Origin of the sequence: Arthrobacter sp. D5-1 (assembly GCF_017357425.1) — a bacterium.
Taxonomy (GTDB): Bacteria; Actinomycetota; Actinomycetes; order Actinomycetales; family Micrococcaceae; genus Arthrobacter.
Map to the genome: position 1 here is coordinate 281,597 of NZ_CP014571.1, position 56,000 is coordinate 337,596.

Consider the following 56,000-nt stretch of genomic DNA (forward strand, 5'->3'; position numbering starts at 1 on the left):
GCCGGTGCGCTGGCAAACAAGACGCTGGAGGGCCTCTGGGAGAAGCAGACCGGCAAACCTGCCCCGAAGGACAGCACAGACCTCAATGATTCACTTCCGGGCGTGCTGGTCTTTGCGGTTGTCTCGGCCGCCGTCGCCGCCGTGGTTCACGTCCTCACCCAGCGGGGCACCAAGAGCGCCCTGGTCCGCATGAAGAAATCGGCTGACGAGGTCTAACACCATGGCTATTGCTAAGTTCCCAAGTGTCGTCATCGATTGTCCCGACGCGGCTGTCTTGGCTGCCTTCTATGGCGAGCTTTTCGGCTGGGACGTCGAGGACAAGGGCGACTGGTTCGATATCCGCCCAAGCGACGGCAGTAACTGCATCTCCTTCCAGCAGGTGGAGGTGTACCAAGCGCCGGTGTGGCCCGGGCAGACCATTCCGCAGCAAATGCATTTGGACATGGTGGTGGAAGACCTGGACAAGGGCGAAGAAGTTGCGCTCTCGCTGGGAGCCACCAAGGCCGACCATCAGCCCGGTGAGACGTTCCGGGTGTTCCTTGATCCGGCCGGGCACCCGTTTTGTCTCTGCCTTAGCTAGGGCTTGGCCGCCGCAGGGCCCGAACCCTGTGGCGGCTCCCGGTCCTTAGCCCTGCTGTGCCGCCCATTCCTCGACGCGGCGGTTGCTCTCTTCCTCGGAGAGGTCCTCGACACGCGTCATGATGGACCAGCGGACGCCGAACGGATCGCGGATGCTCGCGTAGCGGTCACCTGAGACGAAGGTGGTCAACGGCTCCCGGATGGCGGCGCCGGCTTGCTCCGCTTTGTGGACCAGGCTGTCCGCGTCGGAGCAGTAGAGGCCCAGCGAATAGCAGTCGTCTTCGCCGGACGGTGCTTGGACCAAGTGATATTCGGGGTTGGGCTCACCCAGCTGGAGGTGGCCGTTTCCGAAGTCGAGTTCGGCATGGACCACTATCCCGCCCATCTCAGTTTCGCCTACCACGCGGGCCCCGAACACGTCCCGGTAAAAGGCGATGGCCGCCTTGGCGTTCGGCACCGAGAGGAACGGCGTGAGGCTGGTGAGACCGTTGGGAATGCCGTGGGTGGTGTGCTCCCCGTGGGCGGCCGTGGTCGATTCTGTGCTTGTAGTATCTGTCATGGATACGACGCTACGTGCCTCCGGGTGCCGGGCGCTTGGAGATTCGCGACAGGTTCACGCCGACCCGGGAGGGGCTTATGGAGGGTTCCTTTAAAGGCATCCTGTACCCCGCGCGACTACCCACCTTCAACCGCGTTCCCGCGCCGGCATCGGTAGCCGGGCTGGTGCAGTGGTTCTGGATCCCCGAGTGGGACATCGAACCCGGGCGGACCTCCCGGCAACACCTCATCGCCTACCCTGCGTCCAACTTGGTGGTGCAGCCTGCGGATGTCATCTTTTCGGGACCAACCACCCGTGCCGCACACCGCGACCTGACCGGCTCTGGCTGGGCCGTGGGTGCGCTGCTCCGCCCGGCGGCCGTGCCGTTGTTTACCGACGACCCCGGCGCCTTGCGGGACAGGGAACTGGCTCTGGAAATGATGGAGCTGCACACTGCGGTTTCGGCCGCGATGGTCCCGCCTCGCAGCGCCATGCAGCCCCGCAGTGCCACAACGCGCGACGACGGCACTCACCGCGAGCGGGCAGTCGAGGCCTTTGTTGCGTGGCTGGTTTCACTCGACGCAGTGCTCTCGGAGGAAGCCCTGCTCGCGAACCGGATGATGGATGTGATCGCTTCCGACCCAGAGGTGCTTTTGCTCGAGGACGCTGCCGCCCGGCTGGCGGTTTCACCGCGAACGCTGCAGAGGTTGGCCAGGAAGTACATAGGACTCAGCCCCGCAGCACTCATACGTCGCCGGAGGCTTCAGGATGCCGCCGAGCGTACCCGGTCCGATCCAACAGCGGACCTTGCGGCGATCGCCGTCGAACTCGGCTATGCCGATCATGCGCATCTGACGAACGACTTCCAGAAGTACTTGGGCTTTACCCCGAGTACGTACCGGAGGTCAGCTGGGGAGTTTTGAGTGCCGGCGCCGAAAGCTCGGTTGCCGCGTCGGTGTCCTCTTGCATCGTGTCCTCCCCGCGGAAAGCTGCCAGCATTGCCTCGCGGTCGAATTGACCTTCCCATTTGGACACCACGAACGTGGCGACGCAGTTGCCCAGCAAGTTGACCACAACCCGCATGGAGTCCATCAAACGGTCCGCTCCAAGCAGGAGTGCAACTCCTGCCACCGGGAAGATTCCCAGCGCCCCGGCCGTCGCGGAGAGGGCGAGGAAGGCGGAACCGGGAACGCCGGCCATGCCCTTGGAGGTGAGCATCAGGATGCCGAGCGCTGCCAGTTGCTGACCCAGGTCCAGGTTGTGGCCAAAGGCCTGGGCAAGGAAAAGAAGGGAGATGGAAAGGTAAAGGGCGGCTCCGTCCAGATTGAACGAGTATCCCGTGGGCACCACCAGGCCTGTGGTTGCCCGGGAACAACCGGCGTTGGTCAGCTTGGTCATGATGCGGGGGAGGACGGATTCAGTGGAGGCCGTGCCCAGGGCAAGCATAAATTCTTCGCGGGAGTACTTGATGAACTGCCACAGGGGAACGCGCGGGTAGACCCAAGCCACCACAAACAGGAGGCCAATGAAGACCAGCGCTGAGCCGTAGCATGCAGCAACCAAGAGGGCGTAGGTGCTCAACGAGCTCAGTCCATACTGGCCGATGATGAAGGCCATGGCGCCGAAGGCTCCAATGGGGGCGACCCGCATGACCCACGCCATGATTTTGAAGAAGAGCTCCAGTGTCGTTTCCATGAGGTCCATCACGGGCTTGCACTTCTCGCGGCCCACCACCACGATGGCTGCGCCAAAGAAGATGGCGAAGCACAGGACCTGGAGCAGCGAGTTGGACGCGAAGGCTCCTATGACGCTGGTGGGGATGATGCCCAGCAGGAACTGACCCGCATCTTTGGGTGGAGCGGTGGTGGTCTTGGCGTTCACTGCATCCTCGGACAAGGACGCCGGGTCAATGTTCAGGCCTGCGCCCGGCTGCACAAGATTGGCAACCACCAGCCCAAATGCCAAGGCGAAGAGTGTGGCGCCGGTGAAATAGACCAGTGCCTTAACACCTACGCGGCCTACGGACTTGACGTCCCCCACGGCAGAGATCCCCGTGACGATGACCAGGAAAATCAGTGGAGCGATGATCATTTTGATGAGCTGAATGAAGCCGTCGCCCAGTGGGCGAAGGGCAGCCCCTATGTTTGGCCATAGGTACCCTATGGCGATGCCCAGCACCACGGCCACCAAAATCTGGAAGAACAAGGATTTGTACAGTGGCTTCTTCGCTGCTGGAGTCACGGAAGCCGTGGGTGTGGGAATTTTCAAGGGGGGTGCCTGTCTGTGCGGGGGCCGCGCTGCGGTCGCGGCTGGGATCACACAAGACGCTATGAGGGCCTTGTTTCCGAATTGCTAATTCCTGAAGCCTGTTGTGTTTAATATCGGAACAAGATTTTCACGATGTGGAAAGTCTAGGTCTGACTTAGCCCGTCTTCATCCAAGCTCACCGCGGCGGAAATGACGCGGCCGCATTGCTCGCCGTACGGATAATCGCCCTTGGGCGTGAAGGTCAATGTCCGCGTGGGCAGCGCTGTGCCGGAGGGAGAGGTGCCGCTGACGGTCGCTTCAAGGGGGCTTTCGCTGAGGGTCGGAAGCTCGATGGAACCCAGAAGAGTCCCGTCAGGAGATGACGTCGCCGAGCACACGCCGTCCGGCGTGCAGCCTTGGTCCACGGCTACGGCACCAGGGTGCAGGTCCAGGTCCTTTTCGGTGCAGGTACCGTCCTGGCAGGCCTTGAGCCGCAGCGTCCCCACCTGGTCTGCGTAACTCGCTGCAACACTCAGGGACACCCCTGCAATGTGCCCAATGGCCGGGCAGGCTGCGGCTTCGGGATAGCAGCCCGGAAGCAAAGCCGCCGTTCCAGCAAGGGTCAACGCCACTCCGATTTTGCCCATGCTTCAGGGTAGGACCGCGTGGGGCCGGCGTCTCCCGTTGATTGCCCGGTTTCGAAGTGTAAGTGGGTTCGCGAAAGGCTTACTAGTTGCCGCCCGAAATGATCGGGAAGCCCTTCTCATCTACCGGGAAATCCTCAATGACTTTTCCTGAAGCTGTATCGATGATCACCACCGACTGTTTTGGCCACATCGTGTCCGGAACAACGTTGAACTGCACATCTGAAACTGACATTTCCTGTCCGGCAGCACTCTTGGCGCGGTTGAAGACGTCAACAATTTCACCGCTCGTGGTGTTTACGGCTATCGTCTCCTGGGGCAGATTGGCGGAGTTTCCGGCGACCGGAGTAGAGGTCCACCACCCTTCATAACCACCGAGCACCCGGTCCTCCATGGGTGCTTTGACCATCAGGGAACCATCCTGCCCATCTGCGGCGTTGGCCTGAACACCGACGACCACGGCAGCAGCCAAGACTGCCGCAGCACCCACAACACCTAGTGCCAATTTCATGTCTTCCCCCTTAGTGAGGCGCGACAGCACCATGCTGCCGCGCCGTGACAAATCATTGAACCGGGACATTACCGACGCACAAACGGTACCGACTAACACTGCTGACGAAGAAATGCCCATCCTTGGACCGTCCCTGAGATCCGCCCTCCACTGCTCCTCGCGGATAGTGCAAAGCCTTGCCGAAGTACCGCAATCAGAATGAAACAGAACCTAGCTGAGCGATGTCGCATTCTTCCCCCGGCGCGAAGACGTAGTCTTCCTGGCACTCCACATCAGCAGTGCGAAGGCTGGAACGACCGCGATAGTCATCTGAACATATCGCGGGTGAAAGGCCCTCTGCACAGAGCCGTCCTTCATTGTGTAAGTGCATTCCAAACCCATGGGCACAAAGACATAGCCTCCGTCAGGTGGAATGGGGGCACCCTCCGGGGTATGGATCGTACCTGAGGGAAGGTTTTCGCCGCTGAGACATGGGTCTGAAATGGATGGCGAATTATGGGCCAAGAGACCACGGTCGATGGCCGAGACCAAAAAGTACCAGCCAAGGCAAAGTGACAGGAGAAGTACAACCAAAGGTAATTTTCTAGCCATAGCCTCCCCCAGCAGTACGAGTGGGATCACTATCACACAATCAATGCAGTGAGGACAGAGCCTTTTCGGATCGCGGACCCTGCCGCTAACTTTGGCAGGAATTTGGCGAAGCCCCGATCAAATAGCGGTTGACCGAAGCTTCGCTCGCATTATGCCCACCCGAAGCTTAATGCTGCCTGTGAGGACGCAGTCTGTGGGCTCCGGCGTTCGTCAGGCTAACGGGATAAGCCGCCTCTGCTTCGCTCGGCGCCGACAGCCGCACCTGGATGAGACTTCTTGGCTTTGGTTGCTTTCCCGGTTGTCACCGCTGCGCGGGGGTGGGTGGCCTCGCTGCGCTCCGCAGCTACCCGGCCCCGGACCTGGGATTCGTTTTGCAGCACTGTTGGCCAGGGAGGCGGCAAACGCCTTTTGCTGTTCAGCCGAACCGTAGTCGCTCGGTGAAGCCCATGGAATCAACAAAGTCATTAGTGATGCCGCCCCATTGCTGGTCCATCAGTGCACCTTCCTCGGCGCGCAGACTCAAAAGCAGTGCCACAAACTGGCGTCCTTGTAGCCGACGTGAACGCGTTCCTTTTACGTTAGGCCGGAAGCCGCAACCCGCCGTCGTGCATCTCTGCCAAGCCGTCCACCAACAGGCCATCCAGTGCGCGCTCAAGTTGCTCCGGCGCCGAGTTGAGCCGGTGCAACGCAGCGAGGGGGATCCCGATGCCCGACGGCGCGAATCCGAGATCCGCCGGCGCCTGCTCGAACATCTGGCGCGGGACGGGGGTGGCGGCCTCGCGGAGGACGGCCATCACGGCACCGCGGACCTGGCGGTCGGTGCCGTGCCAGGACTGGCCCTTGGGCGTGTACGACGGCGGCGGCTCACCCGCGGCGAGCCAGGCGCAGCTTGAGCGGACAGGACAGTCCGCGCACTTGGGGCTGCGGGCCGTGCACACCATGGCTCCCAGTTCCATGACGGACGCGTTCCAGCGCACGGACAGTTCCTGTTCGACGGGAAGGAGGGCCTCGGCCAACCGCATTTCGCCTGCGGTCAGCGCCGGCGCAGGAAGTGCGTTCCCGGAAATAAGGCGTGCGTGGACCCGCCTGATGTTGGTGTCCACCACGGTTTCGCGTCGACCAAAAGCGAAGGCGGCGACGGCGGCAGCCGTGTAACTCCCCACGCCAGGCAAACCCAAAAGTTCTGAGTACGTGTCAGGAACGTTGCCGCCGTGCTGCTCACGGATGGCGACGGCGGCCGCGTGCAGTCGCAGGGCGCGGCGTGGGTATCCGAGTCGGCCCCAATGGCGGACGGCTTCGCCCGACGGCTCGCCGGCAAGGTGGCCCGGGGTAGGCCAGCGGTCCATCCAGTCCCGCCACACGGGCAGAACCCGAACCACGGGAGTCTGCTGGAGCATGACTTCGCTGACCAGGATTCCCCAGGCGCTGCAGTCCGGCTCGCGCCACGGAAGATCCCGGGCGGCATCGGCAAACCACTGATCCAAGGCGCTGTGGAGCGCGGTCAGTTGGTGGGCGTCGGGAAGAGTCATACTGCCCTCCACTGTAATGGAACCCCGGGCCATGGCCGACGTCACACAGTCCCGGATTAGGGCCCTGCGGCGTGTAGGTTAGGGCCCCGAGGACCACGAGCCTAGCCTAGAACCATGGCCACCAACGGTAAGCAGCAGTCGACCGCGCGCTCTTCAGCGCCGGCGAAGGGTGCTGCCCGTGGCTCATCCCGGAGCGGGACAACAGGCCGCGGTACCCCGACGAAGAGGCGGCGACCAAGCCCTGCCGTGTACCGCCGTCGTCGTCAGGTTGTTTTTGGCGCCCTGCTGCTGGTGATCGCCTTACTGGTGGGAGGCGCGGTGGCCCTTACGGGTGCGCTCGCCGGAAAGAATGAGCCCCAAGCCGCCAGCACCCCGGAAGCCTCGCAGGCGCCGACGCAGGGAAGTGCGCCGTCAGGGACACCGTCGCCGTCTGCTTCGCCGACGCCTGTGTGCGACTTCAACCTCATGACTGTCGCGGCCAAGACCGACAAGCCAGCCTACGGTGCGGAAGAAAAGCCGCTGCTCACCATGACCATCACCAACGGAGGCAACGCTCCGTGCGAGGTCAACGTGGGAACCTCCCAAATGGAGTATCTGGTGATGAGCGGCGCGGACCGCATCTTCTCCTCCAAGGACTGCCAGACCGGCGGCGAAGACCTCATCAAAACCATCCAGCCCGGCAAGAGCGAAACCGCGAACTTCCCGTGGCAGCGCAACAGGACACTGGAAGGCTGTGGCGCGATCAACGCGAAGCCGGGTGGCGGCGGCGCGTACTACACCTTCGAGGCGCGGCTGGGAAACAAAGCCAGCCCCAAGGCTGTCTTCCAGCTGAACTAAGTTCCGGCTGAGCCGGCGTTCGACGGCGGCAGGCGGCTTAGAGGAACCGGTCCAGCAGGCTGGCCTCGGCCATGCGGCTCAGGCCCTCGCGCACTGTGCGGGCGCGCTGATCGCCGATGCCGTCCACGGTCATCAGGTCATCAATGGTGGCTGCCATCAGGTTCTGGAGCCCGCCGAAGTAGTCCACCAAGCGGTCGGCCACGGCTTTAGGCACTGACTTGAGGCCCGAAAGGAGCCGGTAGCCGCGCGGCTGGACCACTGCGTCCAACTGCTCAACACCGCCGGCGAAACCGATGATGTGCGCGATGCGGCTGAGATCGATCAGTTCGGTGGGGCCCAGGTTCAGGAGTGCCTGGACGGCTTCCTCGATCTCCTCAGGCGTGGCGTCGGGATCCGAGTAGTCGCGGATGATGACGTCGCTGCCCGGCCCGCGGCCCATGGTCAGTTCCTCCACCTGGAGGGATAGCAGACGGCCGTCTTCGCCCAGTTCCAGGACGTACTGGGCGATTTCCTCCGAGATGCGACGGACCATTTCCTGCCGCTGCAAGGTGACGGCAACGTCCCTGACAGTGACCAGGGCCTCGATTTCCAGGGCGGAGAGGGAACTGGTGACCTGGTCCAGCCTGGCGCTGTACCGTTCCAACGTTGCCAGGGCCTGGTTGGCGCGGGCGAGGACCTTTTCGGAGCCCTCCAGCACGTGGCGCAAACCGTTCACGTACAGCGCGATGATCTGCATCGACTGGCTGACGGAGATCACGGGAACGCCGGTCTGGATGGCCACCCGCTCAGCGGTGCGGTGCCTGGTGCCCGATTCCTGGGTTTCAATGCTCGAATCCGGGACCAGTTGGACTGCGGCGCGGACAATGTTGCTGGCGTCCTTGTCGCAGATAATGGCGCCGTCCATTTTGGCCAGCTCACGCAGGCGCGTGGGGGAGAAATCGATGCCGATATCGAACCCGCCGGAACAGATGGAGTCGATGGTGCGGTCGTAGCCCAAGACAATCAGGGCTCCGGTCCGTCCGCGGAGGATGCGTTCCAGGCCATCTCGCAACGGGGTTCCGGGTGCGACTCTGGCCAGGGTCGCCTTAAGCGACTCTTCCGGGCTCCGGGCCATAGGTTTTCCCTTCGAAGGTGCAAGCCTCGGCTCACAGACAAGCTGAATCCGGCGTCAGTGGGCACTCACAAAAAATGCCCCAATGACGACAAGCACAATGATAGGGCTTCCGGGGACCGTTAACCGCACCAGCAAGCCCCAAAGTGGGTCATTTCGTGATGTTCGGCGGTGCCCGCAAAGTGGTTTGGCGGCTGATTGGCGGAAACCCTATTTCCCCCAACCAGCCGCCTGCCAGCTAGTGCTGGCCCCGCCCAAGCCCGGTCAGCAAAGCGCCACCGGCCTCGCGCCACAAGCCGTTGCTTCCTGCTGCAGCAGCGTTTTCCTCCAGGTATTTAATCCAATCGTGGTACTCGGTAATGTCCCGTCCCTCTGCCGCGGCCACAGCGTCGCAGGCAAAACCCACCGCTCTGCTGCCATCGTCCAGCGTGATGGACCCCAGCAACATGGGTTCGGGCAGCTCGGCCAGGAAGGACCCGAGCGCAGCCTCAGACAGCAGCCATCTCTCAGCAACCAGCCCGGCTCCGCGCGCCGAACGAACCACTCCGGGCTTGGGCGGAGTGGTCTCCAAAGCCACCATCCGGTACTGCGCCGCGGTGGTCACCGGGCCGTCCCAGAAGGCTCCACGCCCTTCGAGCTCCGCCGCCAGCGGCTGCCCCTTCCGATGCGCCCCCACCACTGCGAGGGGAACGACGACGGCTCCCGCAGCAACGGGCCACGGGACCTTGGGAGCCGAGGACTGGGCGGCTGCGGGCCCTGCCGCGGCACCCGCGGCGAACAGTTCCGGCAGCTCCGGGATGAGCTCGATCCGACGCGCGATATCCGCAGCCACCCCGTCCTCGAAGGTCCGGGCAACCACCGTCAGGCCGAACTGGGAGGTACTGCCTGTTTCAACGCCGTCTGTTTCGGTGACGGTGCCCGCCGGTACGGCAACAGCGCTGAGATCGAAGAGGTTGCAGAAATTGGTATAGGTGCCCATTCGGGAGTTGACCCCCACCGGATCGGCCGACACCTCTGCCAACGTCGGATGGAACGGTGCCGTGGGGACAACCAAGGCGTCGAATCCGTCCAGGCGCTCCATGGCTTGGCGCTTGAGTTGCTCCAACGCCGCGGTGTCCGCGACGTACCGGTGTGCGGGAACCTGGCCTGCGGCGCTGATGATGCCGGCGACTGTGGGGTCCAGTGCTGCGGGCACGCCGCCGGACTGGCCTGCCCCGTCCGAAGCACCTACCCCGCCCAACGTCGCCGAATCAATGAAGCTGCCGACGGCGGCGTAGCGTTCGGCAACCAATCCGCCGTCGTACAGCAGCCGGGCTGCCTGGAGGAAGACGTCCAGGTCGATGGGTTCCGCTACCACTCCTGTGGACCGCAGCCGCTCAACCTGCGCCTGGAATTCCGACGCCCACGGTGCCGGGAGCGCCGGTAGAGCAGCGGGATAGGCCACCCGAGGGGTGGACGGTGCCGCAACTTTCACGTCGGTGGGCCAGGTGCGGCAATGCCCGGCCATGATGCCCATGGCGAGCTCGGCAGTGGCGAGATCGCGGGCGAAGATCGTGGCGGTATCCCAGGAACGGCATGCCGGGACCACACCTTCGGTGGACACAACGCCCAAGGTCGGTTTGATCCCCACGATTCCCTGCAGCGCAGCGGGAATCCTACCCGAACCCGCGGTGTCCGTGCCGATGGCAAGGTCCACAAGGCCCAACGCCACCGCCACGGCAGATCCCGAACTGGAGCCTCCCGAGATCCTCTCGGGACGCCTCGAATCACGGACAGCACCATACGGGCTGCGGGTACCCACCAGGCCCGTGGCGAACTGGTCCAGATTGGTGGCCCCGAGCACCAGAGCGCCCGCAGCGCGCAGCCGGGCGACCGGCACCGCATCCCGGGCGGGTACGTCACCAAAGCCGGGGCAGGCCGCCGTCGTGGTTATACCGGCAACATCCACGTTGTTCTTCACGGCGAGCAGGAGACCGGCTAGCGGCAGGTCCCCACCGGCCGCCACGGCGGCATCAATCCGGGCCGCCTCCGCGAGCAGTTCGTCCCGCCCGCGCAGGTGGATCCAGATTTCGGGACGGTCGACGGCGTCAATCGCCTCGAGCGCCGAAAGTACCCGAGCAACTGTGGTTCCGGTGGGACTGGTCATGATGCGCTTCCCTCCAAGACGAGTGCGGGTTCCCGGACGTCCACTGGTTCCAGGACCACCAGCGCCTCACCAGCCACCACTTGAGCACCGGCAGCGGGCAGGACCTGTTGGACCAGACCATCCACCGGAGCCTGGATGACCGTCTCCATCTTCATCGCCTCAAGGGAAACCAGCGATTGGCCGGCCACCACCAGGTCTCCGGGTTCCACGTCCACTTTCCAGACGCTTGCCGCGAACGGCGACGTCACCAGGGTGCCGCCGTCGGGAACAACAACGTCGTCGGCCGGCGGGGCCAGCGAAACGGCCTGCTCGGCACGATCGAACTCGCCGGCGTCTTCCCAGGCCTGGCGCTCCACGGCGAAAGCCGCCGACTGGGTCTCGCGGAATTCCGCGATGGAGACGCTGTTGCGTTCCAGGAATTCCTCATGTTCTGCAAGTGAGAACGTGCCGTCCTGGATCTCCACACCACGGCCACGGCCAGCAGCCATGTCGGCGCGGAGGTCCAACAGTTCCTCGGGACTGACGGGGTACCAGGAAATACGGTCGAAGAACCGGAGCAGCCAAGGCGAACCCGGCTCAAACGGCGCCGAATCCGCGTAGCGCGACCAAACCTGGGTGGTACGTCCCACGAACTGGTATCCACCGGGACCTTCCATGCCGTAAATGCACATGTAGGCTCCGCCGATGCCCACGGCGTTCTCCGGCGTCCAAGTGCGGGCAGGGTTGTACTTGGTGGTCACCAGCCTGTGCCGCGGATCCAACGGTGTTGCCACCGGTGCTCCTAGGTACACATCACCCAGTCCCAGGACGAGGTACTCCGCGTTGAACACGGTATCGAAGACATCGTTGACGGAGTCCAAACCGTTGATGCGCCGGATGAACTCGATGTTCCACGGGCACCACGGGGCGTCGTCGCGGACACCGGCCATGTAGCGCTCGATTGCCTCACGGGTAGCGGGATCGTCCCAGGACAAGGGCAGGCGAACGCTGCGGCTGGGCACCACCAGCTCCGAGCTTGCAGGGAGTGCGGCCTCTATTTCCTGCACCAGGCCCAACAGCTTTGACGTGGGAAGGACGGAGGGATCGGCTTTGATCTGCAGGGAACGGATACCTGGCGTCAGATCCACGATGCCCCGGACTGCGAGACGCTCGAGTTCCTGGTGCAGGGCGTGGACACGGGCGCGGAGGCCAAGATCCAGCACCATGTCTCCGTACTCCACCAAAAGGTTGTCGTCACCGGAGCGGCGGTAGGTGACAGCAGGCCGTCCGTCGCCTTCGGGCACCCGGCCCAGCACGCCGTCGTCGCCGTCTCCGCGGAGCAACTCGGCCGTGCCTGATGCCATGCCTGATGCGGCGCCGGAAGCCGAGCCGGTGCCCATGGTGAAACCGGAGCTACCCGGCAGAATCAGCTGCCTCGCAGCGCCAAGTTCGTTAATGGAAGGCGCCTCAGCCGAGCGGATGGGCACAAAGCGGACCTTATCGCCCGGACGGAGTTGGCCCAGCTTCCAGCGCTCGCCGGTTACTACGGTGACGGGGCAGACGAAACCGCCCAGGCTGGGACCATCAGGGCCCAGGAGAATGGGGGTGTCGCCGGTGAAGTCCAAGGCACCTACCGAATAGGCGGTGTCGTGGATGTTGGAGGGGTGAAGTCCGGCCTCTCCGCCGTCATTGCGTGCCCAGCGCGGTTTGGGGCCGATCAGGCGGACGCCGGTTCGGGCGGAGTTGAAGTGGACCTCGTATTCGGCGGCGTACAGCTCCTCGATGTCTTCGCGTTGGAAGAATTCCGGTGCACCGTGTGGCCCCTCCACTACCTTCAGCTCCCATTCCGTGGTGAGGGCCGGGCGGCTCTCCACGGGAACCGGGCCGGGAACGGTCTCGGGGAGGTGCCCGGTGACGGTGCGGAGCACATCGCCGGCCCGCAGGACGCGGCCGCCATGGCCGCCGAACTGGCCCAAAGTGAAGGTTGATGCGCTGCCCAGATACCGGGGAACATCAAGCCCACCTTCGAACAGGATGTATCCCCTCAGCCCGGATCCGTCGGCTGATCCGACGTCCAGGAGGCCGTTCTCCGGGACAGTGATGGGCTCCCACGCAGCGGCTGGCTTGCCGTCGACTGTTACCGTGACGTCCGCGCCGGTGACGCACACGGTGGTGGCGTGAGTGAAACGGAGCGCAGGGCCGGCCATGGTGAATTCCAGGCCAGATGCCCCCTCCGGATTGCCCAGCGCGGTGTTGCCCAGCCGGAACGACAAATCATCCATGGGTCCACTCGGCGGCACTCCGATCTGCCAGAGCCCGGTCCTGCCCGGCCAATCCTGCACGCTGGTCTGGAGGCCCGGCCGTTCAACGGTGATCCGCGGTTCCGGATCGCCCACGGTGTTCAGGGTTCCGGTGGAATGCTGCGCGGCACGGACCACATCCATCCCGGCCACGGCACGCAGCATGCCCAGGTTGGTCTCGATGCCATCAATGCGGGTTTCCGCCAACGCGGCAGCCAGTGCGTCGAAGGCGGCGTCGCGGGTTGAACCGGACGTGATGACCTTGCCCAGCAGGGGATCGTAACTGGTGGAGACTTCGCTGCCGGTCTCCACCCAGGCGTCAATGCGCACGACGTCGGAGGCCGGGTACTGCGCGTTGGTGACCGTTCCGGCGCTGGGCTGGAAGTTGCGGGCCGGGTCTTCTGCGTAGATACGGGCTTCCACGGCATGACCTGCAACGGGCACACTGTCCGGCACGCCATCAAGCACCGGCTCATTCCGGGCAAGGTTCAGCATCCACTCCACCAAGTCAACGCCGGTGATGGCTTCCGTGACGGGGTGCTCCACCTGCAGCCGGGCGTTGACTTCCAGGAAAGATGCCTCCTGGCGGACGGGGTCGTAGACGAACTCCACTGTCCCCGCGGAGCGGTAGCCCACGGATGCGCAGAGCGCGCGGGAGCTGCGGTGCAGTTCCTCCCGCAAAGCCTCGGGGAGATCAGGTGCGGGTGCCTCCTCAAGTACTTTCTGGTGTCGGCGCTGCAGCGAGCAGTCACGGTCTCCAAGGCTCACCACGCGGCCCGCACCGTCGCCGAACACCTGGACTTCCACGTGGCGGGCGTGTTCGATGTAGCGTTCAGCGAAGACGCCCGCCGTTCCAAAGCTGGAGCTGGCCAGGCGCGCAACCCGGGAGTAGTTGTCGCGGAGTTCGGCTTCGTCGCGGCAGACGGCCATGCCGATGCCACCGCCACCCCCGGTTGCCTTGAGCATGAGTGGGTAGCCGATGATCTCCGCTGCTGCGACGGCTTCGTCCAGGTCCTCCAAGAGGCCGGATCCCGCGATCATGGGAACGCCGGCGCGTTGGGCGGCATCACGGGCGGTGTGCTTGGTGCCGAAGATCCGGAGCTGTTCCGGGGTGGGCCCCACAAAGACCAAACCGGCTGCCTCCACGGCTTCGGCGAAGGCCGCGTCCTCGGACAGGAATCCGTAGCCGGGATGAATGGCGCCGGCCCCGGTGGCAGCCGCCGCCTTGAGGATGGCGTCAACCTTGAGATACGACTCCTTGGCGGGTGCAGGTCCCAGCAGGACAGCCTCGTCAGCGAGCTTCACATGCTTGGCACCTCGGTCAGCTTCGGAGAAGACGGCCACCGTGCGCAGCCCGGCCTTGCGGGCGGATTCGATGATCCGGCAGGCGATCTCGCCACGGTTGGCAATGAGCAGGGTGTCGAAGTGGTTCATGAGCGGTCCTCCGGACGTGTGACGATCATGCGCACCGGCGTGGGGTTGAAGCCGTTGCAGGGGTTATTGATTTGGGGGCAGTTGGACACCAGCACCAGTGTGTCCACCTCGGCGCGGAGGGCCACACGCTTTCCGGGTGCGGACAGCCCGTCCACGATGCCCAGGGCGCCGTCGGGATCCACCGGCACGTTCATGAACCAGTTGATGTTGGACACGAGGTCCTTCTTGCCGAGGTCCCACTTGGCACCTTCAATGAGGAAGTTCTCCACGCACGCATGCTGTTCATGGGTGTGTTGGCCGTAGCGGAGTGTGTTGGATTCCTGGGAGCAGGCGCCGCCGATGGTGTCGTGGAGGCCAACCTCGTCCGCCACCACCGTCATGAGTTCCTGGCCGCTGTCGGCGCGGAGAACTGAGCCAGTGGTGAGGAAGATCGAGCCCTGGCTCGCGATGGTCACGGCGGCGGAGTAACGCGTACTCGTGTTCTGGGCCGCGTAGAGAATGCAGTCAACGGCTTGGTTGCCGTCGAGGTCCACAATGGTGAGCACGTCGCCGGCAGCAATCACGGCGGACCACGGACCACGGGCTTCCACCAGCTCGTCCACTACGACCCGGCCAGCGACCAGTGCGGGGCTCATTTCTGCGATGGCGTTCATGCGGAGGTCCTTGCGTTGTAGTCGAGTTCGGTGTTGTGGAGGGCCAGACGTCCCTCTGGGCCCAGGTCTACGTTGAGGGTTCCGCTTTTGAGGGCTTCAAGGTCCTGCGGAGCCTGCCAGGCCACGATGTCCACGGCGCTTCCCGTGAATTCCGGACGCGGGTCCAGCGGGTGGGCGGTATTGGCCAGTACCAGCACTGCGTCCATGTGGAGGAGAAGTTCGACGGCGGCTCCGGCACCGGCGCTGCCGGCGAACGTGATGCTGCCGTCCCGCTCCACGGTGACGCCCTTGAAGAACGACACCGACGGAGGGAGTTCTTTCTGGCTGATGCCATGCTTCATGCCGCCCAGGGTCAGCAATTCACGGCCGGCCGGTGACAGGCTGTGAGCTGATCCGGCACCGTACTTGGCGGTGTTTCCGGCCAGGTGGGTGGTGCCGGTGAGGGCATCATGCTGACCTGAGGAATCGGCCACTACGGTGGCCATGAGACGGCCGGCGTCGGAGAGAAGCGGGTGGCCTGTGGTCATGTAGGCCTGCCAGGGGACTTTGACCGTATCCGCGACGTTAATCCGTTCGTGCTGGGCACCACTCCGGATGAGGACAGCGTGAATGCAGGCATCGCCGTCGAGGTCTGTGATCCTGATGCGCGTCCCGCGGACCAGTTCCAGATGGGTGTAGCGGCCGAAGGAAAGTGTCTCCGCCCACGTCAGGGAGTCCTTTGCCTCCGCCGGGAGGCCCTCGATCAAACGTGTCGGGGCCGTAGCCGGCGGGACATGGATCATGGTCTCGGCCGTGCGCCCGTGCTGGGCCCGTGCGTGCAGTTTGGCGCCGGCAGTTGTGGCTGTGCCGTTTTCAGAGGTGTGTGTTTCAAGAGTCTGGGTCATGGAAGTCATTTCTGTACTGGTGCTGGTTCTGGACGGTCTGGTGCTGGCGGGGTCAGGCGGCGTTGGTGGATTCCGCGGCGATTGCGGCCTTGTTCTCCCGAACCCGGATGTTCCTGCGGACCCAGAGGCCCAGGAGCAGGACGGCGCCCACCATGATGGGAGCGGAGAAGAGCAGGATCCCGTGTTCGCCGGAGGGGTCGTACACCTCGGGGCGGGGCCAGGAGAGGTTGATGACCATCAGGGCGCCGTAGAGCACGGCCAGGATGTTGACTGGCAAGCCCCACCGGCCCAGTGAGAAGAGTCCGGCCGGCATGGTCTGGCCCACCTGGTCCCAGTCACCCCGGAAGCGGCTGAGCAGTTGCGGGACAGTGACCATCAGGTACGCCAGGTACACCATCACGATGCACACGCTGCAGAGGGTGGTGAAGAGCGCGGAGTTGCCGATGTTGATGGCGAGGATGCCCACAGCCAGGGCGCCGATCGCGATGGAAGGCCACATGGGGGTCCCGCGCTTGGGGTGGACCTTCGAGAGCCGGGCCGAGGCTGGCAGCTTGCCGTCGCGGGCCATGGAGAACACCAGGCGTGAACCGGCCGTTTGGATGGCCAGGGTGCAGACAAAGATGGCGATTGCCACGTCCACCAGCAGCACCTTGCCCCAGAACGTACCCAACACGGCTGTCAGCACGTAGGGGAGTCCCTCGGTGGCGAGCCTGCCGTCGTCGAGGCTTGGCGCTGCCATCAGTGCCGCGATAATCATGAGTCCGCCGCCAACGCCTGAGATGATCAGCGCCGAGAGGATGGTGCGCGGTGCGGTCTTGCGGGGGTTCCTGGTTTCCTCCGAGAGTTCGCCGGCGGAGTTGAAGCCGACCATCACATACGCGGCCATCAAACCGGAGACCAGGAAGGCACCCACGGCACCAAGGTCCGAGGTAGTGACCACACTGACGTCGGCTACCACACCCGGGCCACGCTGCGCCGCTGAGAACAGGGCAAGGATTACTGCGGCGACGCCCACAATCTCACAGGTGACGCCGATGGAGTTCACATGGGACATGAGCTTCACGCCAAGGCAGTTGATCACGGTGGTGATCACCAGGAGGACGGCACCGAGGATTACTGCATTGGCTGCGCCCGTGGGAGATGTCAGTGTGGGGTCGCCTCCCACCAGCTGAAATCCGACCCACAGCTGGGGGAGTACCACTTGGAGCGCAATGGCTGCTGCGGCAGCAGTGATGACCTGGGCGATGGACATGAACCAGCCGGCGAACCAGCCCACCACTTCGCCGCCCATACGGCGCGACCACTGGTAGACAGCACCGGACAACGGGTATCTGGCGGCGAGCTCAGCGAAGTTCAGGGCTACCAGAAGTTGGCCGACCAAGACCACGGGCCACGTCCAAAAGAAGGCCGGGCCGGCAAAGGAGTAGCCGAAGGCGAAGAGCTGGAAGATGGTGGTGAGGATGGAGACGAACGAAAAACCTGCGGCGAACGACGCGTAGCGGCCCAGCTTGCGGTGCAGCGTGGGCTCGTAGCCAAGTGCTGTCAGGTCTGCATCGTCGGTGCGGTGGGTCGCCGTCGAAAGGGTTGAAGTCATCGGGTTTCTCCGTGTCTGGAACGGGATGTGGAACCAGCCCGGAGAGGTTTTGACTGCCTGTCCGGAATATCGGTCACTTGATAGTTTTCCAGCGGGGTGTCCCCATGGCGTTTCGGCAATGTAAAGCCTTGGTTACCGCTCATTTCAAGCGTGTAAAGGAAATCTCACCACTCCGGCAGTACGCCGTGAACAGGCTCTTTGGTGTTGCGGCGATGCAAGAATGAGGTGTGACTACAACCGGACCGGGACGCCCCCGCAAGCAGCAAGCTGTACGCCCGGGAGCCACTGCACGCGACGAAATCCTGGATGCCGCAGCCGAACTCTTTACCAGCCAAGGATTCGCCAATACGTCCACACGGGCCATTGCCGACGCCGTCGGAATCCGGCAATCGTCGCTGTATCACCACTTCTCCACCAAGGACGAGATCCTGGGCGAACTCCTCGGCGGGACAGTGTCCACCAGCCTGGCGTTCGCCCGCGCTGTGAAAGACGGTTCCGAAGAAACCGGGCAGGAGTTGGATCCCGCGGCACGACTGCACGCAGTGGTCCTGTTCGACGGCTTGCAGCTCTGCACTTCCCGTTGGAACCTCGGGGTGCTCTACCACCTGCCGGAGGCCAGGGCGGAAGTTTTCCAACCATTCATGGCAGCACGGCAGGAACTCCGGACCATTTACGGAGACTTGGGACGGGAGCTGACGGCGCTCTCCGACGCAGACCCGGGCCTGGGCGACACCGCCTTTCGGCTGGTCGAGTCACTGATCAACCTCCGCGCGGACGGGCTGATCGCAATGGACTCGGCGTCCACTACGGCCGATACGGTGATGATCCTGGCCGGCCTCAGGCAAAAGATTCAGGCGGTGAGGGATGCCAGCAGCGAGCTCATCAGCCGGTATGGCGAGGCAAACCGTCGTGGAGAAGCCTCTGAGTCGGCGCTCGCAGCGGAAAGTGCCTAGTAATCCACCTGGCGCTTGAGTTTGTTACCCAGCCACAGCATCGCCAGGCTCACCACCAGGAAGCCAACGGAGATGGCGAGTGCGAACACCACCACACCGCCCCAACCGCCGGCTCGGGCCGGGTCGATGAACCAGTAGGGGTACCAGTTCACCAGGGCGCCACGGACCAGGCTGTAGACCAGGTAGCCAACGGGGTAGAGCAGCCAGTACCAAACGTGTTTGAGCTGCAGAGTTGCCCGGGGCGGTTGGAAGAGCCAATCAGCCACCATCACCACGGGGATCAAGTAATGGACCACAAAGTTGACCCACGGCAACAGCGAGCCGAGGTCCTCACCGGCCAGCAAAGCACCAAAAACCAGGCCCACCACGGCCATGGCGATGGTGGCAGTGCCGCGAGTGACATCGTCAGCTTCTGTAGGCCGCTTCCGGATCAGCACCCGGTATCCGCTGATCAGCAGCACCAGTGCGGCGAAGATGTTGGACAGGTTGGTGAAATAGCTGAAGAAGTTCCAGAGGTCATAGCCCATGCCCAAATGGACCGTCAGCTGGGTTCCCACCGCCACCAACGTCAAAAGCCCAAAGAAAAAGCGTCCCCCAATAAGCACATTCCGTTTGGTCATGCTTCCCATCCTTGCCGACCGTATGCCCCGAACGGCCCCGACACCCCGGAATGTCTACGTGATCAGCAATTCCAGTGCCTCGGCAAGATGGCCAACCTCCCGCACCGAGAAGCCGTCCGGAATCACACCGGCACCCGCAGGGCTGGCCGGAACAATAGCGTGCGTGAACCCGAGCCGGTGTGCTTCCTGGATGCGCTGGTTGATACCGGGAACAGGGCGGACTTCACCAGCCAGGCCCACCTCGCCGAAGGCAATCAGACGCTGGGGGAGAGCCTTCCGGGCCTTGGCCGACGCTACGGCCAGGGCAACAGCGAGGTCAGTTGCCGGTTCCGTGAGCTTCACACCGCCCACCGTTGCCACGTAGGAATCGTCCTTGTGCAGCATGCAGCCGGCACGCTGCTGCAGGACCGCCAGAAGCATGGCAACGCGTGAGCTCTCCAGGCCGCTGGTGGCACGGCGTGGTTGCGAATTGGCGCTCTCGGCAAGAAGGGATTGAACCTCTGCCAGCAGCGGCCGGCGACCCTCCATGGTCACCGTTATACAGGTGCCTGAAACGGGCTCACGGGTCCGCGAAACGAACAGCCCGCTGGGATCAGCCAATCCCTCGATGCCGGCCTCGTTCAGGTCAAAGCAGCCGACGTCGTCCGTGGCGCCATAGCGGTTCTTCACAGCCCGGAGCAGGCGCAGGCGCGAATGGCGCTCGCCTTCGAACTGGCACACGACGTCCACCAGGTGTTCCAGCAGCCGCGGCCCGGCGATGGTGCCTTCCTTGGTCACGTGGCCTACCAACAACGTGGTCATGTTGCGCCGCTTGGCTGCGGCAATGATCGACGCAGCAACTTCACGCACCTGCGAAACTCCGCCGGCGCTGCCCTCCACGTCGGCACTGCTCAAGGTCTGCACGGAGTCAACGATCAGCAGCTTGGGCTCAAGCTTCTCCACCTGTCCCAGTGCCTGCCCAAGATCAGTTTCGGCAGAAAGATAAAGGGTGTGCGCTACAGCGTCGATCCGCTCCGCGCGGAGCTTGACCTGCGCCGCAGACTCTTCTCCGGTGATGTAGAGGACGTCCTGGCCGGTGCGCGCGAACTTCGCCGCGACGTCCAACAGCAGCGTGGACTTCCCGACGCCGGGTTCCCCAGCGAGCAGAATGACGGCACCCGGCACGAGCCCTCCTCCGAGGACACGGTCCAGCTCATCCACGCCCGTGGGCAGGAAGGCTGCGGTGGTGCCATCCACCTCAGCGATACGGCGGGCCGGCGCCAAAACTGTAGCGGCCGCCGTCGTGCGCGCTACCGTGGCGCCGTACTCCTCAACGGTTCCCCACGCCTGGCACTCGCCGCAGCGGCCCACCCATTTGATGGCGGTCCAGCCGCATTCGGCACACTTGTAGGCGGGTGTTTTTGATGCGCGGGACGTCTTGGAAGCCATGGGTTCAAGCGTAGTGGCGGGGACTGACAGTATTAGCCGCGCCGGCCGCCGTGACGGGCCGCGTCCACAAACACCGCAATGCCCGTCACCCCAAGCGCAAGCCCAAGGGACGCGACCACGTCCGTGAGCCAGTGGTAGCCAAGGTAGATCCGGCTGCAGGCAACCAACAGCGTCAAGAGAGCGGCACCGCAGAAGGCGAGGACCGCCGTCGCACGTGAGCCGGAACGCGAGACGAGCAGGTAATTGAGGACAAGCGCGAAGATCCCGGCGCCGAGCGTGTGGCCGGAGGGGAATGACAGTGCGTCGTCGGGGCCCAGGAGAACATCGGACGACGGCGGACCGGAGCGCCCCACATCCTGTTTCACCACCGCGGACAGGATGGCGGCAAACGCCATGGCGCCCAACAGGACAGCCGGCCGCCAGAGTTCCTTCTTCCATACCGTCCATACTGCGGCCACCGCCACACCAATGATGGTGATCCACAAGGGTGAGGTCACGGTGGTGACTGCCGTAAGGAGGGCGGTGAGCAAGGGGTTGCGCGAATCAACCATGAAGCTGTGGACCGCGCCGTCTACAGTGGCAAGCCCGGTCTCGGACAGCACGGCGGCGAACATGAGCCAGAAGATGGCGTCCCCGGCCACCAGCAAAATGCCTGCCCACAGGAACAAGGGCCGCTGCGGGAGCTTGAGCGCCGGTGCAGCCCGGAAGTGCACGGAAAAGGCAGGGGTCATCGGTTCATTCTTCCTCGGCGGAGGCTACAGTGCCGGAAGCACCGCGCGGGCTTCTTCCGGTTCCATGCCGCTCGCTTCCAGCAGGTCCACCATGAGGGGACGGAACAGCATCACCACGGTTTCGCCTTCGAGCCTTTGGACATCCAGCATCTTGGGGTGCAGGCGCGCGGCGATATCCGAGAGGTCGTTCCGGGCGCGGCGCAGATGAACCCGCCGCGTCCCTTCGCTTTGCTCCGACAATCCGATGGTCATCTCGTCGATCGCGGCGGCGGTTTCCTGCAGGACTTCGGAAATACTGTCGATCGCTTCATCGGACAGCGCGGCATGGTTGATGGCGCTGGTGAGCCGCCGCGCAAACACCCGGCTGTTACGCAGAGCCAGGTCGATGTACTCCAGGGAGTGCTCCAGGCCGGCCAGTTCGTCGCGGTGCCTCCGGTGCGCGGGAGCCAGGGTTGCCACTTCGCCCGAGGCGCGCAGCGTCTGCCGCATCCGGTCCACCAAAGGCTGGCAGTTGCGGCCGCGGATCAGGGCATGCCAGGCGATGGTGGAATCGCTTTCGGTCAGGGCCTTGCCGCATTCGCGCAGCACTTCGGCGAGTTCATGCAGGATCTTCTGGACATCCTTGCGGGGCTCCCGCCGTGGGTCTTTCGGCACCAGGATGGTCACCAGCAGCGCAAAAACGCCACCGATTACAGCGTCCAGGCTGCGCGTAAAGGGCCCACCGGCCGGTGCCGGCAGCAGCACCACCAGCAAGGACTGCAGGCCCAGTTGAGTGGTGAAAATGGTTCCACTGTCCAGGAACCTGGCAAGGAGGATGGAGAAAAGAAGTACGACGGCGGCCTGCCAGATCCCAGCGCCCAGCCAGTGGAGCAGCAGGTCACCAACAACGATGCCCAGGGTGCAGCCGAGGCCCACCTCGATCACCCGGCGCAGGCGCGGATCACGGGAAAAGCCAAGGGCAATCAACGAGGAAGTAGCCGCGAACAGTGGGCCCTGGTGGCCCAGCACATATTCGGCGAAAGCGTAGGCACCCACGGCGCACACGGTCATCTGGATGGCCGGCGTCAACGAATTCCGGCTGCGGACCAAACCCGTCCGGACTCTGGCACGCAGGAACCTCTTGCTTGCAGAAAATCCTTTCGCGGCAGCCATGTCGTCCAGTCTATTTGCCCGGCCCGGGTTCCGACGAAGGCGCAAACCGCATCCCGGGTGCCGCTCAAGGTGGCGCGCGCCACATAACCCAATGGTCCGCCGTCGTTCACCTTCTGTTCACCTTTCACTGCAGATCCCGTTACCTGCGCTCCTTACCTTCAGTAAAGGAACAAAAGGTCCTCAGCTCGCGCACGCCGAAATCTCCGTTCGGCCCGCATCGAAGAATCCCTGGAAGGGGCACATCCAAGTGAAGGCAACTCACTTCGGCCGCAACGCGGCAATCGCGGTCATCGCAGCCGGCGCTCTCGCGCTCACTGCTTGCGGTTCAGACAACGCAACGAACACGCCTGCTGGTACCCAGTCGGCAGCGTCCGGCCCCAAGGTCACCGGCACCCTGACCGGCATTGGCGCTTCCTCCACCGGCGCAGCCATGGACGCATGGAAGGCCGGCTTCTCTGCCGCCAACTCCGGTGCCACTGTGCAGTACTCCCCGGACGGTTCCGGCGCAGGCCGCAAGGCCATCATCGACGGCTCGGCACAGTTCGCCGGCTCGGACGCGTACCTGAAGGACGAGGAGCTTGAGAGCTCCAAGGCCAAGTGCGGCCCCGACGGCGCCATCAACATCCCGGTGTACATCTCCCCGATCGCTGTTGCCTTCAACATTCCGGACGTCAAGGAACTGAAGCTCGACGCCGCCACGGTTGCCAAGATCTTCCGCGGCGAAATCGCCAACTGGAACGATCCCGCCATCGCCGCCCTCAACGAAGGCGTCACCCTGCCGGACCTCAAGGTCACCCCGGTCAACCGCTCTGACGACTCCGGCACCACCACCAACTTCACCGACTACCTCGCAGCTGCTGCTCCCGAGGTTTGGACGGACAAGGCTGCCGGCATCTGGCCCGCAACCCTGGCCGGCGAAAACGCCAAGGGCACCTCCGGCGTCGTCAAGACCGTCACCGACACCCCGGGTGCCGTGACCTACGCTGATGACTCCGCCGTTTCCGGCAAGCTGGGCACCGCCTCCATCAAGGTGGGCGAGGAATTCGTCAAGATCTCCGCCGAAGCTGCTGCCAAGGCTGTCGAAGCCGGCAAGCCCGTTGACGGCCGCGCCGCAAACGACGTCGCCATCAAGCTGGACCGCAAGACCACCGAATCGGGCGCCTACCCCGTAGTCCTCGTTTCGTACCACGTAGTTTGCACCACCTACGAGACCAAGGAAGTTGCTGACCTGGTCAAGGCCTTCGAAAGCTACGTCGTTTCCGACGAAGGACAGAAGACCGCTGCTGACGCCGCCAAGTCCGCGCCGCTGTCCAAGACGCTGCAGGAAAAGGCCACGGCCGCTATCGAAACCATCAAGGCCAAGTCCTAAGGTTTCCCGGCGGGTTTGCTGACCCGGCTGAACACTGAAGTTCCCTGTCCCGCGCGACGTGGCCGCAGAGCCGCTGGCGCGGGACAGGGAACTTAGCCATGTAAGACCAGTTCACTCCAGACTGAAGGAACGTGAAGTGACCACCAACTCCCTGACAACCTCCCAAGGCGCAGGACGCGCCGGGGACAAGGTTTTCTCCGGGGCCGCCATGGCCGCAGGGTGCCTGATTCTCGCGGTTCTCTTCGGAGTCGCGTTGTTCCTCGTGGTGCAGGCAATCCCCGCGCTCACCGCCCCTGCTGAAGACATCCAGGGCGGGAACGGCTTCTTCGCCTACATCGCCCCAATCGTGGTGGGCACCCTCATTGCCGCGATCATCGCACTCGTCATCGCCACCCCCGTGGCCATTGGTGTGGCACTGTTCATCTCGCACTACGCCCCCCGCCGGCTCGCATCGGGCCTCGGCTACGTAGTGGACCTGCTCGCTGCCATCCCCTCCGTTGTCTACGGCGCCTGGGGTGCTGCCTTCCTGGCCAAGGAAATCTCCCCGGCGTACGACTGGCTGGCCACCTACCTCGGATGGATCCCCATCTTCGAAGGCCCGGCCTCCGCTACCGGCAAGACCATCCTGACCGCCGGCATTGTCCTGTCCGTCATGGTCCTGCCCATCATCACCTCCCTGTCCCGTGAAATCTTCCTGCAGACCCCCAAGCTGCACGAGGAAGCAGCGCTTGCGTTGGGAGCCACCCGCTGGGAAATGATCAAGATGGCTGTTCTGCCCTTCGGCCGCCCTGGCATTATCAGCGCCATCATGCTGGGCCTCGGCCGGGCCCTCGGCGAGACCATGGCCGTTGCCCTGGTGCTCTCCTCCGGTGTCCTGACGGCCAGCCTCATCCAGTCCGGCAACCAGACCATCGCTGCGGAAATTGCCTTGAACTTCCCAGAAGCCAGCGGCCTCAAGGTCAACACGTTGATCGCGGCCGGCCTGGTGCTGTTCGTCATCACCCTGGGCGTGAACATGATCGCCCGCTGGATCATCACCCGGCACAAAGAATTCTCGGGAGCCAACTAAATGTCCGCCACAGTAGTACGCAAGCGCTCAGCGCTCACCAAGGGCCAGCTGCCCAAGTTCGCGCCCTACATTGTCTTGGCCGTCGCACTCGTTGTGGGCGCGGCCATCATGGCGCTCATCGGCTTCAACGCCTTGGGCTGGGGCATCATCTCCGCCATTCTGTTCGCCGTGGGCCTGGTCTCATGGAGCGGCGCCGTTGAAGGTGCCCGCAAAGCCAAGGACAAGCTCGCCACGTGCTTGGTGGTCGGCGCCTTCCTGATTGCGCTGCTGCCGCTGATCTCGGTCATCGTCACAGTGCTGGTCAACGGCATCCCCGGGCTCATTACCCCCGGCTTCCTGGGCACGTCCATGAATGGCGTAACCGGCGCCTTCGACAACAAGGCAGTAGAGGAGGGCGCGCCGGTCCTCGGCGGCATCTACCACGCACTGCTGGGCACCCTCCAGATCACGCTCCTTGCCACAGTGATCTCCGTTCCCGTGGGCCTCCTCACCTCCATCTACCTGGTGGAATACGGCAACGACCGTCCGCTGGCCCGCGCCATCACGTTCTTCGTGGATGTCATGACCGGCATTCCGTCGATCGTGGCCGGCCTCTTCGCGGCAGCGTTCTTCTTCGCCATTGTTGGCCCCGGCACCAAGACCGGTGCTGTAGCCGCCGTCGCGCTTTCCGTCCTGATGATTCCTGTTGTGGTTCGCTCCAGCGAGGAAATGCTGAAGATCGTCCCGAACGAGCTCCGCGAGGCTTCCTACGCGCTGGGCGTCCGTAAGTGGCGCACCATCACCAAAGTGGTCATCCCGACGGCGATCTCCGGCATCGCGTCCGGCGTTACCTTGGCGATCGCCCGCGTTATCGGTGAAACCGCTCCGATCCTGGTCACCGCCGGATTCGCCACCACCATCAACAACAACGTGTTCGGTGGCTGGATGGCCTCGCTGCCTACGTTCATCTACACACAGATCCTCAACCCGACATCGCCGTCCAACCCGGAGCCGTCGGACCAGCGTGCCTGGGGCGCCGCGTTGGTGCTGATCATCCTGGTGATGCTTCTGAACCTCGGAGCCCGCCTCATCGCCCGTCTGTTCGCTCCCAAGACGGGGCGGTAGGCTGCCCTTCTGCGGCCTCATCCAAAACTTCCACACCCCCAAGGAACAAAGGAACACCATGTCCAAGCGCATCGACGTCAAAGACCTCAATGTCTACTACGGCAACTTCCTGGCCGTCGAGGACGTCAACATCAACATCCAGGCCAAATCCGTTACAGCCTTCATCGGCCCGTCCGGCTGCGGCAAGTCCACCTTCCTCCGCACGCTGAACCGCATGCACGAGGTCCTTCCCGGCGCCCGCGTCGAGGGCGAGGTCCTCCTGGACGGCGACAACCTCTACGGCCCCGGCGTGGACCCCGTAACCGTCCGCACCCAGGTGGGCATGGTCTTCCAGCGCCCCAACCCGTTCCCCACGATGTCCATCCGCGACAACGTGCTGGCCGGCGTGAAGCTGAACAACAAGAAGATCTCCAAGGGCGCTGCAGATGCCCTGGTGGAGAAGTCCTTGGTGGGCGCCAACCTGTGGAACGAGGTCAAGGACCGCCTGGACAAGCCCGGCTCCGGCCTTTCCGGTGGTCAGCAGCAGCGTCTGTGCATCGCCCGCGCCATCGCGGTTGAGCCCCAGGTGATCCTGATGGATGAGCCCTGCTCCGCCCTGGACCCCATCTCCACCTTGGCCGTTGAGGACCTCATCAACGAGCTCAAGGACCAGTACACCGTGGTGATCGTGACCCACAACATGCAGCAGGCGGCGCGTGTGTCGGACAAGACCGCGTTCTTCAACATCGCAGGCACCGGCAAGCCCGGCAAGCTGATCGAGTTCGCCGACACCACCAGCATCTTCAACAACCCTGGCCAGAAGGCCACGGAAGACTACGTCTCCGGCCGCTTCGGATAAGGGTTCTTGCAGGTTCCGGCTTCTTGGGGGGAGTCGGCACAGAACGACGGCGACCGTCGCCTTGGGGGTACGGTCGCCGTCGTTTTTTCTTACCCAACTAAGTAACAGCAAACGTCGCAATGAGCGCTCATGGCGACGTTTGCTGTTACTTAGTTGGGTTTACAGGTCCGCGAGGGGCGAGAACGCCAGCTCCAGGACGAAGGCAGCTGCGGCTGTGACCAGCGGCGTGGCCACCCAGAACAGCAGGATCCTCCGCACCAAGCGCCTGTTGACGGTGTGGAAGCGCTGATTGACCCCCGCACCCAGCACGGACGCCGTCAGTGTATGGGTGGTGGAGAGCGGCAGGTGGAAGGCGATGGCGCCGATGAACAGCATCACGGAAGTCAGTGTTTGCGAAACAAACCCTCGCAGCGGATCCACCCTGATGAGCTTGTGGCCAAGAGTGTGGGAGATCCGCCAGCCGCCGAACATGGTGCCCGCGGTAAGCATGATGGCTGTAACCAACAGGATCCAGAGTGGCACATCGTTGCCGCCGGACAATCCCGCAGCCACCATGGCCAGCAGAATGACCGCAGCTGTGCGCTGGCCGTCCTGGAGCCCGTGGCCGAAAGCCACGGCGGCGGCGGAGATGGCCTGCGCCCGGCGGAACCGCCGGTTGACCACGTTCGGCTGCGTGTAGCGGGCAGCCCATGTCACCGGCCACACCAGCAGGTACGCCGCCACGAACGCGATGACAGGCGACAAGACCAACGGCAGCGCCACTTGGGTGAGCAGGACGTTGTCCATTCCCCCTACCGCGTTGCCGCCCACCAGGACGCTCGCTGCACCTGCGCCAATCAGGCCGCCCACCAGTGAGTTGGTGGAGGACAACGGGATGCCGCGCCACCACGCGTACACACCCCATAGGATGGCTGCCGTAAGGGCCGAAGCGAGGATGGTCAGGCCGCTGGTGCCGCTCGGCAGTGTGATCCAGGACTGGGTGAAGGCCAGGATGAAGGTGCCGCTGAGCATGGCGCCCACAAAGTTGAAGATGGCGGCCAGGAGCACCGCAATTGAGGGAGTAAGTGCGCGGGTCCGCGTGGAAAGCGCGACGGCGTTGGAGACGTCGCGGAAGCCGTTCAGGAATGCGAAACCGGAAGCCAGGCCAACTACCAGGACCAGGATGGCGATGGTCACGTCATGATTCCTTGACGATGATGCTGCCTACCTGGGTGGCGACCTTCCGCATGTCCTTGGTAACTTCCACCAACTGGTTGGCGATGTCCCGGTGCCGCGCGTATTGCGTGGATTTCATGTCCTTGAGCATCTCGGCCACCCAGATCCGGTGGGTCCGTTCTGCGCGCTTGGCCAGCCGGAGGATCTCGATCCAGTAGTCCTCAAGCTCGTCCAGGTCTTCGAGTTTCCGCATGGCGTCCACGGTGAGCTCGGCCTGCCGGCTGATGATCTCCAGTTGGTCGGCGGCCCGTTTGGGAAGTCGGTCCAGCTTGTAGATGGCTACAAGGTCACCGGCGGCGTCGAGTTTCTCCATGGCCTCGGTGAGGTGGCGGGACAGCGTGTACATGTCCTCGCGGGGGAGCGGGTTCACAAAGCTGGTGCGCATGTGGGTCAGCAGGGCGAAGTGCAGGTCCAAGGACTTGGACTCGTGCTCGTGCAGTTCTTCGGCGAGGCGCTCGTGCTCGCTGGCGGGGGCTCCAAGAATTTCGGAGAGCGTCCCGGTGCCGGCCACGATCACACTGGCCATCTGCGCGAGGAGGACGAGCCCGGCAGGTTCCTGGGGGAAAAGGCGCAGCTTCATATCGCTTTCCGGGCTGGGGACGGATGGGCGTGGGCAGCTTGACTTGACGCCGCCCATTTCGATCCCAACTTTACCGGTCCGTTGGGTGCGTCCGCTCAGTACACGGGACGCCCCGGGGAGAAGTCCCCATCGCTTCGCCTCCCGCACTGTGAAAGACTGGGCAAGCTCCGGATTAATCCACTCAATGGGGGAATTATGCGACTCAATAATGTTGTGAAAGTCACCAGCCTCGCGGCAGCTGGAATGCTCGCGCTCAGTGCCTGCGGCACCACCACGGCGGGCTCGACGACGGGTGGTTCCGAATCGTCGTCGTCCTCGTCTCCTTCTTCGTCCACCTCGGCGTCAACGTCGGCCTCGCCGTCCGCTTCCTCCTCCGAAGGAGCCGGGACTTCGTCCGGTGCTTACACCGCGGCGGCCTGGGCGCTCCCCATTTCAGATGCAGGTGACAAGCTCGGCACTCTCAAGGGCGATAGCTTCAGTGTGGACATCTATCAGGTGGCCACCGACGTGGCTTCCAAGGACAGCATGTTCGTGGACAAGGAAACCAAGGAGAACCTGCTGAAGAAGGGGGCGCCGGTGGTTTACCTGAACTACGTAGTCACCAACACCTCGTCGGCGGATATTCCCCTGAGCCACTCCCTGGTTACCCCTTCGGCCAAGTACACGGACTGGAAGTACCTCGGCGGGATGCCTTCGGACTCCAGCAGCGATGGCTATAAGAAACATGGGCTGAGCAGCTCCGGCGTGAAGCTGAAGGAAAAGGACCCGTTCATCCTGAAGCCCGGAGAGTCGTTCAATATTGCGGAGAACTTCGCCTACACGGCCGGTAAGGAAACGGAGATCAAGGCGACCTTGACGCCTCAGGACGCTTCCGGCGACCTCGATCACGACAAAAAGGAAACGGCGGACACCACGGTCACGCTGAAGTAATTCCGACGGTATTTGCCCGGGTCCGCCTCAACGCGGACCCGGGCATTCTGCATCCGGGCATAAAAATGGTGCCGAACCGGATACGCCTCTCGGCGGTAGGCCGCTCGAAGCGGCTATAAGTTGAAGCCCGGGGGTTTCGCGGTTCGACACCAGTTTTAGTTTTCACCGTCCGGCGGGCTAAGTCAACATTGACAGTCCGGGGCCGACGTGGGTACGTTTCGCCCTGTTTGCTGGCTAGTCCAGCTCGCCCAGGCGCCATGCATTGGCGGCGTGCTCAAGGTCCTCGGCCGTTTTGACGAGCTGGTGCGAGTTGCGGGTCAGCTTGCTCGCATGGCTTTCATTGCTGTGCTCTGCGCCGTCGGCAAGAGTGGCTTGGCCGAGTGCCACCACGCGGCAGAAAGCGGCGGAACGTTCCAGCGCGACGTCGAACTCGCCGTCGAAAGCGCCGGACAAAATGGCGTCAGCCATGGTCTTCATTTCATCGGCTCCGGGCGGCTCCGCAGCGCCGGCCACCACGTTGGAAACCTGCGCGGTATCGCGTCCGGCCCGGAAGTAGACGGAGATCTTCTCGGGGTTCTGGATGGTGGCGGCGCGGAGGGCATAGAGCCGCCACAGGGCGCCGGGGAGGCTTCGGGCGGGGCTTTCGGCCCACATCTCGGCTATGGCTTCCAAGCCTTGCTCATCGGCCAGTTTCACCAAGCGGCGGGTGACTTTGGGGTCGTCGCTGTCGCGGCCACGCCTGACCAAGGCCTGCGCAGCAAGGTGGGCGGCCTCGGAAACCCGCGCGGGGTCTGCCCCGCCGGCGAACGGTTCGAAATCGATCGGGGCAAAAGGCTTGGGCTTGTGGTGCCTGTTTGCTCCGCCGTACGCGCGTGGTCCTGGCTGTTCGCTCATGAGTTCACCGTACTCCTGTGCTCTGGCGGGGTCGAGTAACGGTTGCCGGGGCTGCGCCGTTGCCGGGGGCGTGCCTTCACCACCTAGTTTGGCGCCGCCCCGTGCCCGACACGCCGCTGCCGCCGCGCGCCGTCGTCGAGCGTTCGCCCAAAGAAGGTGACGACGGCGCACGTCACCTTGAGTTCCTCGTCTGCCTTGACGTTGGGGTACAGTATTCATGGCTGTTTCTACAGCTGGAGGGGCCTTTAGCTCAGTTGGTAGAGCATCGGACTTTTAATCCGTGGGTCGTGGGTTCGATCCCCACAGGGCCCACCCTTTCCGCAGGTCAGAGGCGTTTCGCCTCTGACCTGCTTTTGTTTGCAGGCCCAAATCCAACGGAAACCCAACTAATTCAGTTTTCGTCCCGCTCTTCTTCGAGGCGGTTCATGAGCTCAACGCCTAAGCCCGTGGCCTTCAATTCTTGGTCATAGCCGCTTGGCGTCTCGAAGTTGCCCTCTGACAGGGAGAGTTCGTGCGTTGTCGTTCCGACCATCAGCAAGCCCGAGCCGTGCAGATCTTGGATGAGCGGAAGTATGGCTTCGTGGAGGCCCAGCCTGTAGGCGATACCAGAAACAACCATCGAGGGCCTCCCCATCCATACCCCGCCGTCTCGCAGCACGTTTGGCATCATGAACTCCGTAAGCACCCTGACATGAGGTGGCTCGACGGCCGAGAGGATGCGGATCCAGATTGCTTCTTGGTCAATCAGTGCGTCATCAGTCAGCAGATTGCCGAGTGAGCGCCCGAGTAATTTCGGCTTGCTTTTGAGGCGAGTGCGCCGAGCGGCATCGACGGCTTCTGCGAATAGAAGCATGCGATTTTCATCGTCCATACAATGGGAAATGACCTCTTCGGGCGTGAGGCCGCCGGCGCGAGATGCTTCCTGAATGGTCTCATCTATGCGCGCTTCCTGGTGTTCATTGAGCTTCGCGCCAAATGCCTGCAGTGCGGCAGTGACTCCAGCGACTGGCACTGCAATCCCCGGGACCACAGAGCTCGCCAGCGCTCCGGCAGCGGAGACGACGCCCCGGCCCGTCGGCCCGGTGCCAACCTGCTTCGGCAGAGGGGGGATGGCTTGCTCGTCGCTGCTGTTCGTGTGACTCATTGGACGATCCTGTTGAGGGCATCTGCGACTTCTGTGTGCACCGTTTTACGCCCCATGTACACGTCCTGAGTCATCGAGATTTGAGCATGTCCGAGCTGGTCAGCGCCGACGCGGGCGGAGAGGCCCTGTTCATCAATCAGCGTGGCGACGGTCTTCCGGAATGTGTGTGATGTGACCCAATCGAGTTTGAGTGCAGTCCGGACCCGCCGCCATTGCTTGCTGACCGCCGAGGGATCGCGCAGTAGGCCTGTTGTGGACGGGAAGACGACGTCGTAGATGTTCGTCGGAGCTGACACCCTGCGAGCCATGAGCATCGACAGCGCAAAGTCGGGCAATGGCAGGGTCCTAGCGCCTGACTTCGTTTTGGTGAAGCTCTCGCGGATCATGCCGCCGCCTGGCATGCGATTCACCTTGCCCGAGATGGTTACCGTCTTAGCGTCGAAGTCGATGTCTGACCAGCGAAGCCCCAAGACTTCCGAGATGCGGGCTCCCGTGCCAGCAAACATGATCACGACGTCGGTCAGATCGGCAATGGCGCAATACTCACTGATGGTCTGTTTAGGCGTGACCTTATTCGCAGCGTTGAGAACCTTGTCAGAGCTTCGCAACGCGTCTATGACACCGCGGAGCTCGTCCACACTCAGTGAGCGCGCCGGCTTCGACTCCATTTTGATGGTTCCAACGTCCCGGACGGGGTTGGAGGCCGCGGCACCGTACCGAACTGCGAGCCCGAACATTCCGCTGAGGATCACGCGGGCAGACTTGGCGACGGACACCCCGTGCTTGCTTTTGACAGTCTTCACGAACGCATCAAGGCGCTGCGTGGAGGCCTCACGGATCTTATATCCGCCAACGCCCTTGATTACATACGTGGAGGCGTACCGGTACCTTTCCATCGTGCGAATAGCCCGGCCTTCCTCCAGAAGGTGTGCCTCGTAGGCTTCCCACAGTGCCGTCAGCCGGCTCTCTGGCGTGAGGTCCCCCATGGAAGGCGCAGTCCGTTCTGCAAGGTGGGCTGACAGGTGTCGTTCGGCTTCGGCGCCCGTTCTCCCGTTCCGCTCCACCAGGCGGGTTACTCCGTCCAGATCTCGAACGCGAGCCTTCGCCACCCAGCGACCCTTTGCCAACTCAGTCCGTTTGATCTTTCCCCATGATCCGATAGGCAGCGGTGGCCTAGGCATCCTCGGTCTCCCTGAGGCCCGTGATTGTAAGCTGCTGTTTTACTTCCCAGAACGACCAGGAGCTATCTTCATCGACCTTTGCCGGCACAAATGTTACCTGCGGAAATTTGGCTTCCAACGCTTTCCCGCGGGCTTGAGCTGTGAGGTAGTGGTTGAGGCCCCCAAGCCCACGGACTATGTCAATTTCCGTACCGGCGAGGGGGCCGGAGTTTATTCGACCTTCGGTCAGGGATGACTCAAATTCTCGAGGAATACTCAACCTGCAGTCCTCGGGAAGAGGCTCAGTAAGGGCTATCCAGTCCTCCCAGGTCTTGACCTCCATGTCGACCTCGACGTCAGGGATGCCAAGGACCTCCATTGCGTCCGCTCCTGAAAGAGATATTTCTGAGAATTCGTCTTTGAGGGCGTCCTCCATGAAGCGGGCCGATGAGCAGGAGACGGTGTACGGACCAGCAAGTCCCTCTGCTAGCTCGGCAATAAGTTGGATGCTCCGCCGTGTGGCCGCGGTGCTCATGTAGCGCCTCTGCAAGTCGATGTAGGCGTCTTGCGTCGTTTGTTCAGCAACCCTAATCCGCTCAAGTGCGGACCGAACCGGATTCTCAGCGGCCATGAGCTCTGATTGATTAACGCCGTATGCTCTGGCCAGCGGAGGTAGTTCGGCCAACCGCAGCGGGCGAAGGCCTGACTCAACCTTAGATAGTGTCCCCTGCGACCAAACTAGTCCAGCCGCCCGAAGGGCCCTTAAGGCTTGTGCCTGGCTGAGGTTTCGCCCTTCGCGTACCTGTTGGAGTCGGCTGCCGATCTCTTCGTCCGGTGTTGAGTTCATGTACTGGATCATACACTCCAAATCGAATATTCGCCTTTCGTTTCTAGCTTGTTTCTTCCGTCACTATGGAATAGCTTGTATTCCGTAACCGAAAGATGATCGAAGGAGTAAGCCGTGAACGGTGCGAAAGAAAGAGAAGCAACACCTCAGGAGAGGCACCTAACGACGCAGGAGCTAGCCGATCGGGAGGGCGTATCCCTTCAGACCGTCTACACCTGGAGGGTCCACCAGAAGGGCCCAAGGGCTATGCGCATCGGCAAATACGTTCGCTACAGGATGGCCGATGTCTTGGCTTGGGAGGAAGCTCAGCTCGACCCCGCATTCCGGGCGTGATCGCATGCTTCGCGACCCAATAGAAGTTCGAATGGCCCATCTCTTTGGGCAACAAAAAGCCGTGACGCTCTCGCCAAAGTCCGTCACGGCCGAAGAACCAACCCAAATCAACTAGGAGATCCTGTGAACAACACTATCAAGCGCCCCGCGACAGTGCGAGAGCTCGGCAACATGGCCGAAGAAATGAACATGACAGCCGCCCAGCTACTTGAGTTCCTTGGCCCTTGGCCAGAACCGCCGGCCGGTTATACCCTCGATCCCCACTCCGACGTTCGATGGCTAGGTCCGGAGACGTGTCACCGGAAGTGGATTATCACGCCAGTCTGGAACTCCGCCACCGAAGCGCACTCGCTCGATGTTTGGCTCGCCGATCACCAGCCGCCCAATTACGCGGAGATGTCATCGCAAGACGCTCTTGAGCTTGCTGCAGTCCTCTCCGCAGCCGCCGCGACTAATAATCCTGCGAAAGGGACAAAGTGATGCTTCGATCAGAAATAGCTGTAGTGCTGGGAAAGCTTGAGTTGCTTGAGGCCCGGGCCTTCTCTAACGATCAAGCTGATGCCTGGTTTGAAATCCTAGGACAGCACTCCGTTGATGATGCCGTTGACGCCGTACTGAAGTTCCATTCCAAGCCATTCAAACGCCCGGCATATCCCGGAGACATCAAGGCCCTGATCGTGGAGGTGGAAGCTGTCCGTCTTCGTCGCTGCGGCACGGTGGAGGCGAACGAAGCAGACCTCTTGGGGTGCGATCGGGGGGCAGCAAACGCACGTTTGCACGCTTTGATCGCAACAGCACAGTGGTCGGCCTCGGATTACCGGGCCTACCGCCGATCCAAGCTTTCTATCGACGGGTTCATGTCAGCGAGAGGAGCGCTGCCTGTTGGCTAGGGACCGTGCAAACATTCGTGTGGATCTCTGGGCGGATGGTGACTGGCGAGGCCTTTCGATGGGCGCTCAGCACCTGTACCAGCAGATCCTGACACACCCGACCTTGAATTATGCCGGCGTCGCTGACTGGCGGCCTGGGCGGCTTGCGGCACTCACCAAGGATCGGACAGCTGCCGATGTGCGGCGGGATGCTTGCGAGCTTGCTGAAGCCCACTTCATTCACGCTGACGACACCACTGAGGAGGTGCTTGTGCGCTCTTTCGCTCGCCACGACGGAGTAATCAGGCACCCTCGCCTTCATGTCACTATGGCGAACGCGTTCGCTGGGATCGCGTCTACCGATATCAAGGAGTTCTTCGCGTTCGAGATTCAGAAGCTCTATCAGGAACAGCCGAAGTTGGTTCTCTGGAGCCATCCGAAAGTGCAGACGATCCTAAAAGCTAAGGCAAGGGACATGAAAGGCGTAACCCAAGGGGTTGAGCAAGAGGATGCCAAGACCTTTGGAAGCGCTATGGCTAAACCCTTGGCAAGGGATTCGAATAGCGTTTCCATGCGAACAGCTACTGCTACTGCTACATCTTCTAAAGAAGATATTCCTTCGTCGGAGATTTCTGACGAAATCGCACGACCAGAAGTTGATGAACTTCTTGATCTCCTCGATTCCTGCTTGGAGGAGAACGGATCCAGAAAGCCCTCGAGGAACAAGAAGAACCGTGACGCAGCCCGACTGCTGCTCGAGCGGGATGGTTACAAGGTCGAGCAGGTTGCTTGGATGATCCGATGGGCAACTTCTGACGAGTTCTGGCGGGCCAACATCCTGTCCATGTCCAAGCTTCGAGAGAAGTTTGATCAGCTCAAGGCCAAGGCAGGAGTCACCGCCAAGACTCCGGTGGCTGGGTTCCATGGAGAGATCGATGTCGAAGCCGTCCTTGGCCGAGATGTGTGGACGCCCGGTACGCCTCCTGCAGGCCTGGACGTCGCCGGCGAGATCGCTTGGAAAAAGGAGCAGCGGAACATACACAACGCCGAACGGCTGGCCGAGGCCAAGCAGAAATTGGGGATCTCATGACAGCCGATGGGAAGCTGCGGCAGGACATCGACGCCGAACGTGCCGTCATCGGCGCAGTGCTCTTGGATCAGCGAACCTTGGAAGAAGTCGAATTGAAAGCGGAGGACTTCTACCTTCCGCAACATGAGCAGCTCTGGCACATGATCCTGACCGAAACAAGGTCCGGGCGGCCAGCTTCAGCGCTGGTTATGTCGCAAAAGCTTGTGTCCAACCCAATCGTCGGAATGGAGCCGACATACCTGCATCAGTGTTTGGAAGCGGCGCCCGTCCGCTCGGCGGCGGCCCACTACGCAAGCATCATCACAGGGACAGCTAGGCTCCGCCGGCTGGCAGAGGTTGGCCGGAAGCTGCAGCAGATGTCGGACACTGCCGATTGGGACGAGGCGGAGGGGGCACTGGACCAAGCCCGAGTGGCATTGGACGCCGCGGCCAATGAAGCGACAGGTATTCGGGTACGGACGTTCTCGGCGGCGCTGGAGGATGCCGTGAACCTGTGGTCGGCTCCGAAGGGCAGGAGCTACCCTACGGGGTGGTCTGAGCTCGATCACAAATTCAACGGCGGATGGCATCCAGGCCAGCTAACCGTCATGGGTGCTCGGCCAGCAGTCGGCAAGTCCTTGGTGGCAGGCTGCGCAGCCGTGGCAGCATCCAGATACGGGGCCGGGTTCTTCTCCCTTGAGATGAAAGAACACGAAGTCGTTGGCCGTATGGCCGCTGCGTCCGAAGGGATCGACCTCCACAAGATCAACTCCCACACTCTCGGGGATGCCGAGTGGGCGAAGATCGCCCGGCTTACGCAGAAGGCCGCTGATTGGCCGGTCTACATCGAAGAGGCCTCCCGAATTACCATGGCCCAGATCCGAGCCACCGTCCGCACCTGGACCCGCCGGCGGCCGGTACCGCTGATCATCATCGACTACCTGCAGCTATGCGCCCCAGCCGATCCGAGGGACATGCGAGAGCGCCAAGTGTCCCGAATCGCTGAGGACTGCAAGCACCTAGCCAAGGAATTCGATACCCACGTGCTGGCCCTCGCCCAAGTCAATCGCGGGTCAACCCAGCGAGCGGATACGCGCCCCACAATGGCTGACCTCCGAGAGTCCGGAGGTATCGAAGCCCACGCCGACAACATCATCCTTCTCCACCGGGACGACCAAGAAATGGAAGGCGAACTCGAACTCATCATCGAAAAGAACCGCCACGGCCAAACAGGCAAGATCCGTCTCGCCTGGCGCCCACACTTCGCCTCAGTCAACAGCATGTCCATCGGCCCCAACGACTACCGCTACGGAATGGAAGCATCTTGAACATCGATACTCTCAACGACAACGTTCACCGGCTGACCCGCGAACACCGAGCCATCCACGTCGATAGCGAATCCGGAACGAAGTCCTACCCCACGGAGATGAGCCTTTTCGAGCAACTTCGGCAGGAAATCGAGTCCGGCCGCCGTCCCAACGCAGGAGGGGGAGCCTCGGGATCTCGTTCTCCCATAGCCATCCCGGCGTTCAGCTTGTGGTCCGAGATCCGCGAAACCCTCGCGACCATGCACATCGCCACAACAGGCAAGGATGAGCCCCATCTCAGTGCCGAAAGCAAGCTCCAAAAGTGGGCCGTCTGGACTCAGAGCGACAACAGCGGACAAGCCGCCAGGAAATGCCTCGAAAACACCACCAAGTGGATGGTCGCCATCCAACAGATGCTAAATCCTGTCCGGCGCACGGAAATTGTCGGAACCTGCCCGCAGACTGACTGCGGAGCCACCCACGCATGGACCTGGGACGAAGACGAATACGTCCGCAACACCGCACTCACTGCAACTGGAACCGAAGCCCAATGCGGTGCATGCGGGGCCACATGGGTGGGAACCGAACTTCATACGCTGGCTCTTGAACTCCGAAAGGACGCGGCATGACACAGGAAATCCCTAAGCCAATTTACAAAGTGGGCCTCACACGCTGGGTGATGCCCTTTGACCGGGCGGCCGGCGCACGAGCGCCCCAGGTTCCAGACGACCCAGGTCCCATCCATGCGGTCAGGCCGGTAGCTAGAGAGCTGAGCCTACGGGAACCATGTTTCCTAGAAGAGACCTACATGTACCGTGCAGCGCTCTGTGGCGCCAAAGTCAAAGTCATCATGCCCAACTCGTTCAAGTCTGAAGAAGAAGGAGTCTGCCGGGACTGTGTCAATGAGGCGCGCAAACCGCAGCGAACGACTCTCATGCGTCCAGGAGGTGGCATTTCCAACATTTTCGGCGATAAATGGAACCCAGCACGGTGGCGCAGGATCAGCCGCCGAGTGAAGTGATCACACGCTTGTAAGTAGCGGACTAATTTAATACACTGGTTCCACAGCCCACAGCTGTAACCAAAACCTCAGAGAAGCCCCGGATGCCCCTGCTCCGGGGCTTCTCTGCATTGCTGGAAGGAAGGGGCCGCTTTCTACGTGAATACGGGTTTGACGTTGTCCCCGTCCACAAAGAAGACAGTTTGGTCCGCCGGCAGTTCGGCCTTGATTCCAGATATTCTCACGACCACGCTCTTTACTTGGCCTTCTCCGGAATCGGCCGTCATCTTGAATGACTCCAATCGCCCAATGACCTTGAGGTCGCTTCTTGGCTTTGCTGTCAGGACCCTAAGGCCTAGGTGTTTGGACTGAAGCTCCCTTGCTCGGGCAACTTGCGTGTATTCGTCTATCCGGAAGTACGAGCTGTCTACTTCCTCGACGTTCTGTTCTGACACTGGGCGTTCCTTTCATAGTGCAATCCTGACGACTGAGCTTATCGAGCGTCAGCCAACACGCGCCGGGTCCCACACGTCAGGCTCGATCCGACTGACTCTTGTTTCGTAATTGTTTTCAGGACGCGAAAGAGGAACAAGGACATGGCAGTGGACAGGTTCGCAGCGGTACGCGTGAAGGCAACCGGCGAGGTTGGGCGAATCTCCGAGAAGAGCGGCGCAACATTCTTCATGCGCACCCATCTTGAGTACAACGTCACATCAGTCTGGGTCTTCTTCGAGGAGACTGGAGAGTTTCGCGTCTACCGCAAAGATTCTCTCGAGTACCTGACTGAGTAAGAACGCCGCAGTCCAGCGCACGGACACCGCCGCTCGTCGTGACGACGCCGGCACAACGGGAGTAGAAGAGGCAAGGTGCCAGCGCTGACTGTAAATCAGTGCACGGTTGGTTCGATTCCAACTGCTCCCACTGATCGAAACGCATGCCGACCAACAACAGAAAACGCGGCCTAGCAAAGTGGATCACCACCTCTCCTGCATGGAGGCTGTCCCAGGTTGCCGCTGGGGAAAACCCATCTACGGATGACGGACATTAGCCAAGGTTGCGAAATGACGCCGGAGGGTCAGCCTAAGAACGAGGCGTCGGTACACGCCTACTCCATGCAGGAGACCAACACTTGACCGTCCAACGGTCCGGCCCGGCGCCGATCCCGGGAGACGAGACGGCAACGCTGGGCGGCGGTTCGGTGCACCTGCCGCCGTCTGGCACCAACGCCCTAGGAGATCATCGTGAAGCTCGAACTCATCCAAGCACTTGGCCATGCAGCCGAAGGGCGAACCGTTGGATGGATCGGCGACCGCTGGAACGAGATCAGCGACCACTTCCTCCTAGCCCGCAAAGCATGTGAAGATATCCCACGCGTAACCATCTGCAAAGCAAACGGACGGGAAGAGATCATCTTCCCTGTGGGTGGCCGCATCATCTTCCTTGACCCGCAGCGCGTCAGAGGCTACTCCTTGGACCGCGCATACGTGCCTGTCCTCGCAAGCGAGAACCTTCTCAGCGCTGTCCAGCCAGCACTGGACACAACCGGCGGCCCGGTCATCGCGTACTGATGTGGCCAGTAGTTGGAGGTAAGTGATGGGTGATGGTCAAACCTCACGCCGCTACCGCAAACAACGCCTCGAATTCCGTGGACAAGGGCAAGACAACAACGAACCATGCTGGCTCTGCGGCATGGACATCGACTACACCCTCGCATGGCCCGACGAGCAAGCATGGGAACTCGACCACCTCTACCCACGCAGCACACACCCGCAACACGCAGAAGACCCCGCAAACTTCCGCCACAGCCACAAACTCTGCAACAATCGCAGATCAAACCGCATGCCAGACGCCGACCTCGGTGAACCCAGTGAGCAATGGTTCACATGAGGGGTAGGGGCGGTCAAATCACCGGCACCCCCATCCCCCGGACAGGTCCTCGCCGCTCCTGTCCTCTCCCCCCGTTCTTCTGAGAGGGGGGTCGCGCACGCGTGCGCGTGTAGCAGGCCCTTGAGGAGGCAGCGTGAGCGTCTATGAGGCTACTGAGAGGTCCGTGGCGCAGGCCATCACTTCTGGGGCCTTAGACGAGAATCTGAGCGCTGGTCCTGTGGCTGCTGTTCTTGCTTTGGCTCGGAAGATTGATGGCTGGGATGCCGTGGTTGAAGCAGCGATGGAGGATCGGGAGGACGGCGCTAAGTTGCCGATCCCGTTGCATGACAACACGTCGATCCCTACGTATCTGAGGTATTGCGAGGCGCTGCAGTTGACGCCTTCCAAGATGCCGGCAAAGGCAGCGGCGGAGGTTGACCCGATTGATGAGCTCAAGGCGAAGCGAGGCAAGCGCGCCCAGGCTGGGTAAGACTGAGCCGAGGTTATGGACTCAGCCGTTGCGTGAGTTGACGCCCGAGACTTCTCTGGGGTTTGAGGCTATTGAGTCTGCCCGGATTGCTGGCCGGCGTTTGCATCCTTGGCAAGAGTGGTTTTTGATCCATTCGCTTGAGCTGGCCCTTGGTTCTTTCTCAACGGATGCCTTCCCGGTGCTGCGGTTCAAGACGGTCTTGCTGTTGGTGAGCCGCCAGAACGGCAAGAGCTTCATCATGTCCACGCGTCTGCTGTGGCGGATGATGATGTGGGATGGCCCTGAGGCTGAGCCTGCTTTGATCCTTGGCGCCGCTCACAAGTTGAACGCCGCTGAAGAGATCCTGGATCTTTCCGCGAAGGCACTGCAGCGTTCCGCCGGCCGGAAGTACATCGCCCATAAGTCAAACGTGAACGGCAACAAATACCTTGAACTGACTAACGGGACACGTTACAAGTGCGAAGCGGCTTCCGATGACGGCGGCCGTGGCCTGTCAGTTACGGACCTCGCCTTTGATGAGCTCCGACAGCAGCGTGATTGGGAATCTTGGTCCGCGCTGACGAACACAACGAACGCCCGCTTCTCCTCTCAGATCATTGCGGTTTCGAATGCCGGAACATCGAAGTCTGATGTGCTGCGCGGTCTCCGCAAGCAGGGTCTTGACCGTATCGCGGACTGGGAAAAGTACGTTGAGTCTGGGATCTCCTCCATTGAGGAGTTCGCAAATTCGCACGATACGACGATGGGCCTTTTTGAGTGGTCCGCTCCTGATGATTGCGATATCTGGGACCGTGATGGGTGGGCCCAGGCTAACCCGTCCATGGGTTACGAGGATGAGAACGGCATTGCCTACGTTACTGAGGCGATGCTTGCGTCTAAGGCTGCTCTCGTTGGTGTCGGTACGGCTGAGGGTGTGCCTGAGCATGTTTTCCGTACTGAGAACTTGTGCCAGTGGGTTGCGCTTGCTGCTGAGGGTCCGTTTGGCCCTGGAGTGTTTGAGGCCTGTGTTGATCCGGAGTCGCGGATCGCGAAGGACTCCCCACGGGTCTTGACGATCGACACTTCCCATAACCGGGCGTACACGTATCTGGCTGTTGCTGGTTGGCGTGAAGATGGGTTGCCTCACTGCGAGGTCATCATGAAGAGGCCCGGCACTGAATGGGTTGTGGATGCGGTCAAGAACAAGCTGGCGTTCACTCCTGACGCCGTGATCGTTCAGGGACGTGGTGCTCCTGCCTCATCCCTGATCGAGTTCCTTCGCCTCGCTGACATCGAAGTGACTGAATGCCAGGGCAACGACCTTGGCAGCGCTCACGGCCAGTTCAACGACCGTGTTGTGGGTAAGTCCATTCGCTTCCGCGACCAGGGCACGTTGACGCTGGCGGCCGCTGACGCGGTCAAGAAACCTTTGCAGGAAGTCTGGGTGTGGAACCGGGCTAAGTCTCCCGTGGATGTCGCACCTTTGTGCGCTGTGACGTTCGCGCTGTGGGGCTTGGAGATGTTCAAAAACGGTGCTGTCACTCAGACGGCCTACGGCGATGATTACGAGAAATGGTGGTGAGTACGTGGGATTCCTGAACTCCATCACCAGAGCCATCCTTGGCGGCTATCCGTCTAAGCAGACGTTCCGCATTGATTCCGAGCACACTGGAACTTTTCTGTTGCACGGTAATGGTGACGCGAACAGCGTGGAGGGCATGAGCCCCGCGGCGATGTGGGCTTCCCAACCGCATCTCCGGACGGTGATTGACTTCCGCGCCCGAAACTGCGCGCAGCTTGGCCTCCACATGTTCAAAGCTGAGGGTGAGCAAAACGTCAGGGTGCGCGGTTCTGTGGCGCACGGGGTTCTGAAGAAACCCAACACGCACATGACCGGCCCGGAGCTCGTCTATGACTTGGTTGCCACCAGCTCTCTGCACGATGTGGCCTACTGGCTCATTTTGCCGCGGACTGACGGTGCTGCCGGCAAGCAAATCCAGCCCGTCCCGCCCGACTGGGTAACTCCCGGGGATCCGGTTGAGTTCGAGATCCGCGAATGGACAGTGTCGCCGCCGTTCACTGACAAGTACATCAAGGTCCAGGCCGATCAGATGGTTGTCTTCCCTGGATGGAATGCTTTGTCTCCGTTCACGGCTTCCTCGCCTGTAGAGACGCTGCGCTTGATCCTAGAAGAGCAGCACCACGCCCGCGTCCACCGCAAGCAGTTGTGGAAGCGTAACGGCCGGGTGGGGACGTACATTTCCCGCCCAAAGGATGCCCCGTCTTGGGACGGGACTGCACGCAAGCGCTTCAGTGAGATGTTCGAGGCGTTCACCGGTGACAAGGGTGAACGTGCCGGCGGTTCTCCGCTCATGGAAGACGGCATGGAGCTCAAGCGTGTCGGCTTCGCGTCCGCTGATGAGCAGTGGTCCGATTCGGTCAAGCTCTCGCTCGAAACCGTGGCGCAGGTCTACCAGGTAAACCCGACGATGGTCGGTGTTCTGGACTCAGCCAACTACTCGAATGTGCGGGAGTTCAACAAGAGCCTTTACACGAACACTCTTGGCCCGATCCTGCGTCTCATTGAGGCCAGGCTGAACGCGTTTGTTCTGCCGCTTATCGGTGCTGCTGAGGGCGAGTTTGTGGAGTTCAACGTTGAGGAGAAGCTGCGCGGTTCCTTCGAGGAGCAGGCGGCCATCATGTCGGCTTCCGTGGGTGGACCGTGGATGACTCGCAACGAGGCCCGCAGGATCCGCAACTTGGCTCCGATTGATGGTGGTGACGAGATCATCACGCCGCTGAACGTCCTTGTGGGCGGGCAACCTTCGCCGCAGGACGGTGGCGAGCCTGTTGTTGAGGCTGAACCGAAGGTAATTGCCGAGGTGTGGCGAAAGACGCTCATACGTCAGCAAGCAGTGGTCCCTGGCAAGGGCTGGGAAACCGAGCGGTGGGACCGGGAACTGACGGCGGACCTGACCGCGGCAGGAGTTCCTGACGCCGAGAAATTGGCATCCCACCTCAACGCCAAAGTAAACGCCATCTGGCATGACGAGGGCGTGACTCCCATGGAGCTCGTTGCGCGACTCGACCAAGGAATCATAAAGCCCGATCTTGAAGGCATTGAGGAGTAACCGTGAAGCTGAAAACCAGCCCCGTGACCATCAAGGCCGCCGGCGTCGATGACGGTCTGGAAGAGGGGCAGTTCACCGGGTACGCCTCAGTGTTCGGCAACAAGGACTCTTACGGCGACGTCGTCATGAAGGGCGCCTTCACTGAGTCCCTGGCCGCGTATGGCGAGAAGGGCGCCGGCGTTCCGGCGTACTGGTCTCACCAGATGCAGGACCCGGACATGAACATCGGCAAGACTGTCGAAGCCTACGAGGACGATCACGGGTTGTTCGTGAAGGTCCAGCTTGATCTTGAGACTGCCAAGGGCCAGCAGGTCCACCGGCTGATCAAGGACGGCCGCGTGTCGCAGATGTCCTTCGCCTATGACGTGCTCGAGGGCGCGTGGGTTGATGAGAAAGACGCTGACGGGAACTACAAGGGCCACTATGAGCTCCGCAAAATGAAGCTCCACGAGGTGTCCGTTGTCCCTGTGGGCGCGAACCAAGAAACCGAACTGCTGGCCGTCAAGGGCGGGGCAGTCGAAATCTCAGGTACAGGGAATGACCTGCACCTGAGTCTGAAGCTTGGCCGTGCAATATCGGCCAAAACGGAGTCCAAGATCGTCGCGGCGCGGGATGCGTTGAACGAGATTTTGGAGTCCACCAAAGAGTCTGACGAATCGGAAGTCAGCGACGAGGAACCGAAGAGCGGCAAGCCTGAGGAGCCGGAAACGGTCAAGGGTGAGGACCGCACGGAGGTCAAGGCGCGTAACGGCAACCCTGACGTAGCACTCGCAAACCTTTCACTACTCGACATCTAAAGGAGATGCCATGAATTTGAAAGCACAGCGCGAGACTGCGGCTAAAGCTGCACGCGCAATCGCTGAAGGCGCGAAGGCCGCAGAGCGCGACCTGACCGCCGACGAGGTCACCAAGATCAACGGTCTGGTTGAAGAGGTCAAGGGCCTTGATATCCAGATCAAGGCTGCCGAGGACGCTTCGGCGCTGCTGGACACCATCGGCACGGGCCCGGAGGTCAAGCAGACCCCCGCGCAGCCTTCCGCCGCGAAGTCGCTGGGTGAGCACGCAGTTAAGGGCTTCGGCGAACAGCTCGCCAAGGTCAAGGGCAGCTCCGAGCGCTTCTCGTTCGGCACGTCCGAATACAAGGCAGCAACGGACTCCCACGCCCGCGCTGACGGCGGCGCACTGCACGCACAGATCGATGAGACTGTTGTGCAGGGCTTCCGCGAACGCCCGACCGTGGCTTCCTGGCTGGGCAGTGGAACGCTGACCGCCGCGTCCATCACGTACTACGTGGAGGCGCTGAAGGAAGGCGCGTTCTCGGCCGTCGCTGAGGGCGGGCTCAAGCCGCAGCTCCACTACACCTACGACCAGGTAAACGACGCGCTCACCAAGATCGCCGGCCGCGTCAAGATCAATGACGAAATGGCGGAAGACCTGCCGTTCCTCGTTTCCGAGATCAACGGGCGCCTGCTCTACGACCTCGTCATGTTCGAGGAAGCTCAGCTCCTCAACGGCAACGGCACCGCTCCGCAGCTCCGCGGCCTCCTGAACCGCTCCGGCGTCCAGGTGGAGGCGTCCACCGCTGCTGCTGACAACGCTGACGCCGTTTTCCGCGGTATCACCAAGGTCCAGACGGCCACCGGCCTGACGGTAGATGGCATGGTCATCAACCCGCTGGACTACCAGAAGTTCCGTCTGTCCAAGGACGCCAACGGCCAGTACTTCGGCGGCGGTATCTTCACCGGCCAGTACGGCAACGGTGGCATCCCGCAGCAGCCCGGGCTCTGGGGCCAGAACACCATCGTTACCTCGGCAATCGCCGCGGGCACGGTTCTGGTTGGTGCCGGCAAGCAGGCCGCGACCGTTTACCGCAAGGGTGGTGTGCGTGTTGAAGCGACGAACTCCAACGAGGACGACTTCAACTACAACCGGATCTCCATCCGGGCAGAAGAGCGCATCGCTCTGGCCGTCCGTAAGCCTTCCGCTTTCGTGAAGGTCACCCTTTCCAACCTGTAGGCACCGCCGATGGTGGCGCGTGATGAACGCGCCACCATCGCTTTCCCTGAGGAGGGGACATGGAAGTTTACGAAGTACTGATCAACGGCATTCCGCACACTGTCCAGCTGGACAAGGCACCTGAGGACGCCAAGCCGGGCGCCGCTGGCACGGAGGACCCGAAAAAGTCCGAAGAAGCTGCTAAGGCAAAGGAAGAGGCTGAAGCTAAGGCGGCAGCGGAAGCCGAAGCGTCCGCCAAGAAGGAAGCCGAAGAAGCTGCTAAGGCTGCCCAGGCCGAGAAGGCCAAGCCCCCGGCCAACAAAGCAGCCACCCCAGCTGCGAAGTAAGCACCACCTAGGAAGGGAGCTGCCATGACAATGCCACCTATCGTGGAACTGACTGACGGTTCCCTTCCTAGGGACCCTCAGTTCTGGCTGGATGCGGCCACAGCCCAAGTCCGGCGTTACTGCGAGTGGCACATCACCCCAGAAGTCCAAGAGGAACTGATCCTTGATGGATCGGGCACGCGGTCACTCCTGATCCCGTCCGGGCATGTCAAGAGTCTCGTCTCCTGCACCGATCAAGGGGTTGATGTTCTGGCTGATGTTGATGTCTCCGAAAAGGGGGTGCTGACGCGCAGGTCCGGATGCTGGTCTAGGCGGAACGGTAGCGTTCGCGTCACTGTTCTCCATGGCTTTGAGTCAGCGCCCGATGTGGCGGGCGTCATCGCCGAGGTAGCTGCACGGGCCGCGACCTCGCCGGGGAACGTCGTGCGGCAGAACACCGGCCCCATGGGCGTCGGGTACGCAACAGTGGGCGGGGCTCCTATCAGCCTGCCGCTGCTGCAGTCCGAAAAGGACATCCTCGCGCCGTACAAACTCGTTTGGGGGCCATGACATGGGAATTGTGAGTAGCTTCCCAAGGCCCTGGCTGACAAACGTTACCGTGCTCCGCGGTGGCGGGCGTGATCCCAAGGGCAACCCTTTGCCGGTGACTGAGATTCCTGTGGCTGACTGCATCATCGCGGCCCGTGCGACGTCAGAACCGACTGACAGGGCGGACCTGATAGCGAGCACAGCGGTCCTGTACCGCGACCCCGACCCAAGCTTCTCGTTCCTCCCGAAGGATCGCGTGCGCGTCCCTGCTGGTGCGCTGATGGCTGGTGAGTGGTCTGTTGATGGCTTGCCGGGTGAGTGGCCGCTGGGTGTTGAGGTTGGGTTGGTGAGGCCCTGATGGCGTTGCGGAAGCTCAGAGGTTCTAAGGGCTATTCGGCTGATGATGAGGGGCTGAGGGAACTTGGCTCCTCGCCCAAGGTTGCGGCCGTGACGTTGGACGCTGCTAAGCGCCTGGCCGGCAATGCTGAGGCTGTTGGCCGCGGAACGTATGAGGCAGCGCCGGCGACTGTTACGGCGGGTTGGAAGAACGAACGTCGTGCGGGTGCCGTGGTTCGGGAGGTTGATCCGGATTACAGGGATGCGCGTGATTCGATTCTGCTCCGTGTGATGGCGTCCATGAGGGCGGTGCCCGGTGATTGATGGTCTTGTCTTCCCTGATGTCCGGGAGTGCCTGACTGATCTTGTTGACGGAACGGAACACCTGGACCAAACGGTCCGGATGGTCTGGCACCTGCAGGCCGACAACTACGGCACTCTTGAGGGCCCTTTCCCGGTCGTGCTGGTGTTTACGAACGGCGGTACTCAAGGTTTCATTGACCGCGTGGACCGGGTGACGCTGGAATGCTACGCGCCAGGAACGCAGGCAGTGAACACTCTGGAATCAATCTTGGCTTTCATTTGTGGCACGGACATTGAGACATCTCACGGCTACCTGGACAGCATCAGCATTGATTCGGTGCCGGAGGATGTCCCTTACGCCTCGGACACGCTGAACAAAGCTACAGCCTCGCTGCTGGCGACTTCCCGCCCTCTCTAAACCCCTACTGGGGACAAACAATTCACATTGCCCTTGAAAGGGGTTCATTGCCATGCCAACTTTTGACACGATCCGCCAGGAAGCTGATGACCGGACTCTGATTCGTAAGATTCAGAAGGCCATCATCATGCTCCGGGTGTCCACCGAGGCCCTGCCCACGACTCTGTTCGCTGCAGGCGGGGGCCTCATCGATTTCAAGGCTGAAGGGTGGCTCCCGGTTGGGATGATCACTCCTGACGGCATCGAGTACGGCCGGGACATCACCGAAGAGGACGTGATGGCGCTCGGTTACAGCAGTGCTCAGCGCACGGACGTTACTGAGGTTGCCCGGTCTGTGACATTCACGGCGCTTGAGAACGGCCGCAAGCACATGTTGGAGCTGTCTTACGGCACTGATTTGACGGCCAGCACCCAGAACCAGACGACGGGCGAAGTTGTCTTCGATGAGCCTGAGATGCCGATCAACAAGGAGTATCAGCTCCTTGTGCTAGGTGCTGACGGGCCCGCTGACAACCAGTGGCTCTTGGGCCGCGCTTATGGCGCCGTGAAGCTTTCGAGCACGGACTCCCAGAAGTGGGCTTCCTCGGATCCGCTGACCACGCCGATCACCATGAAGGTGCTCACGGATGCCGAGACTGGTGTTCCGCTGCGTCACTTCATGGGCGGCACGGGTGCGCTGAAGGCCAAGGCAACTCTGGGCTTCACCGCGGCTACCCCGTAGCCCTTTAGACCGCGGGCCGTGCCACTTTTCCGGGTGGTGGTGGCGCGGCCCGCTTCAAACCTTCCAACCACCTGACAAAGCCCAAGGGAGGCATCATGCCCCGCTTCACCAAAGAATCTGATGGCCGCACCATTGCGGTCGAAACATCCATTCCCCTCGAAGCTGCTGAACTCCGCGCCGGCGGGTTCACTGAGCAAAAAGCCAAGACGGCCGCCGTGAAGGAATCCGACGCTGCGAAGCCTGCAACCACGCCCAGTAAGTAAACCAAACCACCACCACCCGGAGGTACCACCATGGCTGCAAAACACAACGACAAGCCGCTTGGCAACATCAAGCGCGTCACTATCAGTGACGAACTCAACCAAGACCCGGCGCAGTACCCGCTGGCGAACGGCAAGCTGGTCACGTTCCCGGACATCTTCGACATGCCCACGGAAGTTGCCGAGGAATTCCTGGACCAAATGAACCAGGCCGCCCGTGACGGCAAGATTTCCCCCGTTTTGAAAAAATGGCTGTCCCCGGAGGACTACAAGGCCCTTGACGCCGAGTATCCGACCCTGCGGAAGATTAAGCCCGTGTTCTACGCCGTCATGAACTACTACCAAGGCGTGTGGGGCGACCAGGGGGAAGATACCGCCTCCGCGGGCTCCTAGAACGGTACCGCCCGCAGATCCGCGCCGACCTCGCACATGAGTACCCGGGCGTTGATTTGGCGGAATGGTATCGCGCTGGCCGGTGGGTGGCATTGCTTGAGTTAATCGACATGCTGCCCGCCGCTAGCAGGCTCAACGAGGCGATATCGAATGACCCTGAAGCAGCAAAGGCGATTGCCACCGCGCATCAGGGCCGTGAGAGCGAACCGTGGGCGCCGCGCACCTCGGAATGGGACCTGCACGCAACCATGTTGGGCGACATCGCGACGAAGCTTGACCGGATTGGCGCGATCCTCATCAAGGTCAACGGCGGCAACCCGGGCGATGTGAAGCCTTTCCCCACCCCCAAGACAGAGATTCAGGCGGCCATGAAGGCTGCCGAGCATGAATGGGCTGTGCAGTTCGCCAGTCAGTTTGGTTTCTCTGCGGAGGACCTGTGACAACTCAACAGGAGGCCCCATGCCCGTCATTGGCCGCGCTCAGGTTCTTGTAGAACCGACGTTCAAGGGCACCCAGGCGCAAGTTGCCAAGGTCATGGATGGGGTGGGCGTCTCCGCCGGCAGGTCTGCCGGAGTCAACATGGGCAAGGGGATGTCCAGCGGATTCGCTGAAGGCGTTGCCAAACTCAAGTCCGAGGTCGCTGAGGCGAACAAGGTCATAACCCGCTCTCAGGCGCAGATTACTGCAGCCCAGGCGAAGATTGCTGCCTCAACAGAGGCAGAAGCGAAAGCTCTTGGCGCGGTTCGAGTGGCAGAACTCAAGCTCCAAGAGGTCCGGAACAACTCCAAAGCCAAGGCCTCGCAACTGGCGGCCGCCGAGGAAGCGCTGGAAACTGCGCGCCGCAAAGCCGCCGCAGCTACCAACACTCGCAAGACCGCTGAGGACAACCTCACGAAGTCCACCACTGACCTTAAGAACGCCCAGGATAAGTCGGCCGCTTCTTCCTCCGAACTGGAGAAGAAGATCAAGGACGTCGGGGACCAGTCCGCGGAGTCTGAGAAGAAGGTAAGCAAGCTCGGGGGCGCAGTCAGTAAAGGCCTGAAGTGGGGGGCTATCGCTGTTGGGACGGCTGCAGTTGCCGGGCTTGGCGTGGCGCTGACTAAGGGATTCGACCGGCTGCAGTCCATCGAGAACGCGAAAGCGAAGCTTCTCGGGCTGGGCCATGACGTTGAGTCTGTCACCAGCATCATGAACGACGCAATGTCCGCTGTGAAGGGTACAGCATTCGGGCTGGATGAGGCTGCCTCGGTGGCTGCTGGTGCTGTCGCCTCTGGCGTGCAGCCTGGCAAGGATCTTGAGCGCACTCTCCGCCTGACTGGTGACGCCGCAACCATTGCCGGTGTCGGCATGGATGAGATGGGGGCGATCTTCAACAAGGTTGCTGCATCAAACAAGATTCAGGGTGACGTGATCGCCCAGCTGCAAGACGCTGGTATCCCCATCGTGCAGCTCATGGGCAAGGAACTAGGTACCACGGCAGACGAAACTCTCAGGCTGGCATCCGAAGGCAAGATCAACTTTGAGACCTTCCAGAAGGCCATGGAGAACGGTCTTGGCGGGGCAGCTTTGAAGTCCGGCGACACGCTACAAGGCGCCTTCAAGAACACGATGGCTGCTGTTGGCCGGATAGGCGCCAACCTTCTCTCTGGCGTGTATCCGAAGATCCGTGAATTCTTCGCAGGCGCCATCGAATGGCTGAAGCCTCTTGAAGAGGGAGCAAAAGTCGCTGGCGCCGCAATCGGTGATGGGCTGTCGTGGGCGCTGACCAAGGCGCAAGAGTTCGGCTCATACTTCCAGACCACTATCCTTCCTGTCCTGCAGGGGTTCGGTACCTGGGTGGTTCAGAACAAGGATTGGTTGGTAGCTCTCGGGGTTGCGTTGACAGCAGGAGTGGTGGCTTTCAGGGCATACCTGATTGTCAACTCTGTGGCGGCCGCACTGCAGGCGTTCAGCTTGGCGACCACGATTGCGACTGCGAAAACATGGTTGTTCTCGACTGCTTTGTTCGCTAACCCAATCGGCCTCGTCATTGCTGCCATCGCCGCTCTGGTTGCGGGACTTATCTGGTTCTTCACGCAGACGGAGCTTGGACAGCAGATTGTCCAGAACGTGTGGGGTGCCATCCAGTCGTTCATCGGCGGGACTGTGACGTGGTTCCAGACTTATGTACTGCCGACTATCCAGGCTATCTTCGCTGGCGTCGGAGCCGTCTTCTCGTGGCTGTACACGAACATCATCCAGCCTGTCTTCGCCCAGATTTCATGGGCAGCTCAGGCCGCTTGGACGATCCTGGATTACGTCTTCCAGATTATCGGCGCGGTCATCACGAAAGTCGTCGGCCCTGCCTTCAACTGGCTGTGGACGTCCGTGATTCAGCCCGTTTTCGGGTTCATCGGGGCGCTCATCTCGGCGTGGTGGACCACTATCGTCAAGCCGATCTTTGACGCCGTTGTGTGGGTGATGAATAACGTGCTGGGGCCGGCGTTCTCGTGGTTATACGCGAACGTCATCAAACCTCAGTTTGAGGCTATCGGCGCGATCATCAAGTGGGTGTGGGACACGGTCATCAAGCCGGTGTTCGACTTCATTTCTGATGTGATCACGAAGACCATTCCGAAAGCGTTCGAGGATGGCGTGAATTTCATCAAAACGCACTGGGACAAAATCCAGGACATCGCCAAAGCCCCTGTGAAATTCGTTGTGGACACGGTCATCAATGACGGTCTTATCAACGGTCTGAACGGCATCGGAGGGGCGCTTGGCCTCGACAAGTTGCCGCGGGTGGCGCTTCCTCCGGGATTCGCTGACGGCGGCTACACGGGCCCGGGCGGGAAGTTTCAGCCGGCAGGTATCGTGCACGCGGGCGAGGTTGTGTGGTCGCAGGATGACATCTCCCGCTGGGGTGGCGTCGGTGTCGTGGAAGCGCTCCGCCAAGCTAAGGGCTATGCCACCGGCGGCCTGGTGCATCCGCTGCCGGGGAGTGTGGTTTCGCAGCCGTTCCATGGCGGCCACAACGGCATGGACTTCGCAGCGGGGACTGGCACGCCTGTTCGTGCTGCTGGTCCCGGGCGGGTGTCTTCTGCTGGCTGGTCGTCGTATGGCGGCGGTAATGAGATCCACATCGATCACCCGAACGGGTTGCAGACGTGGTACGCGCACTTGTCGTCGTTCGCGGTGAAGCTGGGCCAGATGGTCACGGGCGGATCCAAGATCGGCGAGGTTGGTTCTACCGGAAATTCAACCGGCCCGCACTTGCACTACATGGTGCTGAACGGTGGGTGGCCGAACTACCGCAACCCTGCCGAGTACCTAGCTGGTGGCGGTGCGGGCGGCGATGGCGGGTTCAACCCCATCGCCGGAATCATTGACGGTCTTGTTGACCAGTTCAAGAAGGCCTTCCCCGCTGCGGGGATGTTCGCTGACCTGGCTATCGGGGCCGGTAAGAAGATCCTGACGGGTGCGGTTGATTTTGTCACCGGCAACGGCGGCAAAGACAGCATGGGCTCGACGGGGCTGCCGTACCTGCATGACAACGGCGGCATCCTCAACCCGGGGCTGTCGCAGATCATGAACGCCACCCGCAAGCCGGAGTACATCCTGAACGACCGGCAGTGGGATGCGGCATATCGGGCGTTGCAGCAAACGCAAGGGCCCGGGCGTGGGGATACGCACTTCCACGGAAATGTTGGTTGGGACCCGGATGAGGTCTCTTACCGTATCGAGGCAAGGCGCCAGGACACGTTCGCGGCGTTCGGCATTTAGGAGGCTCTTTTGGGTATCGCGTACGCAATTCCCTACATCCCGCCTCCGCCTCCTGTGTCACCGTGGCGTGGGTTCGAGCTGTCGTGGACGGGCTGGGATGGCAGTGAGTGGGAGCTGACCCGCCCGTCTTCGGGGTTGTTCTTGATGCCAGGGGTTCGGGGCCTTGGGTTGCCGCAGTTTGAGCGGCAGTCCAGCACCTCGCCCATGGTGGCGGGGTCACGGCACCGAGGGTCTTCCACGAAGGACCGTGATGTGTTTTGGCCCTTGTATCTGTACTCGGATGAGGGTTCGACAGAGTTTGTGGAGCACAACCGGGCGTTTCTCCGGAGCTTGGATACGGATGAAGAAGGCACTTGGACTACGCAGTTGCCGGATGGTTCGACGCGGACTCTGCGACTGCGTCTGACCGGCGCTGAGGACTCCCTCACGCATGACCCTGTCCGGCGGGGCTGGATCCGGTATGCGTTCAATCTGCTCGCTGACCAGCCTTACTGGCTTGGTGAGCCGGTGCGGAAGTCGTGGTCCCAGGGTGACATGCGGAACTTCTTCGTCACAGAGGAAGACCGAGTTACATATGGCTATGCCGATGACGTGATCTATTACCTGTCTCCGGGCGGGACGCTTGATTCTGCGGTCTTCACTAATGACGGCGATGTGCCGGCTTACCCCATCTGGACCGTCATTGGGGAAACCACTTCGGTGAACTTCGGCGTGGGTGATCGTCGCGTCATTGTCCCGTTCACCATCCCGGCTGGTTACGCGGTCCAACTGGACACGGACCCTGTCAATGGGCAGGTCCTCTGGTATGGGCAGTGGAACGCATCCAAGAAGGCTCTGGTAAATCCCATTGACCGGACGGCGGAGTTGAACCCGGCGTCGGCTTTTGTGGCTATCCCGCGGGGCCAGGACCGGGCGTTGTCGTTCCAGATGACGGGCACGGGCACGATTATCGCTGAGGTTCGCAGCAGGTACAGGAGCGCTTTCTGATGGCTTCGGAAATACCGTACGAGATCCTCGTTTACATCGGGTGGGAGTTCAAGGGCTGGGTTGGCCGGCCGTTGGATGTGAAGCCGGTGATCCGGCATAACGTCCGGTCCACGGCGACGTTCTCCATTGACGCTGACCACCTCCGCGCCGCTGATCTGAAGTCACCCGGGGCGCGGGTGGACATCTACCGTCACGGCGAATTCCAGATGTCGGGCCCGGTCAGGAGCTTGTCAGGTCAGTTCGCTGTGGATGGTGCGTTGACGTTCTCGGTTGAGGATGACTTCCGGATCTTGCACAACTGGACCGCCTGGCCGAAGCCTGGGGCGCCGTTGACTGGGCAGGATGTTGAGTACCGGACGATCACGGGTCCGGCTGAGACTGTCGTGAAGACGGTCATGGCTGAGAACGCGGCACGTCTGGGGTTCCCTCTGACTGTGGCCACGGATCAAGGGCGCGGCGCGGTGGGCACGTACACGTTCCGGATGCACCCCGCTTATGACCGGCTGTTCCCAGCAGTTGATCAGGCCGGTATTGGGGTGACGGTTCGACATTCGGGCAACGGCCTGCTTCTGGACTGTTACACGCCGAGGAACTACCCGCACAGGCTCTCTCCGGAGTCCGGGACGGTCATTGGTGGTACTTACACGCTGGCAGCCCCTACGGCGACGAGAGTCGTTGTGGGCGGGCAGGGTGAAGGCGTGGCACGGGAGTTCCGGCAGTACCCTGACGCGGCGCGGGAGGCTCAGTGGCACGACGTCATTGAGGTGTTCCGTGATGCACGCGATTCCACGAGCACGGATGTGTTCGCTGAACGGGCCGCCGAAACCCTTGCCGAGGGGGCTCCACTGGCTGGGCTGTCCCTCGAACTGTCTGAGACAAAGCACTTCCGATACGGCGGCGACGGCCTGCGCAGGGGAGACATCGTCACAGCCGAACTTGACGGGCTGCTTTACACGGACGTCCTCCGAGAGGTTCGCCTGTCCGCGGATAAGGACGGCGATCTTGCCACACCCGTCATCGGCGAACGCCTTGATGACCCTGACGTCCGACTAGCCAAGAGCATCCGCGCTTTGAAGCGCGACAACACAGACAGGAGTGCCCGCTGATGGCTTTGACAAGCATTTTCTACGATGGGCCGGTTACTGAGTCGGACCGTGCCGCGAACCGTGCAGGCGCAGCCGATTACGGGGTTTACGGGCCCAACGACTTCAAGGTGACGGCGCACCCGTCCATCCCGTATGCGGTGCTGGTGAAGGCTGGCCGAGCACACGGGCACGGCGTCACGGATGAGGCAGAGATTGACCAGGTTGTGAACTGCCCTTCTTTGGCTTCCGGGACGCGGTGGGACCTTATTGTGATCCGCCGGAATTGGCAGCCGGAGCTTGGCGGCCCGTCCGTGCTGGTGCCGTTGACAGCCGGCGCCGAGGCGGTCATTCCCGCGTCCCGCAAGATCGGGCCGGGCGTTGAGGATGACCAGCCCATTGGTTTCGTTCGCTGGCAGGGTGGCACTTCCGCGCCGGTTGAGTTCATCGACATGCGAACGTGGGCCGGCAATGGTGGATTGTTCGCACGGTCAACGAAAGTTCTCGGCTATTTGGCCAAGGTGGGCACTGAGGTTGTCATCAACGGGGTGACGTGGAACTACAGGCTTGGGACGAATGACACCCCGGGATGGACGTCCACCGCACCGCTTATGGCTCCAATCGCCCTGGCTGCAGGCTACACGCCTTTTGGTGGCGGCTATGACCCTAGCGTCCACACGGAAAAGTTGGAGCTCGGACGGGTGTTCTCGGAAGGAACTATCGGCACCACGGCCGCGAGTATCAATGTGGACAAGGCCAGGTTCCGGTACAAGCTTGGCGACGTCTCTGCTGGACACCGGCCGCCGTTCCAGAAGATCCTCCGCCCGCCCGCCTCGCCACAACTTGGTGACGTCACCGTGTATGTCTACCCGGATGGGGTTGTGGAGTGGGAATGCACCCAGACGGCTGTGCTTCCGAAGACTGGCGCGAACGGGTTCTTCATCGGGCTTGACGGCTTTAGCTGGCCGGCGGCATGAGTATCCGTAAAGCGTTGCGGGGCTTGACCCGCACTGATTGGGCGTTCGTCCATTTCAAGGCTGCTCTTGGCTTGCTGTGGATCATCCCGTTGCTAAAGAGCCCTTCTGTTCAGGGTTCAACGCCGCCGTGGTTCATCCTCGCGTGGGGGTTCTTCACAACGCTGGGTTTTGTGGTCTCAGTTGTCGGGCTGGTGATGTCCGCGCAGCACTTCGAGACCCGCCGCAACGGGTTCCGG

Annotated in this window: 60 protein-coding genes and 2 tRNA genes (2 of these 62 running past the window's edge); 40 read left to right on the forward strand and 22 right to left on the reverse strand. The window is 62.0% G+C overall.

Annotated features, from left to right (window positions below; translation table 11 throughout):
- Together AYX22_RS01310 and AYX22_RS01315 are read left to right on the forward strand one after the other, a co-directional pair.
- Positions 1-216, forward strand: partial view of a DUF4235 domain-containing protein gene (locus tag AYX22_RS01310; RefSeq protein ID WP_207595756.1) — the 3' portion only. 45 nt of this gene lie to the left of the window's left edge; 216 of the gene's 261 nt are visible here — the last part of the coding sequence; its start codon lies beyond the left edge, outside the window; the stop codon is at positions 214-216.
- Between the two features lie 4 nt (positions 217-220).
- Positions 221-580 (forward strand): VOC family protein, encoded by a 360-nt coding sequence (locus AYX22_RS01315; RefSeq protein WP_089593224.1) that lies wholly within the window; start codon positions 221-223, stop codon positions 578-580.
- A 45-nt stretch (positions 581-625) separates the two neighbouring features.
- On the opposite strand, the gene AYX22_RS01320 is transcribed toward AYX22_RS01315, so the two are convergent.
- Positions 626-1,138: a VOC family protein gene (locus AYX22_RS01320; RefSeq protein ID WP_207595757.1), complete on the reverse strand. Its 513-nt coding sequence runs from the start codon at positions 1,136-1,138 to the stop codon at positions 626-628.
- Positions 1,139-1,215: 77 nt separating this feature from the next.
- Between AYX22_RS01320 and AYX22_RS01325 the strand changes: the two genes are divergently transcribed.
- The gene (locus AYX22_RS01325) at positions 1,216-2,040 is read left to right on the forward strand and encodes a helix-turn-helix domain-containing protein (protein ID WP_207595758.1); all 825 of its coding nucleotides are present in this window, start codon (positions 1,216-1,218) and stop codon (positions 2,038-2,040) included.
- On the opposite strand, the gene AYX22_RS01330 is transcribed toward AYX22_RS01325, so the two are convergent.
- From AYX22_RS01330 to AYX22_RS01345, 4 genes are all read right to left on the reverse strand, one after another.
- Entirely contained in the window at positions 2,000-3,385 is a 1,386-nt protein-coding gene (locus tag AYX22_RS01330; RefSeq protein ID WP_242703477.1) for a cation:dicarboxylase symporter family transporter, read from the reverse strand. The two genes, AYX22_RS01325 and AYX22_RS01330, sit on opposite strands and share 41 nt — an antisense overlap.
- Before the next feature lie 143 nt (positions 3,386-3,528).
- Positions 3,529-4,011 carry a hypothetical protein gene (locus AYX22_RS01335; RefSeq protein ID WP_207595759.1) on the reverse strand — a complete coding sequence of 161 codons (483 nt, stop codon included), beginning with the start codon at positions 4,009-4,011 and terminating at the stop codon, positions 3,529-3,531.
- 82 nt (positions 4,012-4,093) lie between these two features.
- Positions 4,094-4,588: a hypothetical protein gene (locus AYX22_RS01340; RefSeq protein ID WP_207595760.1), complete on the reverse strand. Its 495-nt coding sequence runs from the start codon at positions 4,586-4,588 to the stop codon at positions 4,094-4,096.
- A 1,100-nt stretch (positions 4,589-5,688) separates the two neighbouring features.
- Positions 5,689-6,639, reverse strand: a complete 951-nt coding sequence (locus tag AYX22_RS01345) for an A/G-specific adenine glycosylase (protein WP_207595761.1) — start codon at positions 6,637-6,639, stop codon at positions 5,689-5,691.
- Positions 6,640-6,753: 114 nt separating this feature from the next.
- Here AYX22_RS01345 and AYX22_RS01350 point away from each other — a divergent pair, with 114 nt between their 5' ends.
- Positions 6,754-7,476, forward strand: coding sequence for a hypothetical protein (locus AYX22_RS01350; protein WP_207595762.1), 723 nt, complete (start codon positions 6,754-6,756; stop codon positions 7,474-7,476).
- A 37-nt stretch (positions 7,477-7,513) separates the two neighbouring features.
- Here the strand turns inward: AYX22_RS01350 and disA are convergent, their stop codons facing one another.
- The 6 genes from disA to AYX22_RS01380 form a co-directional block, all read right to left on the reverse strand.
- Complete coding sequence (disA, locus tag AYX22_RS01355) at positions 7,514-8,590, reverse strand: DNA integrity scanning diadenylate cyclase DisA (RefSeq protein WP_024819020.1); 1,077 nt, start codon at positions 8,588-8,590, stop codon at positions 7,514-7,516.
- 235 nt (positions 8,591-8,825) lie between these two features.
- On the reverse strand, positions 8,826-10,733 hold the full coding sequence (gene atzF, locus AYX22_RS01360; RefSeq protein WP_207595763.1) for an allophanate hydrolase: 1,908 nt from the start codon (positions 10,731-10,733) through the stop codon (positions 8,826-8,828).
- On the reverse strand, positions 10,730-14,446 hold the full coding sequence (gene uca / locus AYX22_RS01365) for an urea carboxylase (protein WP_207595764.1): 3,717 nt from the start codon (positions 14,444-14,446) through the stop codon (positions 10,730-10,732). Before uca ends, atzF begins: the two co-directional genes overlap by 4 nt.
- Positions 14,443-15,099: an urea amidolyase associated protein UAAP2 gene (locus AYX22_RS01370; protein ID WP_207595765.1), complete on the reverse strand. Its 657-nt coding sequence runs from the start codon at positions 15,097-15,099 to the stop codon at positions 14,443-14,445. The genes uca and AYX22_RS01370 overlap by 4 nt, the downstream gene beginning before the upstream one ends.
- Positions 15,096-15,983 carry an urea amidolyase associated protein UAAP1 gene (locus tag AYX22_RS01375; protein ID WP_207595766.1) on the reverse strand — a complete coding sequence of 296 codons (888 nt, stop codon included), beginning with the start codon at positions 15,981-15,983 and terminating at the stop codon, positions 15,096-15,098. Before AYX22_RS01375 ends, AYX22_RS01370 begins: the two co-directional genes overlap by 4 nt.
- Before the next feature lie 52 nt (positions 15,984-16,035).
- The gene (locus AYX22_RS01380) at positions 16,036-17,577 is read right to left on the reverse strand and encodes an amino acid permease (protein WP_207595767.1); all 1,542 of its coding nucleotides are present in this window, start codon (positions 17,575-17,577) and stop codon (positions 16,036-16,038) included.
- Positions 17,578-17,804: 227 nt separating this feature from the next.
- On the opposite strand from AYX22_RS01380, the gene AYX22_RS01385 reads away from it, so the two are divergent.
- Positions 17,805-18,530 (forward strand): TetR/AcrR family transcriptional regulator, encoded by a 726-nt coding sequence (locus AYX22_RS01385; protein ID WP_207595768.1) that lies wholly within the window; start codon positions 17,805-17,807, stop codon positions 18,528-18,530.
- On the opposite strand, the gene AYX22_RS01390 is transcribed toward AYX22_RS01385, so the two are convergent.
- The 4 genes from AYX22_RS01390 to AYX22_RS01405 are packed head-to-tail and all read right to left on the reverse strand — an operon-like array spanning position 18,527 to position 22,461.
- Positions 18,527-19,150, reverse strand: coding sequence for a Pr6Pr family membrane protein (locus tag AYX22_RS01390; RefSeq protein WP_207595769.1), 624 nt, complete (start codon positions 19,148-19,150; stop codon positions 18,527-18,529). The two genes, AYX22_RS01385 and AYX22_RS01390, sit on opposite strands and share 4 nt — an antisense overlap.
- A gap of 54 nt (positions 19,151-19,204) precedes the next feature.
- Entirely contained in the window at positions 19,205-20,578 is a 1,374-nt protein-coding gene (gene radA, locus AYX22_RS01395) for a DNA repair protein RadA (RefSeq protein WP_207595770.1), read from the reverse strand.
- A 32-nt stretch (positions 20,579-20,610) separates the two neighbouring features.
- Positions 20,611-21,309: a phosphatase PAP2 family protein gene (locus AYX22_RS01400; protein WP_207595771.1), complete on the reverse strand. Its 699-nt coding sequence runs from the start codon at positions 21,307-21,309 to the stop codon at positions 20,611-20,613.
- A gap of 24 nt (positions 21,310-21,333) precedes the next feature.
- Positions 21,334-22,461 carry an FUSC family protein gene (locus AYX22_RS01405; protein WP_089593238.1) on the reverse strand — a complete coding sequence of 376 codons (1,128 nt, stop codon included), beginning with the start codon at positions 22,459-22,461 and terminating at the stop codon, positions 21,334-21,336.
- Between the two features lie 247 nt (positions 22,462-22,708).
- On the opposite strand from AYX22_RS01405, the gene pstS reads away from it, so the two are divergent.
- The 4 genes from pstS to pstB all read left to right on the forward strand — a co-directional run bounded on the left by pstS (position 22,709) and on the right by pstB (position 26,841).
- A complete protein-coding gene (gene pstS / locus AYX22_RS01410) occupies positions 22,709-23,830 on the forward strand; it encodes a phosphate ABC transporter substrate-binding protein PstS (protein WP_207595772.1) in 1,122 nt (373 codons plus the stop codon).
- A 136-nt stretch (positions 23,831-23,966) separates the two neighbouring features.
- Positions 23,967-24,899 (forward strand): phosphate ABC transporter permease subunit PstC, encoded by a 933-nt coding sequence (gene pstC, locus AYX22_RS01415; protein ID WP_089593240.1) that lies wholly within the window; start codon positions 23,967-23,969, stop codon positions 24,897-24,899.
- Positions 24,900-26,003: a phosphate ABC transporter permease PstA gene (pstA, locus tag AYX22_RS01420; RefSeq protein ID WP_207595773.1), complete on the forward strand. Its 1,104-nt coding sequence runs from the start codon at positions 24,900-24,902 to the stop codon at positions 26,001-26,003. It begins immediately after the preceding gene.
- 58 nt (positions 26,004-26,061) lie between these two features.
- Complete coding sequence (pstB, locus tag AYX22_RS01425; protein ID WP_011772968.1) at positions 26,062-26,841, forward strand: phosphate ABC transporter ATP-binding protein PstB; 780 nt, start codon at positions 26,062-26,064, stop codon at positions 26,839-26,841.
- A 159-nt stretch (positions 26,842-27,000) separates the two neighbouring features.
- Here the strand turns inward: pstB and AYX22_RS01430 are convergent, their stop codons facing one another.
- Both AYX22_RS01430 and AYX22_RS01435 read right to left on the reverse strand, forming a co-directional pair.
- The gene (locus AYX22_RS01430; protein ID WP_207595774.1) at positions 27,001-28,017 is read right to left on the reverse strand and encodes an inorganic phosphate transporter; all 1,017 of its coding nucleotides are present in this window, start codon (positions 28,015-28,017) and stop codon (positions 27,001-27,003) included.
- 1 nt (position 28,018) lies between these two features.
- A complete protein-coding gene (locus AYX22_RS01435; RefSeq protein ID WP_089593243.1) occupies positions 28,019-28,636 on the reverse strand; it encodes a nuclease PIN in 618 nt (205 codons plus the stop codon).
- Between the two features lie 195 nt (positions 28,637-28,831).
- Between AYX22_RS01435 and AYX22_RS01440 the strand changes: the two genes are divergently transcribed.
- Positions 28,832-29,566: a hypothetical protein gene (locus AYX22_RS01440; RefSeq protein WP_207595775.1), complete on the forward strand. Its 735-nt coding sequence runs from the start codon at positions 28,832-28,834 to the stop codon at positions 29,564-29,566.
- Between the two features lie 234 nt (positions 29,567-29,800).
- On the opposite strand, the gene AYX22_RS01445 is transcribed toward AYX22_RS01440, so the two are convergent.
- Complete coding sequence (locus AYX22_RS01445; RefSeq protein WP_207595776.1) at positions 29,801-30,460, reverse strand: hypothetical protein; 660 nt, start codon at positions 30,458-30,460, stop codon at positions 29,801-29,803.
- A gap of 239 nt (positions 30,461-30,699) precedes the next feature.
- Between AYX22_RS01445 and AYX22_RS01450 the strand changes: the two genes are divergently transcribed.
- Positions 30,700-30,772: transfer RNA gene (locus AYX22_RS01450), tRNA-Lys, on the forward strand.
- Positions 30,773-30,851: 79 nt separating this feature from the next.
- Here AYX22_RS01450 and AYX22_RS01455 read toward each other — a convergent pair.
- The 3 genes from AYX22_RS01455 to AYX22_RS01465 form a co-directional block, all read right to left on the reverse strand.
- Positions 30,852-31,604, reverse strand: coding sequence for a hypothetical protein (locus tag AYX22_RS01455; protein WP_207595777.1), 753 nt, complete (start codon positions 31,602-31,604; stop codon positions 30,852-30,854).
- Complete coding sequence (locus tag AYX22_RS01460) at positions 31,601-32,713, reverse strand: site-specific integrase (protein ID WP_207595778.1); 1,113 nt, start codon at positions 32,711-32,713, stop codon at positions 31,601-31,603. Before AYX22_RS01460 ends, AYX22_RS01455 begins: the two co-directional genes overlap by 4 nt.
- Positions 32,714-32,777: 64 nt before the next feature.
- Positions 32,778-33,611, reverse strand: coding sequence for a helix-turn-helix domain-containing protein (locus tag AYX22_RS01465; RefSeq protein ID WP_207595779.1), 834 nt, complete (start codon positions 33,609-33,611; stop codon positions 32,778-32,780).
- Positions 33,612-33,725: 114 nt separating this feature from the next.
- Here AYX22_RS01465 and AYX22_RS01470 point away from each other — a divergent pair, with 114 nt between their 5' ends.
- The 6 genes from AYX22_RS01470 to AYX22_RS01495 all read left to right on the forward strand — a co-directional run bounded on the left by AYX22_RS01470 (position 33,726) and on the right by AYX22_RS01495 (position 37,818).
- Complete coding sequence (locus AYX22_RS01470; RefSeq protein WP_207595780.1) at positions 33,726-33,944, forward strand: helix-turn-helix domain-containing protein; 219 nt, start codon at positions 33,726-33,728, stop codon at positions 33,942-33,944.
- Positions 33,945-34,067: 123 nt separating this feature from the next.
- A complete protein-coding gene (locus AYX22_RS01475; protein ID WP_207595781.1) occupies positions 34,068-34,424 on the forward strand; it encodes a hypothetical protein in 357 nt (118 codons plus the stop codon).
- Complete coding sequence (locus AYX22_RS01480; protein WP_207595782.1) at positions 34,424-34,834, forward strand: hypothetical protein; 411 nt, start codon at positions 34,424-34,426, stop codon at positions 34,832-34,834. Before AYX22_RS01475 ends, AYX22_RS01480 begins: the two co-directional genes overlap by 1 nt.
- Positions 34,835-34,892: 58 nt before the next feature.
- Positions 34,893-35,903, forward strand: coding sequence for a hypothetical protein (locus AYX22_RS01485; RefSeq protein WP_207595783.1), 1,011 nt, complete (start codon positions 34,893-34,895; stop codon positions 35,901-35,903).
- On the forward strand, positions 35,900-37,210 hold the full coding sequence (locus AYX22_RS01490) for a DnaB-like helicase C-terminal domain-containing protein (protein WP_207595784.1): 1,311 nt from the start codon (positions 35,900-35,902) through the stop codon (positions 37,208-37,210). The genes AYX22_RS01485 and AYX22_RS01490 overlap by 4 nt, the downstream gene beginning before the upstream one ends.
- A complete protein-coding gene (locus AYX22_RS01495; protein WP_207595785.1) occupies positions 37,207-37,818 on the forward strand; it encodes a hypothetical protein in 612 nt (203 codons plus the stop codon). The genes AYX22_RS01490 and AYX22_RS01495 overlap by 4 nt, the downstream gene beginning before the upstream one ends.
- Positions 37,819-38,344: 526 nt before the next feature.
- Here AYX22_RS01495 and AYX22_RS01500 read toward each other — a convergent pair.
- Positions 38,345-38,644 (reverse strand): hypothetical protein, encoded by a 300-nt coding sequence (locus tag AYX22_RS01500; RefSeq protein WP_207595786.1) that lies wholly within the window; start codon positions 38,642-38,644, stop codon positions 38,345-38,347.
- Between the two features lie 141 nt (positions 38,645-38,785).
- Here AYX22_RS01500 and AYX22_RS01505 point away from each other — a divergent pair, with 141 nt between their 5' ends.
- The 23 genes from AYX22_RS01505 to AYX22_RS01615 all read left to right on the forward strand — a co-directional run.
- Entirely contained in the window at positions 38,786-38,980 is a 195-nt protein-coding gene (locus tag AYX22_RS01505) for a hypothetical protein (RefSeq protein ID WP_207595787.1), read from the forward strand.
- Between the two features lie 57 nt (positions 38,981-39,037).
- Positions 39,038-39,110: transfer RNA gene (locus tag AYX22_RS01510), tRNA-OTHER, on the forward strand.
- A 320-nt stretch (positions 39,111-39,430) separates the two neighbouring features.
- Positions 39,431-39,757 carry a hypothetical protein gene (locus AYX22_RS01515; protein WP_207595788.1) on the forward strand — a complete coding sequence of 109 codons (327 nt, stop codon included), beginning with the start codon at positions 39,431-39,433 and terminating at the stop codon, positions 39,755-39,757.
- A 25-nt stretch (positions 39,758-39,782) separates the two neighbouring features.
- Positions 39,783-40,076: a hypothetical protein gene (locus tag AYX22_RS01520; RefSeq protein WP_207595789.1), complete on the forward strand. Its 294-nt coding sequence runs from the start codon at positions 39,783-39,785 to the stop codon at positions 40,074-40,076.
- 133 nt (positions 40,077-40,209) lie between these two features.
- On the forward strand, positions 40,210-40,545 hold the full coding sequence (locus tag AYX22_RS01525) for a hypothetical protein (RefSeq protein WP_207595790.1): 336 nt from the start codon (positions 40,210-40,212) through the stop codon (positions 40,543-40,545).
- Between the two features lie 124 nt (positions 40,546-40,669).
- Entirely contained in the window at positions 40,670-42,106 is a 1,437-nt protein-coding gene (locus AYX22_RS01530; protein ID WP_207595791.1) for a terminase large subunit, read from the forward strand.
- On the forward strand, positions 42,084-43,655 hold the full coding sequence (locus tag AYX22_RS01535; protein WP_207595792.1) for a phage portal protein: 1,572 nt from the start codon (positions 42,084-42,086) through the stop codon (positions 43,653-43,655). Before AYX22_RS01530 ends, AYX22_RS01535 begins: the two co-directional genes overlap by 23 nt.
- A gap of 2 nt (positions 43,656-43,657) precedes the next feature.
- Positions 43,658-44,452, forward strand: coding sequence for an HK97 family phage prohead protease (locus AYX22_RS01540; RefSeq protein WP_207595793.1), 795 nt, complete (start codon positions 43,658-43,660; stop codon positions 44,450-44,452).
- Positions 44,453-44,462: 10 nt separating this feature from the next.
- Complete coding sequence (locus AYX22_RS01545) at positions 44,463-45,671, forward strand: phage major capsid protein (RefSeq protein ID WP_207595794.1); 1,209 nt, start codon at positions 44,463-44,465, stop codon at positions 45,669-45,671.
- A gap of 59 nt (positions 45,672-45,730) precedes the next feature.
- Positions 45,731-45,997, forward strand: coding sequence for a hypothetical protein (locus AYX22_RS01550; RefSeq protein WP_207595795.1), 267 nt, complete (start codon positions 45,731-45,733; stop codon positions 45,995-45,997).
- 24 nt (positions 45,998-46,021) lie between these two features.
- Entirely contained in the window at positions 46,022-46,546 is a 525-nt protein-coding gene (locus tag AYX22_RS01555; protein ID WP_207595796.1) for a hypothetical protein, read from the forward strand.
- Between the two features lie 94 nt (positions 46,547-46,640).
- Positions 46,641-46,883: a hypothetical protein gene (locus AYX22_RS01560; RefSeq protein ID WP_207595797.1), complete on the forward strand. Its 243-nt coding sequence runs from the start codon at positions 46,641-46,643 to the stop codon at positions 46,881-46,883.
- A gap of 89 nt (positions 46,884-46,972) precedes the next feature.
- The gene (locus AYX22_RS01565; protein WP_207595798.1) at positions 46,973-47,185 is read left to right on the forward strand and encodes a hypothetical protein; all 213 of its coding nucleotides are present in this window, start codon (positions 46,973-46,975) and stop codon (positions 47,183-47,185) included.
- The gene (locus AYX22_RS01570; RefSeq protein ID WP_207595799.1) at positions 47,178-47,582 is read left to right on the forward strand and encodes a hypothetical protein; all 405 of its coding nucleotides are present in this window, start codon (positions 47,178-47,180) and stop codon (positions 47,580-47,582) included. Before AYX22_RS01565 ends, AYX22_RS01570 begins: the two co-directional genes overlap by 8 nt.
- A 52-nt stretch (positions 47,583-47,634) precedes the next feature.
- On the forward strand, positions 47,635-48,303 hold the full coding sequence (locus tag AYX22_RS01575; RefSeq protein ID WP_207595800.1) for a hypothetical protein: 669 nt from the start codon (positions 47,635-47,637) through the stop codon (positions 48,301-48,303).
- A gap of 95 nt (positions 48,304-48,398) precedes the next feature.
- Positions 48,399-48,566 (forward strand): hypothetical protein, encoded by a 168-nt coding sequence (locus tag AYX22_RS01580; RefSeq protein WP_207595801.1) that lies wholly within the window; start codon positions 48,399-48,401, stop codon positions 48,564-48,566.
- Between the two features lie 30 nt (positions 48,567-48,596).
- On the forward strand, positions 48,597-48,956 hold the full coding sequence (locus AYX22_RS01585; protein WP_207595802.1) for a hypothetical protein: 360 nt from the start codon (positions 48,597-48,599) through the stop codon (positions 48,954-48,956).
- A gap of 86 nt (positions 48,957-49,042) precedes the next feature.
- Positions 49,043-49,396 (forward strand): hypothetical protein, encoded by a 354-nt coding sequence (locus AYX22_RS01590; protein WP_207595803.1) that lies wholly within the window; start codon positions 49,043-49,045, stop codon positions 49,394-49,396.
- A 19-nt stretch (positions 49,397-49,415) separates the two neighbouring features.
- Complete coding sequence (locus tag AYX22_RS01595; RefSeq protein WP_207595804.1) at positions 49,416-52,718, forward strand: peptidoglycan DD-metalloendopeptidase family protein; 3,303 nt, start codon at positions 49,416-49,418, stop codon at positions 52,716-52,718.
- A gap of 252 nt (positions 52,719-52,970) precedes the next feature.
- Entirely contained in the window at positions 52,971-53,705 is a 735-nt protein-coding gene (locus AYX22_RS01600; protein ID WP_207595805.1) for a hypothetical protein, read from the forward strand.
- On the forward strand, positions 53,705-54,811 hold the full coding sequence (locus AYX22_RS01605; RefSeq protein WP_207595806.1) for a hypothetical protein: 1,107 nt from the start codon (positions 53,705-53,707) through the stop codon (positions 54,809-54,811). The genes AYX22_RS01600 and AYX22_RS01605 overlap by 1 nt, the downstream gene beginning before the upstream one ends.
- Entirely contained in the window at positions 54,811-55,764 is a 954-nt protein-coding gene (locus AYX22_RS01610) for a hypothetical protein (protein ID WP_207595807.1), read from the forward strand. The genes AYX22_RS01605 and AYX22_RS01610 overlap by 1 nt, the downstream gene beginning before the upstream one ends.
- A protein-coding gene (locus AYX22_RS01615) for a hypothetical protein (protein WP_207595808.1) crosses the window boundary here: on the forward strand, positions 55,761-56,000 show its 5' portion. It continues 219 nt past the right edge of the window; only the first 240 of its 459 coding nucleotides appear in the window; it begins with the start codon at positions 55,761-55,763; its stop codon lies beyond the right edge, outside the window. The genes AYX22_RS01610 and AYX22_RS01615 overlap by 4 nt, the downstream gene beginning before the upstream one ends.

Excerpts from the sequence above, each read along its gene's own strand:
- AYX22_RS01315 (WP_089593224.1), top strand. The coding sequence starts at position 221 with ATGGCTATTGCTAAGTTCCCAAGTGTCGTCATCGATTGTCCCGACGCG.
- AYX22_RS01320 (WP_207595757.1), bottom strand. The coding sequence starts at position 1,138 with ATGACAGATACTACAAGCACAGAATCGACCACGGCCGCCCACGGGGAG.
- AYX22_RS01325 (WP_207595758.1), top strand. The coding sequence starts at position 1,216 with ATGGAGGGTTCCTTTAAAGGCATCCTGTACCCCGCGCGACTACCCACC.
- AYX22_RS01335 (WP_207595759.1), bottom strand. The coding sequence starts at position 4,011 with ATGGGCAAAATCGGAGTGGCGTTGACCCTTGCTGGAACGGCGGCTTTG.
- AYX22_RS01340 (WP_207595760.1), bottom strand. The coding sequence starts at position 4,588 with ATGTCCCGGTTCAATGATTTGTCACGGCGCGGCAGCATGGTGCTGTCG.
- AYX22_RS01345 (WP_207595761.1), bottom strand. The coding sequence starts at position 6,639 with ATGACTCTTCCCGACGCCCACCAACTGACCGCGCTCCACAGCGCCTTG.
- AYX22_RS01350 (WP_207595762.1), top strand. The coding sequence starts at position 6,754 with ATGGCCACCAACGGTAAGCAGCAGTCGACCGCGCGCTCTTCAGCGCCG.
- disA (WP_024819020.1), bottom strand. The coding sequence starts at position 8,590 with ATGGCCCGGAGCCCGGAAGAGTCGCTTAAGGCGACCCTGGCCAGAGTC.
- atzF (WP_207595763.1), bottom strand. The coding sequence starts at position 10,733 with ATGACCAGTCCCACCGGAACCACAGTTGCTCGGGTACTTTCGGCGCTC.
- uca (WP_207595764.1), bottom strand. The coding sequence starts at position 14,446 with ATGAACCACTTCGACACCCTGCTCATTGCCAACCGTGGCGAGATCGCC.
- AYX22_RS01370 (WP_207595765.1), bottom strand. The coding sequence starts at position 15,099 with ATGAACGCCATCGCAGAAATGAGCCCCGCACTGGTCGCTGGCCGGGTC.
- AYX22_RS01375 (WP_207595766.1), bottom strand. The coding sequence starts at position 15,983 with ATGACCCAGACTCTTGAAACACACACCTCTGAAAACGGCACAGCCACA.
- AYX22_RS01380 (WP_207595767.1), bottom strand. The coding sequence starts at position 17,577 with ATGACTTCAACCCTTTCGACGGCGACCCACCGCACCGACGATGCAGAC.
- AYX22_RS01390 (WP_207595769.1), bottom strand. The coding sequence starts at position 19,150 with ATGACCAAACGGAATGTGCTTATTGGGGGACGCTTTTTCTTTGGGCTT.
- radA (WP_207595770.1), bottom strand. The coding sequence starts at position 20,578 with ATGGCTTCCAAGACGTCCCGCGCATCAAAAACACCCGCCTACAAGTGT.
- AYX22_RS01400 (WP_207595771.1), bottom strand. The coding sequence starts at position 21,309 with ATGACCCCTGCCTTTTCCGTGCACTTCCGGGCTGCACCGGCGCTCAAG.
- AYX22_RS01405 (WP_089593238.1), bottom strand. The coding sequence starts at position 22,461 with ATGGCTGCCGCGAAAGGATTTTCTGCAAGCAAGAGGTTCCTGCGTGCC.
- pstA (WP_207595773.1), top strand. The coding sequence starts at position 24,900 with ATGTCCGCCACAGTAGTACGCAAGCGCTCAGCGCTCACCAAGGGCCAG.
- pstB (WP_011772968.1), top strand. The coding sequence starts at position 26,062 with ATGTCCAAGCGCATCGACGTCAAAGACCTCAATGTCTACTACGGCAAC.
- AYX22_RS01435 (WP_089593243.1), bottom strand. The coding sequence starts at position 28,636 with ATGAAGCTGCGCCTTTTCCCCCAGGAACCTGCCGGGCTCGTCCTCCTC.
- AYX22_RS01440 (WP_207595775.1), top strand. The coding sequence starts at position 28,832 with ATGCGACTCAATAATGTTGTGAAAGTCACCAGCCTCGCGGCAGCTGGA.
- AYX22_RS01445 (WP_207595776.1), bottom strand. The coding sequence starts at position 30,460 with ATGAGCGAACAGCCAGGACCACGCGCGTACGGCGGAGCAAACAGGCAC.
- AYX22_RS01455 (WP_207595777.1), bottom strand. The coding sequence starts at position 31,604 with ATGAGTCACACGAACAGCAGCGACGAGCAAGCCATCCCCCCTCTGCCG.
- AYX22_RS01465 (WP_207595779.1), bottom strand. The coding sequence starts at position 33,611 with ATGAACTCAACACCGGACGAAGAGATCGGCAGCCGACTCCAACAGGTA.
- AYX22_RS01480 (WP_207595782.1), top strand. The coding sequence starts at position 34,424 with ATGCTTCGATCAGAAATAGCTGTAGTGCTGGGAAAGCTTGAGTTGCTT.
- AYX22_RS01485 (WP_207595783.1), top strand. The coding sequence starts at position 34,893 with ATGGGCGCTCAGCACCTGTACCAGCAGATCCTGACACACCCGACCTTG.
- AYX22_RS01490 (WP_207595784.1), top strand. The coding sequence starts at position 35,900 with ATGACAGCCGATGGGAAGCTGCGGCAGGACATCGACGCCGAACGTGCC.
- AYX22_RS01505 (WP_207595787.1), top strand. The coding sequence starts at position 38,786 with ATGGCAGTGGACAGGTTCGCAGCGGTACGCGTGAAGGCAACCGGCGAG.
- AYX22_RS01520 (WP_207595789.1), top strand. The coding sequence starts at position 39,783 with ATGGGTGATGGTCAAACCTCACGCCGCTACCGCAAACAACGCCTCGAA.
- AYX22_RS01535 (WP_207595792.1), top strand. The coding sequence starts at position 42,084 with ATGATTACGAGAAATGGTGGTGAGTACGTGGGATTCCTGAACTCCATC.
- AYX22_RS01545 (WP_207595794.1), top strand. The coding sequence starts at position 44,463 with ATGAATTTGAAAGCACAGCGCGAGACTGCGGCTAAAGCTGCACGCGCA.
- AYX22_RS01550 (WP_207595795.1), top strand. The coding sequence starts at position 45,731 with ATGGAAGTTTACGAAGTACTGATCAACGGCATTCCGCACACTGTCCAG.
- AYX22_RS01555 (WP_207595796.1), top strand. The coding sequence starts at position 46,022 with ATGACAATGCCACCTATCGTGGAACTGACTGACGGTTCCCTTCCTAGG.
- AYX22_RS01575 (WP_207595800.1), top strand. The coding sequence starts at position 47,635 with ATGCCAACTTTTGACACGATCCGCCAGGAAGCTGATGACCGGACTCTG.
- AYX22_RS01580 (WP_207595801.1), top strand. The coding sequence starts at position 48,399 with ATGCCCCGCTTCACCAAAGAATCTGATGGCCGCACCATTGCGGTCGAA.
- AYX22_RS01585 (WP_207595802.1), top strand. The coding sequence starts at position 48,597 with ATGGCTGCAAAACACAACGACAAGCCGCTTGGCAACATCAAGCGCGTC.
- AYX22_RS01595 (WP_207595804.1), top strand. The coding sequence starts at position 49,416 with ATGCCCGTCATTGGCCGCGCTCAGGTTCTTGTAGAACCGACGTTCAAG.
- AYX22_RS01605 (WP_207595806.1), top strand. The coding sequence starts at position 53,705 with ATGGCTTCGGAAATACCGTACGAGATCCTCGTTTACATCGGGTGGGAG.
- AYX22_RS01610 (WP_207595807.1), top strand. The coding sequence starts at position 54,811 with ATGGCTTTGACAAGCATTTTCTACGATGGGCCGGTTACTGAGTCGGAC.